The following is a 57671-nucleotide window of genomic DNA, read 5'->3' as shown; positions in this document are numbered from 1 at the left end:
TATTATTCGCCCGAACAGCGGAACCGCCTGCTCAGCGTTCAAAAAGAATACCTGAAAAGAATGGAACAACTGGAATTTGATGCTTTCAGTGTCTATGGAAAGGTAGATTACCTCTTGCTGAAAAAAGAAATCAGGAGCGAAATCTCGGAGTTGGAAAAAGCAGAGGTCAATGAAAAGACGATCCTTCAATATATCCCTTTTGCATCTGGAATTTATGCGGTTGAAAAGGAAAGGCGGAGAGGTAAAGCAATGGATTGGCCCGCTGTAGCCGCAAAGTTAAATGCGATTGCAAAAGAGGTAGGGGCTTTGAATGCCATATCGATCAACAAAACAACGCTGAACAAAGCGCAATTAAAAAACATCAAAGATGCGATATACGGGCTGAAGACGAGATTAAGAGGGGTTTATGAATTTTACAAAGGCTATGATCCTTTGTTCGATTGGTGGCTGCCTAAGCCCTATGAAACATTGACCCAGGCTTTAAACAATTACGCTTCCCTATTTTCCGAAAAACAGAGCGAAGCACCTGCTCAAAAAGATAGCAATTACGGAATAAAAGGAAATCCGATCGGGCAGGCAGACCTGACCGCACAATTAAAAGCGGAAATGATTCCCTATAGTCCGGAAGAACTCCTGAAAATCGCGGAGAAGGAATTTGCATTTTGTGATCAGGAGTTGTTAAAGGCGGCTGCAGAAATGGGTTTTGGGAAAGATTGGAAAAAAGCCCAGGAGAAAGTTAAACAAAGTTTTGTCGCACCGGGTAAACAGCCTGAACTGATTGTACAATTGCAGGATGATGCCCTGGATTTTATCAAAAAACAGAACTTAATGAACATTCCTGAGCTGGCAAAAGAAACCTGGGGAATGGTCATGATGTCTGCAGAAAGGCAACTGGTTAATCCATTTTTTACAGGAGGCCGGGAAATTAGTATTTCCTATCCAACTGCGGGCATGACCGACGGAGATAAACTGATGAGCATGCGGGGCAACAATCCTTACTTTTCAAGAGGAACGGTACAGCATGAGTTATTGCCGGGTCATCACCTGCAATATTATATGAATAGCAGGTACAAAAATTACCGGGAGCTGTTTACCACGCCCTTTGGAATTGAAGGATGGACCCTGTACTGGGAACTGCTTTTGTACGATAAAGGTTTTGCCAAAAGTCCCGAAGAGCGGATTGGAATGTTATTCTGGAGAATGCACCGCTGTGCAAGAATCATTTTCTCCCTCAATTATCATTTGGGTAAATGGACGCCTGGACAGTGTGTGGACTTCCTCGTAGACCGTGTAGGACATGAGCCGGCGAATGCAGAAGGGGAAGTGCGCAGGTCCTTTGAAGGTGGCTATAGTCCATTATATCAGGTGGCCTATATGATTGGAGGATTGCAATTGATGGCGCTAAAACACGAGCTGGTAGACAGCGGAAAAATGACCTATACCGACTTTCATGAGCGGGTCATGAAGGAGAACCTGATTCCTATAGAAATGGTCAGGGCAACCTTAACGGGACAGTCCTTAAAAAGAGATTTTACCACTCAATGGAAATTTTACGATTTCAACAAGTAACCCCATAACCTTAAACTAAACCAACCAAACTACATTTCATGAAACCACAACCTACAGAATTTAAGTCTTCACTCCGGCTAATTGATGCAACCATGCTCGTTGCGGGTAGCATGATCGGATCCGGGATATTTATTGTCAGTGCAGACATTACCAGAAATGTGGGAAGTTCGGGCTGGTTGCTGGTGGTCTGGCTGATCACCGGATTTATGACCTTAACTGCAGCCTTAAGTTATGGCGAATTAAGTTCCATGTTTCCGAAAGCAGGAGGGCAGTATGTGTATTTAAAAGAGGCTTACAATCCACTGGTCAGTTTCCTCTATGGCTGGAGTTTTTTTACAGTCATTCAAACGGCAACGATTGCTGCAGTGGGGGTCGCTTTTGCCAAATTTACGGCCTACCTGCTGCCTCAGTTTAGCGAAGACCGGGTGATTGCTGATCTTGGCTTTCTGCAGATTTCGCCCGCGCAGCTGCTGGCGATTGTCATCATTGTTGTTTTAACTTATGTGAACAGCAGGGGGGTAAATGCAGGGAAATCGATCCAGACTTTCTTTACCATGGCGAAGTTGCTCAGCCTCTTCGGCCTGATTGTATTTGGTTTGTTCTTCATGAAAAAAGAGGTTTGGGAGCTCAACTGGAAAGATGCCTGGGAACTGAAACCGCTGGCAGGATCAACGGGGATAGGTACTTATACGACATTGGCGGCTTTTGGTGCCATCGCGGCAGCGATGGTAGGTTCCATTTTCAGCAGCGACTCCTGGCACAATGTGACCTTCGTAGCGGGTGAGATTAAAAATCCGAAGAGAAACATCGGACTGAGTTTAGCATTGGGTACGATCATGGTGACCGTCTTATATATTTTAACCAATATCATGTACACCGGTGTCCTCTCCCTTCATGACATCGGACATGCCGATAAGGATAGGGTAGCGGTTTCCGCTGCTCAGGTGATCTTCGGCTCATCGGGAACGGTGATCATCGCACTGATGATCATGGTCTCCACCTTTGGATGTAATAACGGATTGATCATGGCAGGGGCAAGGGTCTACTACTCTATGGCGAAAGATGGCCTTTTCTTTAAAAAAGTCGGTACGCTGAACAAGAATTCGGTACCTGCTTTTGGCCTTTGGATCCAGTGTTTTGTGGCTTGCCTTTGGTGCCTTAGTGGTAAATATGGAGACCTGCTGGATATGATCTCCTTCGTGGTCGTGATGTTTTACATGCTGACCATAGGAGGGATTTTTATCCTCAGAAAAAAGCGCCCGGATATAGAACGTCCCTATAAGGCTTTTGGATATCCGGTTTTACCACTGATCTACATCGTAATGGGGCTGGCATTCTGTGTGTTATTGATCATCTACAAACCTCGTTTTACCTGGCCGGGCCTGATCATCACATTGATCGGTATTCCTGTTTATTTTATCATTGCTAAACTTAAAAATAACAAAAGCGCTTAGGTTACAGTTGCTCCTTCCATAATAAATTCCTGAGCAGTGGCAAAACCCATTCCGTTTGTTCCACCTGTAATTAAGGTTCATACAGTTGACTGGCAATAAAATCCGAAACTTGCTGAACAAATTCTGATGGCGCAGATCGAATACTAATTAAGGTGAAATGGAAATCATTAATAAACGTCTTTTTGACAATTAATACTAATTGTATATATTCGATACACAATTAACCAAATAAACCGAAGTCATCCATGATGTTCAAAAAAAAACTATTTCATAAGCTAGGCCTTTCCCTGCTCATTCTGGGCAGTAGCCAGTCGCTCATGGCGCAACAAACAACGGTCACCTTAAAGGCAGATCAAGCCGCCGGACAAATCAGCAAACATATTTACGGGCACTTTGCCGAACACCTCGGTCGTTGCATCTATGATGGCTTTTACGTAGGGGAGAACTCCAAAATCCCAAATACCGCAGGGGTAAGAAATGACATCGTTGCTGCTTTAAAGAATCTCAACATTCCAAACCTAAGATGGCCGGGCGGCTGTTTTGCTGACCGCTACCATTGGAAAGATGGAATAGGACCTAAAGATCAGCGCCCTTCAATTGTAAATACCATGTGGGGAGGGGTAACGGAAGACAATAGTTTTGGAACCCACGACTTTCTGAATATGTGTAAACTTCTGGGTACAGAACCTTACCTGGCTGGGAATACAGGAAGTGGAACGGTGCAGGAACTGGCAGATTGGGTGCAATATGTGAATTTTGAAGGACGGAGCCCGATGTCTGATCTGCGGGTTAAAAACGGACAGGAAAAACCATGGGAAGTAAAGTTCTGGGGAGTAGGAAATGAAGCCTGGGGTTGCGGAGGAAGCATGACGCCGGAATATTATGTGGGCGAATACCGCAAGTATGCCACCTTTATGGAAGGAAAAAATTTATATAAAATAGCTTCAGGTGCGAACGGGGATGATTACCATTGGACGGAGACGTTAATGAAAGGAATTCCGCTGAACCTGATGGATGGTATCGCCTTACACCATTATTCAGTTCCAAACTGGGATAAAAAGGGCCCCTCAACGGGCTTTAGTGAACAGCAGTATTTCGAGACCATGAAAAGCGCTTTACGCATGGAGGAACTGATTACCAAACATACCGCAATTATGGACAAATATGATCCAAAGAAGAAAATCAGCCTGGTGGTGGATGAATGGGGCGGATGGTATGACGTGGAAAAAGGAACAAACCCGGGGTTTTTATACCAGCAGAGCACGATGCGTGATGCCATGATCGCAGGGGCTACGTTAAATATTTTCAATAACCACAGTGACCGTGTTAAAATAGCCAATCTTGCACAATGTGTCAATGTTTTACAGGCGGTCATTCTGACCAGCGGAGAAAAAATGCTGCTTTCTCCAACCTACCACGTAATGGAAATGTATAAAGTACATCAGGATGCTACTTTGATCCCGGTAGAAGTTAAAACAGAGGACTATGTTTTTGGCAATGAAAAACTGCCCTCAGTTTCTGTGTCGGCATCAAAGGATGCAACAGGACTTACCCATATTTCTGCAGTCAACGTCAATAGAAATAAGGAAGAAGAAGTACAGATCGACGTTACCGGAAAAACTTATAAATCTGTTTCCGGACGTATCCTGACGGCTGCGAAAGTCGATGATCACAATACGTTCGAAAATCCGGAGGCTGTTAAGCCGGCGGTTTTTAAAGCTGCAATTTTAAGAGATGGGAAACTGAAGATTAAACTTCCGCCATTTTCGGTGGTCGTGCTGGAATTGAAGTAAATCCGTCAAATAGCCCTATCCTTTCCTTACCTGAGCCCCGGTTATTTGCTTTTTTGTCCGTTAACTTTTATCTTGTTAAACATTGTGTATGAGGGACGAAGACCAAATCTTATTAGATCGGCTCAGGACGGGAGATCAGTCTGCCTATGAAGCCATATTTAAGAAGTATTATAAAATGCTCTCTGCAAAAGCTTATTTTATGCTCGATGACGAGATGGAGGCGGAAGATCTGGTTCAGACCTTGTTTGTCTCCATTTGGCAAAAAGCCAGGTTTCATAGCATTAATACTTCTTTAAATGCTTATTTACTCCGGGCAGTACACAATCAGTGTATCATGTGCCTTAGAAAAAGAAAGGTTTCGGAACGCAGACTCAATGAATATAGCCTTAGCCTTGATGAGCCGATACATGAAGAGGCAATAGAATCGGACAGAAACGAGGATACCCTTAACCTGGCTTTTAATGAACTGCCCAGTCAACGGCAGAAAGCATTTAAGCTGGTTTACATGGAAGATAAAAAATATAAGGAGGCAGCACACGAGATGGGGCTTTCGGTGAATTCAATAAAAACACATTTAAAGCTTGCAGTAAAGGCTTTACAAAAAAAACTGATCAATTTTAAATGAACATTCACCTAAACTGAGAATAAATGCGTCTAATAGTTAGTAATGGAATATAACAAGGAATACATACAGGGACTTCTATTTGAAAAGATCACCGGGACAATTAGTGAGGAGGATAACTTCATTGCTGAACAAGCCATTGAGCAGGATGCCGGGCTGAGGGAATTCTGGGAAACATTACTTGTGAAAATGAAAAGTGCCAAAGGAAGTTCATTTTTATCGGGATTAGATGCGGATGCCGCATGGAGTAAAACCGGGCCTCGTTTTAATGAAATGTCAGATTCGTTTTTTTACCGGAACCGGCGGATGCTTTATGGCGCAGCTGCAGTATTGATACTTGCGCTTCCTTTTGTATGGTATTTTAGTTCTACAACAGATACCACATTCGTGGTTCCCGAACAAATCTCTAAACAGGTACACCTTAAAATCGAAAATGGTACTGCTGTTGACCTTTCCTCTGATCGCATTGTTACAGTAGGGCAGACCCATTTTAATGCCAATCAAAAGGAATTAAGCTATACCTCCGGTGATGCCGGGCCTAAGGAATGGGCAACACTTGTTGTGCCCGCTGCAAAAGACTATAGGATTAGTTTATCAGATGGCACACAGGTTTGGCTAAATGCAGCTTCCAGTTTGCGTTTTCCTGTTCAGTTTGGACCTCAGCAGGCAAGGGAGGTTTATTTGTCAGGGGAAGCTTACTTCGAAGTTGCGAAAAACCCGGAACAGGAATTTATAGTGCATACCAACGGCCCGGACATCCATGTTCACGGAACTTCTTTTAATGTTAATGCATACGAACAGGGCCGTTTTGCAGCTGCTCTGGTAGCCGGTTCTGTGTCGGCCACGACTAAACATCAAAGCATTAAATTAAAGCCGGGGCAGGAAGCCATACTTGAGCGGGGCAATTTGCAGACCAGACCATTTGATGTACAGAATGTACTTTCCTGGAGAAACGGAACTTATTTTTTTCATAAACAACCTTTGTCGGAAATTGCAACCGTGCTTAGCCGTTGGTTTGACGTAAAGATCGCCTGGAAAACACCTGAAGTTGCGGAACAGACTTTTACCGGAGAGATCGATAAAAAGCTGCCAATAGAGGTCGTCATTGCTAATTTACAACTATCTTCAGGTATTAAAGCAGAGCTTAAAAATGGTACGCTGACCTTCCAGTAATTTTTTTTAAAATTCCATTCACCCATTTGGGCAAGTGCAGCGTCATTAGGCAAACCTTTTATAAACCTAAATGTATGCTTAAACAACTTACCCGATCGGGCCGGCTTGTATTGCCGGTTGTTTTCTTGCTGCTGCTGGCCTTAGCGGGCCAAAGCCAGACCGGCACCAGCAAGATCAATCTTAAAGGCAGGAACATCAGCCTGGCCGAAGTATTCAAATCTATAAAAAAGCAAACGGGATTCACCGTATTTTACAGCAATAAGCTGTTGGACGATTCAGAGCTCATCTCTGTGGATTTTGCCGGAGAAGCGCTGAACACTGTAATGAATAGTATTTTGAAGGGCAGGCAGCTGGACTGGCTGATTAAAGAAAAGTACATTGTATTGCAAAGAGCCACACCACCGACTCCACCTCAACCGCGTAAAACGGACCCCGCCAATGTGGACAAGGTGCAGCAGCTCAGGGGGACGGTAACTGATGGAAGCGGAAGTCCTTTACCGGGCGTCAGCATCAGGCGGAAAGATGTCAACTTAGGAACAGTGACAGATACGCAGGGCCGTTATCTAATTGAAGCTCCGGCCGGTACTGCTCTGGTGTTTTCCTATGTAGGCTATGGTAGCCAGGAAATAACGGTCGGCAGTCAGGTTACACTTCATGTAAAACTGTTGGAAGACGATGCCGACCTGGCTGAGGTGGTGGTGGTGGGCTATGGAACTCAGAAAAAAGTAAACCTTACCGGAGCGGTTTCCATGGTTTCCGGAAAGGAGCTGGCTGCACGGCCAATGGGGCAGACGTCTGCTGCCTTGCAGGGGATGGCACCCGGTGTTACGGTGAAACAGAGCTCCGGGAGGCCCGGCGCTGATGGAGGAAATATCCGCATTCGGGGTGTAGGTACCATAAGTGCTTCGGCAAATGATCCTACTGCATTTAATGGCGCCAATCCCCTGGTGATGATCGATGGGATCGAAGGCTCCATGAATAACATAGACCCCAACCTGATTGAATCGATCTCCGTTCTTAAAGATGCAGCTTCTTCTTCCATTTACGGTTCCAGAGCTGCGAATGGTGTGATCCTGATCACCACCAGGAGAGCGACTGCAGATCAGGTTAGCATTTCTTATCACAATTATATCGGATGGCAGGATCCAACCAATATGCCAAAATTGGTGAATGCGCTTGATTATATGCTGCTGATCAATGAAGCCTATGTAAATACTGGCCGTACGCCTCTTTACGCAGATGCATTGGTTCAGAAATACCGTGAACAGAATGGCGTTAATTCGGATCTGTACCCGAATACAGATTGGCAAAAGGAAACCTTAACTGGGTCGGGTTTGCAGCAAAGCCATTTTATTACTATTCAGGGAGGTACACAAAAAGTGAAAATGCTGGGCTCCTTTGGGCTTTTTGACCAGAAAGGGATCATTGAAAACTCAAGCTTCAAACGGTATACGATACGCAATAATGCCGACATTACTTTTTCGGACAAGCTGAAAGCGAAGATCGATCTGCAATATGTAAATGCCATCACGACCGATCCCGCTGTCGGTTCCGGTGAAATCTTCCAATGGATGAATGGCCTTCCTGCAAACCTGATTGGTGTTAATGAAAGTGGCCAATGGGGAGTGGGCTGGAATGGTAACAATCCGATGTCGGCCAGTAAAGACGGAGGTACGAACAGGACAAGAGCGCCATTTGGAAGTATCAATGCCATTGTCAATTATAAACCACTGGAATGGCTGGAGGCTGAGGCCGCTTATTCTCCAAAATATGCACTTACATCTGGCAAGAACTTTAGAAAAGCCATTCAGTCTTACCTGCCCAACGGCAGTCTCAGTTTCCGTACTCCGGCGCTGACTTCCCTGAATCAGTCGCAGACACAGTCTTTCTTTAACAACCTCCGGGCTACGCTCACAGCAAGTAAAAACTTAAAGGATCATACCTTTAAATTGCTGATTGGTGGATCCAGAGAGGATTATTATGCAGAATGGATTTCTGCCTATCGGGATACGTATGTTCTTCCGGAATATCCTGTTCTGGATGGGGGTTCCGCTTCGAACCAACAGGCTAAAGGCAGCGCGGAGGAATGGGCATTACAATCACTGTTCAGTAGGTTCAATTATAGTTATAAGGGGAAATACCTGCTGGAACTGAACGCACGCTATGATGGCTCCTCCCGCTTTTCAAATGGCAATAAATACGGATTCTTTCCCTCTGCTTCAGCAGGATGGCGAATTTCCGAAGAAGGTTTTTTTAGTGGGTTGAAAAATACCATCAATGAGGCGAAACTGAGGTTTTCCTGGGGAAAACTTGGCAATCAGAACATAGGAACTTATCCTTCTACAGCTGCACTGATACTTGAATCTACGGCTATGGGTAAACAGATTGTGAACACAGTGGCATTAAATGACCTGTCTAACAAAAATATATCCTGGGAGACTACTGAAGAGAAAAATATTGGTATTGACCTGACGCTTTTTAATAACCTGAGCATAACGGCCGACTATTACCGCAGGCGCACCCGGGATATTCTGTTGTTACTGGATATCCCGTTGATCATCGGTTTGAACAGGCCCAATCAAAATGCAGGTACGGTAGATAATAAAGGCTGGGAGTTAGGCATAGCCTATAAAGGAAGCCTGAAGGATTTTAATTACAATGTGAGCTTCAATTTGTCGGACGTAAAAAATACGGTGGCTGACATGAAGGGAATTAATCAGACCGGACTTACCGTAAACCGTGAGGGACATTCCAGTTTATCTCTTTTTGGATATGAGGCACAAGGTCTGTTCTCTTCCGATGAGGAAGTGGCTGCGCATGCAAAACAATTCGGTATGGTGAAGGCGGGCGATATTAAATACAAAGATCAGAATGGCGATGGTTTGATCAATGAGAGCGATAAAGTGATCATTGGTGGAACCATTCCAAGGCTTACCTATGCGGCCAGCCTTGGGGCTGCCTATAAAGGCTTTGATTTATCAGTACTGCTGCAGGGGGTGGGTAAGGCCAATGGTTACCTGAATGGGCCGGGTGTTCAGCCCTTCAGCGTTGGAGGTGCACTGGGAGGGACGATTCGTGAAGAAAACAAGGACCGCTGGTCAGTGGAGAATCCCAATGCAAAATATCCAAGGTTAGCTTTTGGAGAATCGAATAATGAGCAGGCTTCCAGTTTCTGGGTTAGAGATGCCTCGTATTTGCGCATCAAAAATATCCAATTGGGATATACCTTATCTGCCGGCCTCGCAAAAAAGCTGAGTATCAAACGCCTCAGGCTTTTTGCCAATGGTTCAAATCTGGCTTCATTTGACCGCTTTCTTAGCGGATACGATGTGGAAGCACCAGTGGGCTCAGGAAGTATTTATCCCCAGGTTAAGTTATACAGTCTTGGTCTGGAAGCAACATTTTAAAGATAAAACAGATGAAAACAAACTTATACCTCATTATACTGGCGACTGTTTTAATAACAGTGAGTCCATCCTGCAAAAAAGGATACCTGGATAAAAACCCTTTGTCGGGCCCTTCAGATGAAACATTTTTCGTGAACCAGGAAGAACTCCTATTGGCCGTTAATGGCCTGTACAGGTATGCCGCCTATTCGCCGCTCGATGCAATGCCGCTGAACCTTACAATAGATGATGGCACTGATATAGGATGGGACCGTAACAACAGCGCCCTGCAAAGTCTGGGCAAGGGTAATCACGACAGTAATAACCTCTATGCAAGAGAGGTCTGGACTCAGGCTTACATCGTAATTGCCAAATGTAATTTTGTGCTTGACAATATTGAAAAAGTAAGAGATAAAACTACCCCGGCAATATTTAACCGGTCGAAAGCCGAAGCCCGGTTTTTACGTGCCTATACTTACCAGTACCTGTCGGACCATTTCGGAGGTGTACCACTGGTGACCCATATGTTAAAACTGGAAGATGCACAGATTGCCAAAACTCCGAAAGCAGCGATAGTAGATTATGTCATGCAGGAATTAACTGAATGTGCTCCAGATCTTCCGGTAATTTATACAGGAACTGATGTTGGAAGAGCGAGCAGGGCTGCCGCACTGGCAATAAAAGCACGCACCGCATTGAACAATGACAGGTGGGCCGAAGCTGCGGATGCTGCGAAGGCGGTGATGGACCTGAATGTTTACAGCCTGCACAATAACTTTTGCGCTTTGTTTAGTTATGCAGGGCAGAATTCCAAAGAGATCATCTGGGCCTTTCAATACCTCCGTGCTTCAAAAACTAAAACCCACTCTACACCCAATAACCTCCTTTCCAGGAACGGACAGGGATTCTCAAACAAGGTGCCTTCACAGTCTCTGGTCGATGTATACCCGTGTACTGATGGCTTAAACATTGATGAATCTCCGCTTTTTAACCCTGCTGACCCTTATAAAAACAGGGATCCCAGACTTGGATTTACCATTGCATTGCCGGGATCAGTATTTTACAATTATCAGTTTGAAACCCATAGGGACAGTTTGAAATGCTGGAATTATAATACCACACCGGCTACGCGGGTAGACAATCAGGAGGCAATTAATGCTTTTGCAACCTTTACCGGCTATTGCTGGAGGAAATACGTTGACCTTGAAGATAAACCCGACCGGACCAATTCTGAGCTGAACGTGATTCAGATCAGGTATGCTGAAATCCTGCTGATCTATGCGGAGGCAAAAAATGAACTCAACCAGCTGGATCAGTCGGCTTACGATGCCATCAACCTGATAAGAACCCGGCCAGGTGTAAATATGCCTGTGATCGTTGCAGGAAAAACACAAGCCGGCTTTAGGAGCCTGGTACGTAAAGAACGTATTTATGAACTCGCTATGGAAGGCTTCAGGATGTCTGACCTGCGCAGGTGGAAGATTGCCGAAAAGGCCATGAACGGAAATTTTTATGGCAGGGTACAAAGGGGATTACTTGCTGCTGCACCTCATATTGATGAAAATGGTTTAGCAGATTATTCTGGCCTGCCAAACCGTGCAGATCTGAGGGTGATAGAACAGCGCAGCTTTAATAAGGAGCGGGATTATCTCTGGCCGATTCCGAATATCGAGACGGTTACCAATACGAAACTAATTCAAAACCCCAACTATTAATTCATCGGTTTTATTTGACCATATACTTATCAATTATGAAACGTTTTCTTTTAAATATGCTGCTGCTTTTAATCGCTATGCTCTGGTTAACACCTTTAAATGCCCGTCAACCCCGACGTCAGAACTACGATATTTGCATTTACGGAGGCACCTCATCGGGAGTAATTGCTGCGTATACCGCTGCACGACTGGGCAAGTCTGTCCTGCTGATTGAACCCGGAAAGAATCTGGGAGGGATGAGCTCTGGTGGCTTAGGGCTCACTGATATCGGGAACAAGTACGCAATCAGTGGTTTGGCGCTCGATTTTTACAGGAGAATTGGCCTGCACTATGGCAAATTTGAGCAGTGGATCTTTGAACCTCATGTTGCCGAAAACCTGTTTCTTGATTATATTAAAAGGGCCAAAGTTGAGGTTCTGTATGAAAACCGTTTAACTGCGGTAAGCAGGGAGGGAAAGCTGATCACCGGAATAACGCTGGAGGGCTCAACCAAAACAGGGCCAGGAAATCAGGTTAAAGCGAAAATGTTTATTGACTGTTCTTATGAAGGAGACCTGATGGCAAAGGCTGGCGTATCTTACACGGTAGGCAGGGAGGCAAATGATGTATATCAGGAAACGTTCAATGGCGTGCAGCTGATGAAAGGCCATCAGTTTCCAGATGGAATAGACCCTTACAAAACTCCCGGTGACCCTTCAAGCGGACTGGTATGGGGGATTCAGCCAGGTGTATTGGAGAAAGACGGTACTGGTGATAAAAAGGTCCAGGCTTACAACTTTCGCATATGTTTAACCAATAACAAACAGAACCTGGTACCGATCACAAAGCCGGAAAACTATCAGCCTGAAAAATATGAACTGCTGCTCAGGCAAATGGAAAAAAGACCATGGAAGTCCTTACAGGATGGTTTTATATGGAGTGGGATGCCCAATGGAAAAACAGACATCAACAACAGAAATGGTTTTTCAACAGATATGATTGGAATGAACTGGGCGTATCCGGATGCAGACTATCACAAAAGAGCAGAGATCTGGAAAGCCCATGTCGATTATACAAAAGGCCTGCTCTATTTTGTTGGAAACGATCCGCGTGTTGCGGAGCATATCAGGCTTGAAATTGGCCAATGGGGATACCCTAAAGACGAATACACGGACAACGGGAACTGGTCTCATCAGCTCTATATAAGGGAGGCCCGTAGGATGGTTGGTAGCCTGGTGATGACCCAGGATCATTGTCAGGGGAGGGCGAGGGTTACGGATGGGGTTGGCATGGCGGCCTATACCATGGATTCGCATAACTGCGACAGGCTGGTCATCAATGGAATGGTGAAAAATGAAGGAAATGTCGAGGAGGGGGGCTTTGGGCCTTACCCTATTTCTTACCGGGCAATTGTTCCGAAAGCAAATGAACTGAGCAATCTTTTGGTGCCGGTCTGTCTTTCTGCGAGTCACATCGCTTATGGCTCTATTCGTATGGAGCCTGTTTTTATGGTACTTGGACAATCTGCTGCGGTTGCCGCTGTACAAGCCATAGACGGTAAAAAAACCGTACAGGAGGTAGATGTTGCAGCAGTACAAGCCCGGCTTAAAAACGATCCTTTGATGGATGGAAGTACTCCGGAAATTCTGGTGGATAATAATGATACTTTAACAGTGGAAAAGAAAGGCGACTGGACCCTTCAGCACCAGGGTGGTTATGGACCTGATTATTATCTTAGCGAAACCGGAGGACAGGAAAATAGCATAAGCTACCGGCCGGAGGTTATTAAAGGCGGGAAGTATGAGATTTACACCTATTACCCCAAGCAAAAGAATGCCGGAGCGTCGACGAATGTAACCGTCTATGATGGCAAAAGAACGAAAGAGATTTTCATTGCTGATGAAGAGGTTAAAGTGTTGGGACAAACCTCAGGCGAGTGGATCAGTTTAGGCCAATATACGTTGGCGGCAGGAAAAGGGGCGTATGTTCAGCTATCAGGAAAAGACAAAACCGGGCGTGTTGTTGCGGATGCCGTACTATTTGTGCCCCTGGATAAGCGGTAAAGCTGTTGAAAGAGAGAATTTCATTTTGGAAATTCTCTCTTTCTCCTATAGCACTTAGATCGCTGCTTTAACAATCTTACCCAGGCGTTTAAGGTCATTTTCCAGTTTCGTGTTCCATCCCAGGGCGAAATTCAGTCGCATACAATTGTTGTATTGGTTGTATTGACTGAACACCCTGCCAGGTGCGTAACTTATATTTTGCTGTAATGCCCGATCATACAATTCGGCAGTATCAATTTTCTGATCCAGTTCCAGCCATAACATAAAACCACCCTGAGGCTGAGAGATTTTGGTGTTATGAGGGAAATACGCTTCTATTGCCCCCTGGTATTTCAGACAATTGGTATAGAGCTTACTTCTGATGGTCCGCAAATGGTGGTCATACCTGCCGTGTTCCAGAAAATCTGCAATCACTTCCTGATATAAAGTAGGGGTTGAAATCGTTTGTAATAACTTTTGCCTGATGATTTTCTCTTTATATTTTCCAGGAGCAACCCAGCCAACCCGATACCCTGGTGCCAGTGTTTTGGACACTGATCCGCACCACATCACGATTCCGGCTTCATCAAAAGCTTTACATGGTTTGGGCCTTGTCGCCCCAAAGAAAAGGTTGCCATACAAATCGTCTTCAATCAAAGGGATATCGTATTCAGTCAACATTCTTACGAGTTCTTTTTTGTGTTCCTCGGGCATCATACAACCTAATGGGTTGCTGAAATTGCTGATAAAGCAACAGGCATTTAATCGGGGCAGTACTTTTTTTATGGCCTCTAAATCCACACCTGTGATGGGATGTGTAGGGATTTCGATCGCTTTTAATCCCAATGATTTTATGATTTGCAGGATCCCAAAATAAACCGGGCTTTCTATAGCCACCGTATCACCAGGCTTCGTCACGGCCATCAGGCAGTTAAAAATAGCATTCATTGCACCGGAGGTCGTGACGATGTCGTCTTCAGTAAGCGTACCTTCCAATACATAAGACCATTTGGCGATCGACCTTCTGAGGTTCAGGTTACCCTGTACAGGTTCGTAACTGGTCCCACCATCAGCCAACCGCTGTACGACACTAATCACGCCCTTGTTCAGTTTTGCGATGGGTAATAAACTTTTGTCCGGGACACCCAGCGAAAATTGGGTAATCTGATCATTGGTCAGGGTATTGAAAACCTTGCTGATTAAGTCTTCGGGATCCTTTGTCTGCGCGGAGGTTTTTAGTGCTGTAACGGAGGGAAGCGGGAATTTTCTCATCGAGGCCTTGCTCACAAAATATCCCGATTTGGCCCTGGGTTCAATAAGCGATTTACTTTCCAGTTCCAGATAGGCCTGCTTAACGGTAGTCAGGCTTACATTGTACAGCTTTTGTACCGTTCGGATGGATGGAAGCTTATCCCCGAGCTTTAACGTTTTGCTGGCAATCTGCTCCTCCATTACTTTCGCAATTTTAAGGTATAAGGATTCCTTTTTCATATCAATTTTATTGACAGGTATTCAGCCAGTCAACTAATTTATGTATAGATTTCTTTAATTTGGTATTGTCGTCCTGTAAGTCGCCAAATGTAGCATAAAGTGTTCTTTTTGCCTCTGCTATCAGCTCATCCCCAATATTTGAGGGGTCAGGTTGTTGTACCCCGCGGGAATTTAAGACCACCTCATCCAGTTCATTGATGCTGGCAAAGGCGAAACCGATTACTTTATGGTCTTCGCTGACGATACTTAAAGGAAGACCAAAATCTGCTGTTAGTTTTATGGCTTTACCCTGAGGTGATTGATATAGATTGATGACCGATCTCATGTCGGATAGGTACACTTTTCGAAATTCTAAATTTGTACTTCTATGATTTTGCGCTTTCATAACCTGGTATTTGATTACAAAATTAGGCAGGAATAACATTTAGATACAGATACAGAAACCAGTTTATTTTAGGATACAGATGTGTTTACCTTTTCTGTCTTAAATTATTAACGTCCAGAAATGGATTGCTTGCATATCTAATTAATACACAAGGAACAAATCGGTGTCATTAATATTTTATTTGTTTATGCTTTTGTTATTTATTTTAAACAAAAATCATTGCCAGATGTTATTAGGCGTAACCTCTAAACTATGGAAATTCCTGTTCTCAGCACGCTTAACCTTTTCAGGGTATGGAAAGGAAAACAATCCCTGGAAGTATTTACCCTACAGCAGCACGACTATGGTTTTATTGGGGGCGGACTCATTCACGGAAGTGATTTTAATATCCGTTACAAGGTACACACGGATCTTAACTGGCGGATACTGCAGGTGACTATTGAAGAGGTAGACCGACCCTGGTTAAGTCTGAAAATCAACCGAGGTGCGGATGATCTATGGTACAACAGGTTTGGCATGGAGTTAACCGCGCTCGCCGGATGTCAGGAACTGGATATTTCTGTTACTCCTTTTACCAATTCCATAGCGATTCAGAAGATCAGCAATGGGATGCAAAGGAGATTTAAAGTAATTTATATCCGTATTCCTGAATTTGATTTTGAGGTCGTGGAGCAAGTGTATACCCCGCTTGGTTTGGGAAGGTTTAAGTATGAAAACCTGACCAGCAAGTTTTCTGCTGAACTGTTGGTGGATGAATTTGGGTTAATCGCAGACTATCCGGGGCAATTTGGAACGCTGACGATAAAAAAATAAAATTGTCTATCCGTGTGCTGTCGCAAATGACCTCTAAATTGTCGCATTAGCCCCCTTTTAATTTCTATTTTAACCAGGATCTTTATTAAAGCAAAGGTAGCGTAGCTACCACAATCAAAAACTAAAAAAACAAGCTTATGTCAGACAATAAAGTTTCATTGCACAGAATTATCAAGGCCAGTCCGGAAAAGGTGTACCGGGCCTTCACCGAAAGTACAGCGATCGCTTCGTGGTTACCACCTTACGGCTATCTTTGTACCGTACAGGAAATGAACGTTAAAGTAGGAGGTACTTTTAAAATGACTTTTCAGAATTTTACAACCGGCAATGGCCATTCATTTGGCGGGGAATATTTAGAAATCAAAGCCAATGAGTTTCTTAAATACACAGACGTCTTTGATGACCCAAATTTGCCAGGTGTAATGACGACTACCATTTCGCTTCAAAAGACATTGGTAGGTACGGAATTAAAAGTACTGCAGGAAGGAATACCAGCTATGATACCAGCTGAAATGTGTTACCTGGGCTGGCAGGAATCTCTGGAAAAACTGATTAAACTGGTAGAACCTGAAATACCAGATGCCGGATAAACTCCTTGTTAAAGCTCCCTGAAAATGAAATTCAGGGAGTTTTTGTTTAAGCCGCTTTTCGATTGATTTCATCTATGCTCCATTTGTATTTAGGAACATAAGAAAGCAACAGACTCGCTGCAGAAGCAGTAAACACGCCGAAATTTATGGGCTTTTGTATGCCGACAGATGTTGCCATAAACAGAATAAAAGTGAAGGTAAGCAGGCAGCTTCCTATCGCGACATATTTCGTTTTAAAACCAATGATCAGACCTACAGCGATGATGAGTTCTGAAGCGGTAGCGATCCCACCCATTACATTGGTTACAGACCTGTCTAGATAAGGCATCAACGTAGCCGTATAGTTGATAAAGTTTTCCCAGTTGCCCCATTCGATGTTTCCGGTGCCGGCAGGGCCGAGGATACCTAATCTGTCTAAAACAGGGGTTAGAAATGTGATCCCCAATGCGCATCTTAAAAGTAGCTGCGGGATTTTAAATGAGTCTTCCATAATTTAAATATTTAAGACAAAGCTATCTCCAATAGACAGGGCTTTACTATACCAGATTTATCAAATCCTATAGCCCAGTAATTGATGAATAGATCAGAACTTACCAATAGTCGGATTTGTATACAAAAGAGTCAATTTTATACAAAGGATAACCTCTGCCTTATGATAAATTTGTAGCTACGCTAACGCGATAAGCTAACCAAATGATTTAAAAGATGAACAGAAGAAAACTGCTTCAAAGCATTGCTATTGGTATACCTGGTCTGTTGATGTCTAAAAATTTTGCAGCACTGGCTCATGAATTTCCTGAAATTTCAGAAAAAGTCTTATCAGGTCCCTTTAGCCCTACCTGGGAGTCACTCCAGTCTTACCAGACACCAGATTGGTTTAGGGATGCTAAATTTGGTATGTGGGCACACTGGGGGCCTCAGTGCCAACCTGAAGCAGGCGACTGGTATGCGAGGGAAATGTACATTGAGGGCAGTCATAAATACAAATTCCATCTTGAAAAATACGGACATCCATCCGACTTCGGATTTAAAGATGTAATTCACAGCTGGAAAGCCGAAAACTGGGATCCGGAAGAATTGGTTTCTTTATATAAAAACGCTGGTGCCCGGTATTTTATGGCGCTGGCGAACCATCATGACAATCTCGATCTTTATGATAGTAAATATCAAAAAAATTGGAATTCTTTAAAAATGGGGCCTAAAAAAGACCTTATAGCTGGTTGGGCAGCAGCTGCAAAAAAGAACGATCTCTTCTTTGGGGTTAGCGTACATGCTGCCCATGCCTGGAGCTGGTATGAAACAGCCCAACGTTCCGACCTAAGCGGAAAATATGCAGGAGTAAGTTATGATGGCAAATTGACGAAGGCCGAGGGAAGGGGTAAATGGTGGTCGGGTTTAGACCCGCAGGAACTTTATGCTCAAAACCATCCGCTAAGCGAAAACAGCCTGGACAATGGAGCAATCCACAAGCAATGGCATTGGGGAAATGGTGTTAACCCGCCAACCAAAGCTTATATCGAAAAATTCTACAACAGGACAATCGACCTGATCAACAGCTACAATCCGGATATGGTGTATTTTGATGACTCCCAGTTTCCGATGTGGCCGGTTAGCGATGCCGGGCTTCGCATCGCCGCACACCTTTACAACAAAAGCATAAAAGAAACAGGTAAGCTAAATGCAGTCATCACCGGAAAAATCTTAGATGAAAACCAACGTAAAGCAATGATTTGGGACATTGAACGGGGCCAGAGCAACGCTATTGAACCACTTCCCTGGCAAACAGATACCTGCATAGGAGATTGGCATTATGACCGAAGCATTTATACCAGAAAAGGGTATAAAACAGCCAAAACCGTGATTCATACTTTAGTCGATGTGGTGAGCAAAAATGGCAATCTGATGCTGAATATTCCAGTGAGAGGAGATGGAACAATTGACGAACTTGAACGTAAAGTTGTAGAAGATATTGGGGTATGGATGAAGGCAAACGGTGACAGCATTTATGGTACCCGTCCCTGGAAAATATTTGGGGAAGGACCAGCTCAGGAGGGGGCTGCGAAGTTAAGCGCACAGGGTTTTAATGAAGGAAAAGGAAAACCTTTCACGGAAGCGGATATTCGCTTTGCGGTTAAGGCTGAGCAGCTTTTTGCTACCGTAATGGGCTGGCCTGCTTCTGGTCAGGTGTTGATTACCAGCCTCAAAGAAGGCAGCATTTACTATCCGGAACAAATCAACAAGGTGGAATTTGTCGCAACCGGACAAAAGTTAAAGTTTGAACGAAATACTGCCGGGTTAAAGGTTTATTTTCCTGAATCGGCTCCTGCAGCTGCTTATGCTAATGCTTTAAGGGTAACCTAGAAACAGAAAATAATTGTGTTATTTTACAATTCCAATAATCCACCATGACCAGAAAACTTATCAAAAATTATTTTCACCTGTTAAACACAGATTATGTCAAACTGGGGGTCAAATGGAACTTTAACAATGTGATTAGCCCGTACTACAGAATTTATTACATTGATGAGGGAGAAGGGGTGATTTCCAGCTTAGCAGGAAATTTAGTTTTGAAACCCGGATACTTATACCTTATTCCGAGCTTCACTCTTTGTGACCTTTCCTGCAGCCATTTTTTAAGTCAGTATTTTGTGCAGTTTTTCGAGGAATCCCCTGACGGATTATCGCTGTTCGCACATTGCAGAAAAATCATGCATTTAGCCGCAACATCAGTTGATATTGCAAATGTCAGGAGACTACTGGCCATAAATCCCGGAAGAGGCATCAACCGGTCTGACGATCCCAAAGTTTATGAAAAAGACATTTACTACAAAGAATATACGGAGCTCAATAACTTACAAAGTATATCCGCTCAATATGAAACACAGGGGATTATCTTACAACTAATTTCAAGATTTCTAAAACCCGAGATATGCAGACCTGATAAGCTCGCCGTAATTCCTTCCGTAATTCTTGAAACCATAAGTTACATACAGCTCAATATCAGTTCGGTATTAAAAGTGAGCCATCTGGCAGCCCGTGCACATCTGAATACAGATTATTTTTCCCGGATATTCCATCGGTATACCGGAAAAAGCCCGGTTACCTATATCCTTGAAAAAAGAATAGAACGAGCACAATACCTGATCATCACAACAACTCATCAGTATGGCGACATTGCTCAGCTAACGGGCTTTGAAAACTCCCAGTATTTTTCCAGAATTTTCAAACGCTTAACCGGTCTTACACCGGGAGCATATAGAACACAGAATAAAACCATGAACCTGATCGATTAACGGCCTTCCCATCTCGCTAAGATTGTTAATTCAAGCATTTTTTAATAATATTGTGTAAAGTTGGGGGACATGATAGATTATACCGTAATAACTGACCAGGAGCTGGCCAAAATGCTTGCATTAGGGGATCAGACTGCCTTTGCGGAGATCTATAGTCGCTACAAATTTATCCTTTACAACCATGCCTGGAACAAAACCCGGGATAAACAGGAGGCACAGGATACTTTACAGGAGGTTTTTGCGATGATCTGGTCTAAAAGAGCGACGATTACTATTGGCAATAATCTTTCTGGTTACCTTTACACCTGTGTTCGAAATCACATCCTTAACGTAATTGTCCGCAGGAACACCCACAATAAATACACTTCCTCGATATTGAATTTTGCGCAAACAGGCCCGGTGCTTACCGATCATCTGGTAAGGGAAAATCAATTGAAGGCTTTGATCGACAGAGAAATTGCTGCGCTTCCCCCACGAATGCGTCAGGTATTTGAACTGAGCAGGAAACAACACCTGAGCCATAAGCAGATCGCTGAAATTATGGGCACGAGTGAAGAAACTGTCAAAAAGCAAATGTCAAGAGCTTTAAAATCACTACGCCTAAAGTTAGGACTTCCCGTTTTCCTCCTCATGCTGTTGTTTTACCGGTAACACATTTATTTTTTTTCCTTGTACCACCTTGGCCATCCTTAGTTTGTCTAACTGCCAGACTAAACTAAATGATGACAACCAGTATTGTAAAAATCGAAAACCTTTCCCACCGCTACAGTCTTGACTGGGCCATACGGGATATTAACTTTGAAATCAGCCCTAGAGGAGTTCTCGGACTGCTGGGTTCTAACGGAGCAGGAAAATCGACTACGATGAACATTCTTTGCGGCGTACTCAACCAAACTGAAGGAAATGTGTTCATAGACGGAATCGATACCAGACTCCATCCCGAACAGGCGAAACGGAAACTTGGATTTTTGCCTCAACACGCCCCTTTACATCTCGACCTGAATGTCGACGAATACCTGACCTATTGTGCCCATATCCGGGACGTTCCGGCAAAAAAGGTGCGAATGGCTGTGGCGGAAGTAAAAAACAAATGCGGCATCAGCCATTTCAGCAAACGACTGCTCAGTAACCTTTCCGGAGGCTACAAACAACGCGTTGGTATCGCGCAGGCGATCATTCATCACCCGCTCCTGGTGGTACTGGATGAACCTACCAATGGGCTCGACCCCAACCAGATTCTGGAAGTGAGGAAACTGATCAAAGAAATCTCTGAAGAGCGATCCGTGCTCTTTTCCACGCATATTCTCTCTGAAGTACAGGCCACCTGTAAGGAAATCAGAATGATAGAAGGGGGACGGATGGTCTTTGCGGATACCATGGAAGCCTTTAACAACTACATCATGCCAAATTCTGTGCTGATCTACCTGGACAATCCTCCATCTATGGAGACCCTTAGTCGCCTTCCGGACATTACGAGTGCAGAGCCCTTGAGCGACGGTGGTTTCAGACTCCATTTTAAGGGCTCCCAAAAGAACATTTCGGGAAAGATCATTGAAGCCAGTATCAGCAACGGCTGGCAACTCAGCGAGATTATGCTCGAGAAAAGCTCCCTTGATGAAATATTCGCCCAACTTTCCAACCATACAAAGCCAGCATAAGCGCATGAAGAAAATACTAAAAATCGCAAAACTAGAACTCAGCATCTTATTCTTTGCACCTGTAGCCTGGTTGGTACTGATCATCTTTTTCCTGCAGAGCGGCAACCGTTTTCTTGGCCTGTTTGGCAGTTACCAGGAAGCCATAGCCATGGGCAATCAGGTCAGCGACCTGAGTTTTGCCATGTTCCCCGGTACAGGTGGCCTTTTCGAACAAACCTTGCAGAACATCTACTTTTACATCCCCTTACTCAGCATGGGGCTAATGAGCCGGGAAATCAGCAGTGGCTCTATCAAATTATTGCTTTCCTCACCTGTTACCGTTAAAGAAATCATTTTCGGGAAATACCTGGCCATCACCCTCTATGGTTTCTTATTGGTCGTGATATTGGTGGTGTATGCGGTTACAGGTGCGGTGTTGATCAGAAATGCAGATTACGGATTGATCGGATCGGGCCTTCTGGCATTGTTCCTCCTCATCTGTACCTATGCGGCAATCGGACTTTTTATGTCCAGTCTTACCGGTTACCAGGTGGTTGCAGCAATCAGTACACTGGCTGTATTCGCAGCCCTGCAATATGTAGGCAGTGTTGGTCAGGGGATTGATTTCTTAAGGGATTTCACTTATTTCCTTTCCATATCGGGCAGAACCGATGACCTGTTGAAAGGACTTATCAGTAGCAGAGATGTCATCTATTTTCTCCTCATTATTGGTTTATTCCTTTCACTTTCCATCCTGCGGCTCAAGGCAGCCAGATCTCCTCAGTCTGCCGGTAGGCTGTTGATGAAATACACGGGTATTATCACCACGGTACTTTTGATGATTTACATCAGCTCCAGGCCACAGTTCATTTGGTACAAAGACCTGACCGCAAATAAAGTCCGTACACTGACGCCCAATAGTCAGGAGGTTGCAAAGCAGATCAAGGGCGACTTGGTCATCACCACTTATGTGAATCTGCTGGATCAAAACGTTTATGCCGGTCTGCCGGTCTCCAGGAATATGGACATGTCCAGGTTCGATGCTTTCCGCAGGTATATTCCCGGCCTGAAAGTGAAGTACGTGTATTATTACGACATCACCGATCTTAAAAACAATAGAAATATGGTTTATCAGGGGGATATGACGGGTTTGACCGTAAAAGAAGTGGCAGAAAAGGTGGCCGATAACATGGGACTGGATGTCCATGATTTCATGCCTCCCGCCGACATCCGTAAGCGCATTAACCTGAGCACTGAGGACAATAGTTTTATTCGAATCCTGGAATATCAGGGCAGGACGAGCAAGTTGAGGCTGTACGACGAAATGGATGCATTTCCTTCGGAAACAGAGATCACTGCAGCAATTAAGCGCCTGATTGTCCCGGTACCGCGAATTGGAGTCATTACAGGCCACAACGAACGCAGTATTTTGAAAACAGGAGAACGCAATTACGAATCCTTCCTCAATGCAAAGAAAGTAAGGCGCTCGCTGATCAATCAGGGCTTTGACGTTTCTACGATAACGCTTGATTCAAACCGGATACCAGATCGCCTGAACTTGCTGGTCCTGGCAGACCCCGCTACGGCACTAAAACCTGCGGAACTCACCGGATTAAAATCGTATATTGACAATGGGGGCAACCTGATGATTACTACGGAACCCGGACAGCAACAACTGATCAACCCGATATTAAAATGGGTTGGCATTCAGTTAAAGGAAGGGGCACTGGTGATGCCGAGTAACGACAATCTGCCGGATCAGGTAATCGCAACAACCTTTAAGGAAGGAATGCCGGTGGCGATGCCAGGTGTATCCGCGTTGCAATATGACAACAGTGGAGCTTTCATTGCCGACACCTTACTGATGAGTGCTGCCAATGGCTGGAACAAACAAGGGGAACTGGCCAAAGGGTCGACGGAGATTTCCTACCATCCGGATCAGGGAGATGTCAAAGGAAGTTATCCAACAGCTATAGCGCTCCACCGGAGGGTCAAAGGGAAACTACAAAGGATCTTTGTATCCGGAGATGCCGATTTTATGTCTAATAAAGAGCTGAGTCAGCCAAAAGGAATGAATCAAAGGTTTAGCACTAAGTTGTTCAAATGGTTTGCCAATGGGGAGTTTCCGGTAGATACCCGGCGGCCCGAACCTAAAGACAATGAGATTCTGCTTAAAAAGCGACAGATTTCAACGCTCAAATTGGTGTTTACGGGATTAATTCCTTTATTAATCGGGCTTCTTGGGGCCTACATCATCATCAGCAGGAAAAGAAAATAAATTTTATTCCCATGTACCACTTTGATAGCCACTATATTGTCTAACTATTTAATCCGCTTTTCCAACCAGCAACATGACAGAGGAAGAATTACAGCAAATACTAAAAAGGTACAGTGAGGGCAAGGCAACCGAACAGGAAAAAGCATTGCTCGAAAGCTGGTACCTGAATTACAATAGCGACCATTCGGAACAGGCTCAAATGCCAGAGGTGCTGGAAGCAGTGGATAGGGTATGGGCAAGCGTAAATCCGGTGCCGGTAGTGGCGAAGCAACTCTCGCTGTTTGCAAAACTGAGCATCGCTGCTGCGGTTCTTTTAACTTTGTCTTTTGGTACCTGGTTTATCATGCAGAACCAGAAACCGGCAGCATTTGAGCTGAGTGCGGCTAATGACATCGAACCGGGACAGAACAGGGCGACACTTACGCTCGCTTCCGGCAGGAAAATCATTTTGGCGGAGACTGCAGCTGGTGAGATTCTCAGGGAACCGGGGCTCAGCATCAGCCATACCAAATCGGGAGAACTGATCTATACTGCAAAGCCAACAGGGGAAAAGCTGACCAATACAGTATGGAATACACTGGAAACCTTTAAAGGAGAACAACATCAGCTGATTCTTCCGGATGGTTCCCATGTATGGCTGAATGCAGCTTCCTCGATTACCTTTCCTGATGCATTTTCAGCTACCCGCGAAGTATCGGTTAGCGGTGAGGTGTATTTTGAAGTTGTTCACGATCGAACCAGGCCATTTATCGTAAAAAGTAAGGGGCAGCGGGTCGAGGTATTGGGGACACATTTTAACATCAACGTTTATCCGGATGAACCTTCCGGTAAAACAACCTTACTGGAAGGTGCGGTCAGGATTAGTGCGGAAGCCAGCGGTTCCAGTATGCTGAAACCAGGAGAACAGGCCAGTCTGACTGCCGGAAAGATCGCGGTTGCGAAAGTTTCCACGGATGAAGTTATCGCCTGGAAAAATGGTTATTTCATGTTTGAAAGCGAAGACATTCATGCGGTCATGAGAAAAATAGCCAGATGGTATAATGTCGAGGTCGTGTATGAAGGGGAAGTTCCTCAGGATACCTTCGGCGGTACCATTGACCGCTTTGCCAAAGTATCTCAGGTCCTTAAAAAATTGCAACTGACCGATAAAGTACATTTTAAAATAGAAGGAAGGAGGATTATCGTTACGAAATAACAATCCAGCGATGATCCATAAAAAAGGCCAGAAGTGCTTGTAACACAACTGGCCGGATGACTGGATCATTTACATACAATTTGCGATTCTATTCCATAAACCAGACAAACAAACTTAGCCATTATTGCCCGATAAAGCAATATGGATGGCCCTTCATCGGCTACTAAGTTTTTGTCACAAACCAGATGAAATGTATAAAACCTATACTTATAAACTATTGTTCATGATGCGACTCACCACCGTCATTTTAATAGCCACCATAATGCAGGTCAGTGCTTCGGGCTTTGCCCAGAAGATCACGCTGTCTGAAAAGAAGGCCAATCTGAAATCTCTTTTTAAAGAGATTCGCAGGCAAAGTCAGTATAATTTCCTGTATACCGATGCACAGCTGGCCAGTACAAAGCCAATAGACATTAAGGTCAGTAAGATGGAACTTAAAGAGGTTCTGGACCTGATCTTTCGCGATCAGCCACTTACCTATACGGTGGATGAAAAAACCGTGGTGGTCAGTGAAAAGAAGCAATCCTTAATGGACAAAATCACTGAATACCTGCGGGCCATCGACCTGAGCGGGCAGGTGCTCAACGAAGCGGGATATCCCATGCTTGGGGCCATCGTGCGGGTGGGGGGGACTAAAAAAGTAACAAGTACCGATGTGGAAGGCAGGTTCTTTCTGAAAGATGTCGATCCTCAGGGAAAGCTGATTATATCCTATGTAGGTTATCGGACAGATACCATTACCATTGCCGGAAAAACGAGGTTCAATGTGAAAATGGATCCTCAGCTCAACCAGATCCAGGAAGTTAGTATCGTGTCTACAGGTTACCAGGATTTACCCAGGGAACGTGCAACGGGCTCATTTGAGTCGATCAGTAAAGTTCAGCTACAGCACAGTACCGATCCAAATCTGATCCGCCGACTGGAAGGAATCACGACATCTATGGATTTCAGAAATGACCTGAGACCAATAAATTCGAGTAACCCGAACGCACAACGTTCACCTTTGGTAAACCTCACCATCAGGGGAAAGAATACCCTCAACGAAAATGAAAACGCAGACCTCAACGGGAACTTCAGCGGCCAGGTATTGGTAGTGATCGATGGGATTGCAAGCCCATATTCTATCGACAAGGTAAACCCCAATGATGTGGAAAGTGTTACGATCCTTAAAGATGCCGCTGCTGCTTCGATCTGGGGATCCCGTGCCGCCAATGGGGTGATTGTGATCAAGACAAAAAAAGGAGGATACAACAGCAAATTGAGAGTGTCGCTGAGCAGTAACCTGAACGTCACGGAAAAGATCGACCTGTTTTACAATAAAACCATGCGGATCGGGGATTTTGTGGAAGCGCAGAAATTACAGTTCCTCAATGCCAATAAAGCACTTCCGGCGGTCAGCATCAGCAGTCTGTACGGACAGGAGACGATTTCGCCGGTGGCGGAAATCCTGGATGCCTGGAAGTTTAAAGGCCTGACTACCGAACAGGAAGCAATGACGCAGCTGGAAGCACTTAAAAATAACGACATCAGACGTGATTACACCAAATACTTTTTGCGCAATTCGCTGACACAGAGTCATGCACTTTCCATCGATGCAGGTTCGGAAAAATTCAATTACCGCATATCGGGTGGCTATGACAAATCCATCAACAATACCCGGAATTCCGGCCTGGACCGGATCGTGCTGACTTACAGTGCCTCAGCCCGGCCGGTCAAAAACCTGGAATTTCAGGGCAACATCAGCTACAATGTACAGAACAACGAAGAACAGGCAGAGGAAAACCGGATCAATGGTGTGGCGAACAGCACCTTTTTCCCTTATTCCAAACTGGCGGATGAACAGGGCAATCCAATGGAGCTGACCAAGACTTACCGGCCTGGTTTCATCGACCTTTTCGAAAGTACTTACACCGGAGGTCAGTTTTTAAGCTGGAGGTATAAACCCCTGGAAGACATCAACGAAGGTTACAATAAACTCAAATCACAGAACCTGAACCTGAATTTCAGCAGTACCTATCAGCTGTTGCAGGGACTGTCTCTGCAGGCCACGTATAACTACAATACCGGTAGAAATGAGGACAATTCCCTGTACCGGCAGAATTCGTTTTACATGCGGAACCTGATCAATTATTTTACCACTTCACTGGCTTCCACAGATCCTAAAACGGGCAACCCGGTAACGCCGTATGTGCGTCAGATCCCTCTGGGTGGACAATACACCACCGGCCTCACCAAATCGAACAATCACACGCTAAGGGGACAACTGAACCTGAACAAAAGCTGGAACGAAAAACATGAGATCTCGGCCATTGCCGGTATAGATCTGGCGCAAAACTACAGCATCCTCAAAACCGATGGCTACTATGGCTACAATGAAAGTTCGCGGAGAAGCGATAACAAACTGGATTATAAAACAATGATCCCTATTATTTTTGCGGAAGATTTTAGCGGGTATAACGGAGAGTATATTGATAACCTGTCCAGGGGCTTTCTGGATAACAAAATCCGGACCTTCAGCTGGTACGCCAATGCAGCTTACACGTTCAATAGAAAATATACTTTTTCAGCGAGTGTCAGAAAAGACCTTTCCAGCGAATTTGGAAGGGGGACCAACCAAAAGGGAACACCTTACTATTCCGTTGGTGGAAGCTGGAACATTGCTGCCGAACCTTTTTACCATTCAGCGCTTTTTCCGGTGTTGACTTTCCGCTCTACATTTGGCTATAATGGAAACGTTAACCCATCTATACTGGCCCGCCCACTGATCACTTATTCTGATGTGAATGGCGACAATGACCTGCCTTATGCCTATACCAGTTTTGGAACAGGAATCTCCAATAGTAAACTGAGACCGGAGAAAACAGGAATCTGGAACATCGGTTTGGATTTTGGACTGAAAGGAAACAGGCTGTCGGGAAGTTTGCAATACTATAACAAAAAAACAACAGACCTGCTGGCCAATGGTGAACTGGATCCGAGTACCGGCTATACCAACATTACCTATAACACCGGGAATCTGAGGGGGTACGGAATAGACCTGAGCCTGAATTCTCTGAATGTGCAAAGCGGACTTTTCAAATGGAACAGCAATGTGTTATTCAGCTACAATAAAGTGAAGGTAACCAAACTTTATGCGGCTACGGCAAGTCTTGCAGGAAGCGTGGTTTCTAACAGCAGTGGATCGTATAATGAAGGCTATGATTTGTCGCGCATGTTTGGCTACAAATGGGCGGGATTAGACCCTAAAACCGGCGACCCGAGAGGTTATCTTGACGGTGCAATAGTGACCATCGCAGACAATGCGGAAGGAAATGCAGCTTATCAGGGCATTCAAAACGGACCACTTACTTCGGTGAAGTACTTCGGTTCGGCAGTACCGGTATACTATGGTGCCATTCGCAATACCTTCAGTTATGGGAACTTTTCGTTCTCTGCAAACCTGATGTACAAATTGGGCTATTACTTCCGCAGACCTGCTTCGCAAATGGTAAACTATAGCCAGCTGAACAGCAATATTCCACAGATTCAGGGTATCGAGTATCAGAACAGGTGGCAAAAATCCGGTGATGAACTGCATACCAATGTGCCTTCCGCCATTTTTACTTCCAGCAACCAGAACCGCGACAATTTCTACAAGTATGCGGAGATTAATGTGCTTAAAGGAGACCATATCCGCTTGCAGGAACTTAACTTTTCTTACACCATTACGCCGGGGAAAAGCTGGTTTATTAAAAATCCCAGGATTTCTGCCAACGTAAACAACCTGGGAATCATTTGGAAAGCAAACGATCAGGGCGTAGATCCGGAAGTATTCGATTATCCAAACCCAAGATCTTACAGCTTTGGTTTTTCTGCTAACTTTTAACTGTTGACTATCATGAAAATAAACAGACTTATATTTTTGCTCTCTGCGCTTGGTATCCTGCTCTCTTCTTGTCAAAAATATGTAGACATTAAGAAAAGTGGGGCACAATCTTTTATAGAGTCCGCGAACGATTGCCAGTTGCTGATGGACAATTATGAATTGTTCAATACCGGATATCCGATAGATGGAGAAGTTTCTGCTGATGATTACTATATGAACGATGCCAGATTTGGTTCGGACCAGATCAGTATTGAGGACCGGACAATTTATACCTGGCAATCCGGAGCCATCAGAACTGCCGCACAGCAATGGGTAGACATTTACAATAAGGTCTATCATGCGAACCTGGTGCTCGAAGCGGTGCAGGAACTAAATGGCAAAGAACAACCTGCCGTACTGAACAATTTAAAAGGTAGCGCCTTGTTTCTAAGGGCCTATGCATTTTGGAACCTCGCGCAGTTGTATGCAAAAACCTATGATGCGGCTACTGCTCAGAGCGATCCCGGAATCCCTATCGACCTTAATTCAGACATCAATGAGGTCCCTGGCAGAGGCACAGTTCAGGAAACTTATAACCGCATTGTTCAGGACCTGAATGAGGCTGCAGGTTTGATGAACCCGGTTTCTTCTGTCGCCTCACGCCCCAACAAAGCGGCGGCACAGGCCATGCTGGCGAGGGTTTATCTCTCGATGAGGGATTACCCGAACGCTTTAAGCAGCGCAAATGCCGCATTGGCTTTGCGGAACACGCTGATCAATTTCAACACGCTGGACAAGGGATCATTTGCACCTTTCAGGAGGTTCAATGAAGAGGTTATTTTTCACACGACTTTGGATGCAAAAAACGGCTCATTAGAGCCGGGGTATGGCTATGAAGACCTGGCCCTCATTAATCCGGAGCTGGTCTCTTCCTATGCTGCTGACGACCTCAGGAAGACCATCCTGCTGAAGGAAAATACGGATGTTCCCGTACCTGCAGGAACCTATAGGTTTACCGGGAATTATGAGGGGGCAGTTGCTTCAGCAAAGCTTTTTAACGGGCTTGCTGTAGATGAACTGTACCTCATCAGAGCAGAATGTTATGCAAGGGCAGGCAACACAGGCTTAGCGATGGGCGACCTGAATACTTTGCTTCGCAGCAGATGGCTGGAAGGTAGTTTTACGGCCCTGGAAGCAACGAATCCAGACAATGCCCTGTCCATCATTCTGGCTGAACGACGCAAAGAATTGCTGATGCGTGGACAGCGCTGGACGGATTTGCGCAGGTTAAACAAGGAGCCCCGTTTTGCCAAAACCCTAAGCAGGACGGTTCAGGGAATCACGCATACACTGCCTGCAAATGACCTGAGGTATACCTTACTGATCCCACAGGAAGTGGTGATGAAATCAAAGATACAGCAGAATCAACGATAATTTAAAAGATGTTTACACCCTTTTAGGCGTACAAAAGCCCTCTGAATCATTACATTTAGAGGGCTTTGCTTTAATCAGATAATGTGGGTTACCTTATCTATAATTTAACAAAGCCTTTTCTGATCGCTTCTAATGCCATTCCTACACGACTTTGTACATTTAGTTTTTGAAATAAGCTTTCTCTGTAACCATCAATTGTCCTTTCACTAAGAAACATTAACGCAGCAATTTGCTTATAGGTGAGGTCGCTACAGGCAAGTTGTAAAAATGTCTTTTCCTTTTCATTTAGTTTAACCAGATCCTGTTCATAGTTCAGCAACCGTCTAAAATTAATATTACTGACATCAGCATTGTAATATCCCTTTAGCTGGATTTCATTAAGGGCTTTTTCTAAGTCATTGGGATGGGTATCCTTTAAGAGATAAGCACAACACCCGGCTTTAATCATTTCTATAATGGTCTTATCCGTATCATTCATCGAAAGGGCAACCAGCTTCATTGCCGGATAGTTCTGATTAAGCCACGAAGCCGTAGCTATCCCATCCATTACCGGCATGTTTACGTCAATTAGCATAATCTCCGGAATGCTGTCGTGTAGTTTTATTTTTTCTTGCAGATCCAGGCCATTTATAGCCTGTACCACAACCTCATACTTCTTAAAAGTGTGCAGCATCAATACCAATGATTTTAAAAACAACTGGTGATCATCTACAATTCCTATGCTAATTTTCATGGTCATTATCTTTAATTGGTAATTGTATATTCACCCTGGAGCCAGTTGCAGATACATTCCAGCTGATGGTTCCTCCCAACAAAGCAGTACGGTGTTTCATGTTGCTTATACCGAGGCCGGTATTGGCCGATTGCATTTCAAAACCTATTCCATCATCGTAAATTTTTAAGCTGATGGTGTTTGATGTCATGGTAATATTTATGCTGATGCTTGCTGCATCAGCATGTTTTATTGCGTTCTGCAGCGCCTCCTGCATGATGCGGAAAAGAATAATTTGTTTCTGTGTATCTATGGGTAGTTTGCCGCAATGGGTAAAATTTATGTGGGTGGTCTTTGCAACATTTATCCGGTTTATTTCGGCCTCAAGATTGGTGATGAGGTCAAATCGTTCCAGCCATTCTTTGTCCAGCGATTTGGTCAGGGCACGGAGTTCATTAATGGCTTTACCAAGCGTTTCTTCCGCCAGGTTTAAAGTCTCCGGTATTTCAGCGAGACTTCTCTGAGTTACGCCCAGCAGCATCTTTGTGCTGCTCAATAATTGTCCTACATTGTCATGAAGTTCCTTACCCAATTCCTCAAATGTGATTTCCTGAACTTCGATCTGGGACTTCATCAATTGGTTTTCAAAATCTTCCTGCATGGTTTTTTTTTCTTCCAGGTATACCCGTTGCTTCACTTTGTAGTTTACAATAGCAAATACAATCCCTATACACAGAATGAGAAGGATGATGGAAATGATGATTATTGTGGCGTAGATTTCTTCCATCTGTAAAGTGAAAAACCAATTAAAAGAAATATATATAATAAATAATTACTCACCGAATTGATGAGTGAAAAAAGAGCCTTTGTTTTATTATAGTGGGCTTTAACGGTAATTAGGTAATTAAATATACCATTAAAAGGTAATGTGCAGATGAAATAGATAAAAAAGGCCATGATAAACCAGAAGCTGGGTTGCCGGAAAATTGACCTGTCATCATTAGGCTCAATACACCACAATGCAATGATGCACCAGGTGATGATCAGTAATCCTTCAATGCTATTGCTCATGCTAGGCATCTGTTCCCATCCTTGTACGGTTAAACTGATGAGCAATGCACCGTTAATAAACACGGGAATAGAGTATAACATTAACTTTTTAACTGGCTTTAGATTGATGCCTTCGATAAGTGATAAGGTAATCAGGCTGTATTCCAGAATATTAAAGATGTGGTAAAATTTGTAATAATTTAATCCTTTACTCATGTATACCTCAACGATAGTTTCGGTAATGATGGATATCAATAATAGTAAAGCCAGTATTTTTATTCTTTTAATGTTCAAATAGAATAAGCTGTTTACAAAACAGGCGAACATTAAGAGGTAATAAAAATACTGGAGCTTAATCATGGTTAAAATTTGTCTTCAATGTACTTATAAAAAGTTTTTAAAAACCCAGGGAAATCTGTCTGGGTTAGTTCCTGGCTTTTTTCTTCAATAAAACCCCTCATCGATTTCACGTTGGTGGTGTCTAAAAAACCTTTGCCGCCATTTCCCTTTTCTTCTGAGGGCGGAAGTTCGTGCTTGAACTCACTATATATACTGTCTTCGTCCAGTTCGACGTTAGGACTTAATTCTCTTTGCGCCTTCATTCTGGCAGCAATTTGAAGCATGATTTCTTTTCCGATCACTTCTCCTGAAGCGTTGGCACCTTCAAGTGTTAGACTTGCTTCTTTGCCATCTATTTCAGGTATGGCCAGGTAGAATCTTACATATTCACAGGTTTCTTGTGATAAAATTCTGAAAATAGAGGCTTTACTGAATTCTACCCAGTAAACATTACTAAAAGCATCATTGTTGCTGATTTGATCCTGAAATCTCTTAATCATATCTAAGGCAGCGCATGGTGTAATTGGCATTCCATAGTGCTTATCGTCTGTGTTGGAAAATGGTTGTTCCAGGATAAGATCACGTTTAGTACCCTTAAGGTCAAAGCCTTTCAGGGTCATGAGTTCGTTTGGTCTTTTCATTTTTTTTTGATTTACGTTAACGGATAGTCCAAGTTGGCAATATTAATTTATATCTGCAATGGAGAGAAAAGCCCCTTTTTATACGGGGAATTTCCCGTGTCTGTTTAGGGGAAAGAGCGATTAAAAAATGGAGATAATCCACATGGTTCCCAAACCTTGGTTTGTAGAAATTTGGGTAGTTCTAATCAATTAACTAAAATCTCAAAATCATGAAAAAAATGATGTGTTTTCTCGCGATACTTATAGGTATCAGCCAGTTTTCTTATTCCCAGGTTTCCGGGGCATTTGCCTTGATGGCATTAGATGAAATCGATAGCAAGGTTTCTGTTCAAATGCAGTCTATCGATAACCTGGTCACCAACGGAATTGGTAATGGCGGCAACATGCTGCTGTCTATAACAAATAAGTTAAGAAAAGATATTAATGAAACCATTGGCAATACAGATAAGATGCTGAGGGAAAATCAATTGCTTGTTTTCAATCAGGTAACCAATCTGGCGAATGAATTTAATACTGCAATAAGTGAACATATAGAAGGGTTAGATCTGATCTCCGTGAGGATTTCTCAAACTGCCCAAGACTTGATATTCAGAAGGACTGAACCAAATATTTTTCAGTTTAATACGGGGAAGTTTATAAAGGATTATTCAAAAGATTATACCATAAAAATAACAGGCAACAATTTTAGCAGGTCAGATAAAGTCTATATCTCCATAAATAACAAAAAAATTGAACCAGTTGAACGGAATTTTCAGGAGATGATCTTTAAAATCGATTCTGCTGATATCAAGGATTCCGGTGAAAATAACTTCTATACCCGTGCCAGTATTATTTTTGAATGGAGAAAGGGGCTTTTTAATAAGAAGATGATTACGAATGAACCCTTTATTATTCCCATCATCCCTTTAAATATTGGGGTCGCTACCTTCTTTTATGAACAGGAATTCCCGGAAAGACAATATCAGGCTCCAATCGAGTATACTTGTGAGTCACATGTTGGCGGAAGTGGACTGGGAGGAGGAGTGAGAAGAAATAGCACGGCATTTAACCTTTTGCCGACTAACGGCAGATTTATAGATCCTACTAGTATAAGTGGTATTAGGCTTCACAGAAGATATGGAGGAGGCTACGTTTTTAATATAATTACCGAACAACAGATCGCGGGACGTCTTACCTCGGAATCGCAAGATAGGAGATTTGGCGGTGGTGGATCAGCTACGCTGAAGTTTTCCTATAAAGAGTTTGAAATCGTATATAAAGCTAAAAAGTCTGTTTCTGAAAACAATCTGGTTACATCCGTCAATCCTTTTGTGTTGGTAATGCCCGATCCTGTAGATAACAAGAGACCAAATTTAAACTACGTCTCCATATTGACTTTTGATAACCGGGAATTAAAGGTAGTTCCAAATCAAAGCAATAAATACTTCTCGCTGAGTATAAATCCAAGTACCGATGATGTGGTCTTAAGCTGGAAAAAAGGAAGTTAATCTAAACAGAAGGGTTTGTTATGACATTAAGAGAACAACAAAGGCTCTATAAGCGGGCGCAGAAGCTCGCGATGCCTTTCCGGGAACAACCCGGCGTAATTGACATCGATTTTGGAATGAAAAGGGTAGCTGATCGATCCACCAATGAACTTTCCATCCGCTTTAAACTAAAAGAGAAAATTCAAATGAATTTTTTGAAATCCCATCAGGTGTTTCCAGAAAAGATCGGGGAATTTAGTACTGATGTGATACAGATCGATCCGCAACCTCAAAGTCCCTTTGTTGATCCAACCGAAGCCGTAAGGCCATTGAGAGGCGGCCTGCAGATTTTTGCCGAAAGATATCTGGGAACCGACCACTATGGCACCCTTGGGTGTGTTTTCAAAGTGAATGGCCATTTTCTTGCAGTTACCAATTATCATGTGCTTTATGGAAGCTTAAGTGAGCAGACGGTGATGGAAGATCTGGTGGGGAACGAGCGTGTGTTCCAAAACAATGGCAATCCGGCGAACAAATCCATTGGTTTCTGTTTTCGGGCCTTCGACATGTTGACCGATTATGCAACTATTGAGATTGACCCTCGTGTAGCCAGAATCCCAGAGATCAATGGATTTAAAGGACATACCGATCCAATACTGATCGCTCCGGTCTCCAACCTGAAAATAGGTTTTACCAAGGTGAAAAAGAGTGGTGTGACGACGGGAATAACCTTTGGCCTCGTTGATGGCCGGTCGCTCATTTATCCTGGTAAATTCACCATTATTCCCGATCCTAAAGCACCTGAAGGGCCAATATCAGATCCGGGAGATTCAGGCTCGGCCTGGATTATAAACGAGACAACTGAGCAGGCGCGTCTGGCCGTTCTTCACTCGGGGAGAGAATCTCCAGGCACTGCATATGGGCATGCATTTCAAGTTATTCTAAATCACATAAACTCACGTTCATCATGAAAACAATTTACATTATAGCACTCGCAACAATCTTTTGTTTAGAGAGTAGTGCACAGATTAAAAATTATGACAACTCAGGATCCATAAAGATTATCGGGGAAAAAACAATCCTTCGATTGACAAAAAAGGAGATTTACCTGAAAAAAGGGCAGCAGTCGCCAGGACTTCTGGCTGCAGTAGGTACAATTGCTCCGGCCCTGATTGGTCTTGGGGTTAAGACGGTACAGGAGAAGATTAAAAATGAAGCACTCAAATATACCGGAACCTATAAAGCATCTAATTCTGCAGAAGGATTCTATTCCAACCCAGGATATGTTGCGCCTCCAATCGTTCAGATTGAAAGAATGGTGTTGACCTCTGGTAATAAACAGGACATTGCAGCGAAGATTACCTTAATTCCCGAGCTATCGGAAGACAAAACTGCCTTTAGGTATAAGTTAGATACCGGATCTTTCCTATGCCGTTATTCTATTGCGAAAATCAAGCCTGGGTACAATTTTTTAGACCTCACTGTGGAAATCAAGGTAAAGAGCCTGAGCATTGCAGCTAGTGAATATAAGTTAAGCGAACTGAGATCGGTTTTGGTGACAATTCCTATGGTGCAGGTTAATGGTGCGACTAAGTTTGAACAGGACATCTTCTCTGGCTGGATTCCTTTCCCGCCAAAGTCCATTTTTGAAACGATTGGGGCCAAGAGTGACACGGTATCTAAAGTGACCCAATCAGATAACCTCTTAACAAAGAAGACTTCTGCTCATTCCGCTGAAAGTAGCATTACCTCATCTTACGGAGTTAAGGTTCCGCTTGCCAATGTGAAAAGCTTCGGACTATATGAGGTTGATGTTGTGGTAACTGAAACCAATCCCTTTAAGATCAAAGCGGAACAGCGCACGGCTTTTGTTGATTCAACTGCTGAGTCTGCAACTGCATTGCTAAAGGCTATAGTCGAGGCGTTAGTGCCAAAGCCAAAAGAATAAATCACCTTTAATTAAATTCATTTATTCAGGGCCTGTCTTATGCATTATAGCCAGGCCCTTTTTGTGTGTAACGAAAAAGTTAATATTCTGGGAATATCGGACAATATGCTAATCCTATATCTGCGTTTTTGCCTCTAGTTTTGGTTTAGTACTAAACCAAAAACTAACAGGGATGAAAATTAAATTAATTATGTTACTTATTTGCGCCTTCGCAATCAACCTCGCAAAGGCACAAACCAACGTGATCAGGGGGAAAGTATCTGCTGATACCGGGGAAGGGATACCAGGTATCTCGATAAAAGTAAAAGGCACTTCCATTGGAACAGCAACAGATGCAACCGGTAATTTCAGTCTTCAACATGCCGTTCCGGCCACGCTTGTGGTATCCGGTATCGGCTATCTGACCAAAGAAGTGGTATTTAACAATCAGCCAAATTTCACTGTGGTGCTTAAAAACGACATGCAGGATTTGAATGAGGTGGTAGTCACGGCACTGGGGATCAAAAGGGAAAAGAGAATCCTGACGTACAGCTCGCAGGAAGTGAAAGGCGATCAGCTGACACAGGCTAAAGAACCCAACCTGGTGAATGCAATCGCGGGAAAGGTTTCCGGTGTGCAGATCACAAGTTCTTCCGGTACCCCGGGAAGTTCATCACGAATTGTGGTGAGGGGTGCAAACTCATTTTATGGGAACAACGAAGCTTTAATGATCATTGACGGGATTCCGGTAGACAATAGCGAAAGAGGAAACCTAAATTCAGGGCCGGGAACAAACAGGATCGCAGATCTTGATCCTAATATCATTGACAACATTAACGTGCTGAAAGGTGGCGCAGCCACAGCTTTATATGGGTCGGATGGTGCAAAAGGAGTGATCATTATCACCACCAAAGCCGGACAGAAAAACAAAAAGCCAACGCTGAACATCAGCTCTGGTTTTTCATTTGAGAACCCCTTGCTTCCCGAACTGCAGAACAAATACTCTTTGGGAACAAACGGGAAATATTTTGATGGGGTAACACAAAAAACGAGTACCTCCTGGGGAGCCTTGATGGATACCTTAAAGATTAACGGACAGGCAGCAAAGGTCTATAATCAATCGGACCTGTTCTTTAAAACAGGAAAAACCTATAGCAATACCATGAGTGTGGATGGAGGGAGCAACATTGCTTCCTACTTCGTTTCTTACTCCAACCTGAAACAGGAAGGAACGGTCCGGTCAACCTCATTCAACAGGAATACACTCTTTGCAAAGTACAACATGCAGGTGATCAAGGACCTGAATATGACTTTTTCATTGAACTATGCCAATACTAAAAACGACCGCCTGCCGGAAGGTTATGCTTTGGAAAGTCCCGTTTGGACGATATTTTCTGCACCGGTATCTTATGATTTACAGCCTTCACTAAATGAAGACGGGACCCCGCGCCTGTTTCGTTTTTCCCGTAACAACCCGTATTGGGTCACGGACAACATCAAGAACAAATCGGTGGTGAACAGATTTATTCCAACTTTTACGGCTGATTACAAACCATTAGAGTGGTTAACGATCACGGAGCGCTTTGGCGCAGATGTCTATGTGGAACAGGATAAATACAAGGAATCGAGGCTGTCGGTTTCAAACCCTAACGGTCGCCTGGTAGACAATAATGTTAACTTCAGACAGTACAATAACGACCTGATGGTTAATGCCAATAAAACGTTCGGAGACTTTACCATGGACGTCCTGCTTGGAAATAACATCATCTCTACCTATACACAAAATATCTATGCGAATGGTTTAGGAATTACGGTTCCAGGCCTTGACAACATGAGTGCAGCCTCTAACGTCACTTATAAAGAGGACAATTATACCAGCAGAAAGATTGGTTTTTATGCCCAGGCCAATGTAGATTATAAAAAGTTTTTAGTGTTGTCCCTAACAGGAAGATATGATGGGAATTCCGTGCTGGCCAAACAGAGTAATTTCTATCCTTATGGCTCTGCCGCAACGAGCTTCATCTTCTCGAATTTCTTCTCTCAGGGATTGTCGGAGGTGATGAACTTCGGTAAGCTGAGACTTTCTTACAGTACGGTTGGAAATGCGAGTATAGGCGCCTACAGTTTACTGACTCCTTATGAGAGCCAGACGGTCAGGAACATCGCTTTTCCTTATAACGGACAGTCCGGGTTTTTAATCGGTGGGGTATTAAATGACCCTAATTTAAAGAATGAGCGGATCAACGAAATTGAATTGGGTTTAGAAACTGGTTTTTTCCGGAACAGGATCAGCCTGGAAGTCACTTATTTTAATAAGAAAACAGTGGATGGCATCATTCCAAATGTAGCGATTGCCCCTTCAACAGGCTATAATTCCACCAGTGTCAACTCTGCTGAAATGCGCAACCGCGGCATAGAAGTCTTGTTAAATGTCAGACCGGTAAAAACAGAAGACTTTAGCTGGGACTTTACCCTGAACTATAGCCGGATTCGCAACAAAGTGCTGGCCATCTATGGAGATGTAAAGCAAATCGGGAATGGCTTTACCAATATTATATTAAACCAGCCATACGGGGTAATTTATGGAACGAGGTATGACCGGAATGCAGAAGGAAAACTGCTTATCGACGATAGCGGATTACCAGTAGTAGCAGAGCGACAAGGAATTATAGGCGACATCAATCCCGATTGGATGGGAGGGATCGTGAACAATTTCCGCTATAAACAATTTGGCCTCAGCTTCTCTTTTGACATGAAAAAGGGTGGAGACATCCAGAATAATGTGGATGGTTACGGTTACTTCTATGGTACACCTAAGGTGACCGAAAACCGTGGTCCAAGGGTAGTCGATGGTATCAATATCAATACCGGAAATCCGAATCAGGTGGAAGTAAACGGACAGAGCTATTACCAGCGCATTAACGGCATTCTGGAGTCTGTAATTCAGGATGGTACTTACGTCAAATTAAGAAATGTAAGTCTCGGTTATACGGTTAAACCTTCATGGATTGCCAAAAGTCCGTTCAAGGCCATGTCTTTTAACATTACCGGCCGCAACCTATGGATCTATGCACCACATTTTACCGGTGGTGATCCTGAAGTAAGTTCATTTGGTTCCTCCAACGGATCGCAGGGGATATACTCTTTCTCTACGCCAACTTCGCGGTCCTTTGATTTCAGTTTAAAGTTAACCTTGTAAATTATAATACGATGAAGATGAAAAAGATATACCTGGTTTTAACGGTCATCAGTCTGATGATGAGTTCAGGATGTAAAAAATATATTGATGTAAATAATGATCCCAACAGGCCGATCAATGTGAGTGAACCGTTGATGCTGGCACCGATTGAAATGCTGATCTCCCAAAATATAAATGCTGCCGGTGATGGAAATTTAAGCATCGTTTTGCAGCAATACCTACAGGTGATTGCCTTGAATCAGGTGGCCCCAAATTTCGGCACTTATTTAATGTACAACCAGGATATGGATGGCGATTGGAACAACATGTATGTAAGAACGCTGAATAACCTTTCCATACTCAAGGGTAAAGCTGCTGAAAATGGCAACGCTAATTATTCAGGGATTGCCAAAATTTTAACGGCTTATTGTTTAGGAACAGCGACTGATGCATGGGGAGATATCCCTTACTCAGCAGCTTTTGGCGGTAAAGGAAATCTGACACCGGTATATGATAGTCAGGAATCTGTGTACAAACAAATCGACGCCTTGTTAGCCGATGGAATCGCAGACATCGCAAAGAAGGCCGGCCTGAAACCAGCGAGCGACGACTATTTTTACAATGGTGATATGGACAAATGGACAAAGCTGGCTTATACTTTAAAGGCCCGTTACCTGATGCACCTGACGAAAGCTCCGGGTTATAACGCCACAACACAGGCTCAGCTGGCAATCACTGCATTAAACAACGGGATGACGGGAAATGATGATGATCTGAAAATGGTTTTTGTGGGTACGCCGGGCACAGAAAATCCATGGCAGCAAAACTTTCTCCCTGCAAGTACTTTAGTGCTTGCCAACACCTTCGTAGATGGGTTTAAAACAAGAAACGATCCGAGGTTAGCTAAAATGGTGGCACCGGCAAAGGAAACCGGGCTTTACACCGGGAGGGAAGCTGGTTTGGATGAAATTGGAAGTCTGGAATCCTATTCGATTCCCGCAGCTTTCTATGCTGCTCCAAGTGCATTTAATTACCTGCTAAACTATACGGAAGCACTGTTTTTAAAAGCAGAGGCCACATTCCTCATATCCGGTGCAGCAGCGGCACAACCGATATATACGGAGGCTGTAAACGCCCATATGGTAAAAGTAGGTGTAAGTACTACTGATGCCAATGCTTATTTGAGCAGCCGTGGAAGCTTAACCTCAGCAAATGCATTAAAGCTGATTATAGAGGAAAAATCAATCGCTAACTTCCTGAATGCAGAGAATTACACGGACTGGCGCCGGACCGGATTTCCGGCATTAACAAAAGTTAAAAATGCCCTCTCTGAAATTCCCCGAAGGGTATTGTATCCAAACACAGAAATCATTTCTAATCCACAGCCTCAACAGAACGCAAAATTAATGGATAGGGTATGGTGGGATAAAAATTAGTACTTTTTCTTCAAATAAAAATTATATCACAAATATGTGGTATAATTTTTATTCTGATTTACAAATGAAACTAAACTTATCAAACCCGGATTTCTGTATATACCTGCTCAGTCAGTTTCCCTTCGCTGCAGATGATGAAAAGGAAATGATGCTTTCTGATTATATGATGGAGCAATTTGAAATGCCTGCAAAGGGCTGGCTTGAAGAACTATCAGGTCAAACAGATGAAAATGAAAGAGAGCTGGATCCATGGAACGGGTATACCTATGTTCATGAAGTAAATGATAAGGTGACTCTTTTTGCAGAATTTCATTCCTATAATACGGTCTATTTTTTTAATGACATCTATTTAGGGAATACCGGAGGACATTTTCATCTGTCTTTATTGAGCTGGACGGAGCTAAAAGAAATCATCTCAAATGACAAAGCCGAGCTGTCTCCGCTGTTTTTATTGTTGCTTCCCCTGGTAATTGGCAATGAATCTGAAAGAGCGGAAATTGAAAGTAAGATTTCGGAGGCACTGCAGCAAACAGCGCTGGACTTAAATGATCCCCATCTGGGGCAAATCACCAAATTTCTGACCAGGCATTTGATTTTCGGGGAGAGCCACAAAAATAGATTAATGCATAAGGAACACATTGGTCTGACCACCAGTCGCAATCATTCAGAAAGGAATCAGGAACATAGTGAGGAAGAGTTGAAACAAATCAACGAAATTATCAGTCTGGCCAGCGGAGCTTAATGGTTTGCTTTGCTGGATTTTACCCATACCAGTTTGTTTGGGCTGCTAAAGCGATAGACATCCTGCCACCAGCTCGCTCCTCCGCGACAAGACGTAAAAAGCAGCTTCTTTTTGCTGTCGATCCTGACATCACAAAGCTCGGAACAATTAGACCTGGAGTAATCCGGATCGGGTAATTTTTCAAATCGCCCCGATTTTGGCTGGTAGAGCCAGATGCTGAATATCCGGTATACGCCCATCCCGGCATCGGGTATGGAAAAGGCAACGTCATCATAGCCGTCAAAATTGTAATCAGCAATGATGCTCTGCCTGGCATGATTCGGCTGATCAAAGTCAGGCAATTGCATTGCTTTTTTCGTCCCATCTGGATATTCAATGTGGAACCGGTCATGTTTGGTATGATTGAAGGCCAGTAATGCGCCATGCAAAAGATACTGATCCTCACCATCATAACTGTCTGACTTTTGATCTGTAGATTCCAATGAAAAGCGCTTGCCATCTTTTTTTCTCAAATACCAGATGTCCAGGATTTCTCTTAAGCCCAGCGTCAGTCCATAGCTCCCTGTTACCTTTCCATTGATCACTTCATTCCACACGTAGGTCGTAAAATCAGGCTGACCACTTTTCCGTTCTGTACTGTCCACAGTCCGGCTTTTTACCTGTAAAGGAATGATCCCTTTCTGACCCTGGTATTGTACAAAAGCACCTTTGCCTTGTGTTCCGAAATAAACCCGGAGCCGGAATGTTTTGGCTTCGCCTACCGATTTTAGGTCGAAAGGCTGCGCATGGGCACTGGAAATCATCAAAAATAGAAATATAGTAGTCAGCATTCTTTTCATCGGTTAAATATAAAAAGATCAATTTTATATTTTAGGTACTTTTATTGCGCTTCTGATAATTGATGAAAAAAAATATTACTGTCAGAACGTGTGGAACGAAGAGATTTCGATTTGATTAAAAGACATCGATAAAAAGCTACTTTAAAAAGGTAAAAACTATCTTTCCGTGGCGGTCAGCTCAAACTCGATGCGGATCAATAGTCCATTATCCGACACGATCTCTGCCGTTCCGCCAAGTTGCGCTGCAAGTCCCCTGATCAGTGTCATTCCCATCGTCTTGCCTTGATCGAGGTCCTTCGGAAGACCTGTTCCGTTGTCTTTGATGCGAAAAACGTATTTTTCATTTTGGCCTTTAATCAGACTGATACTGGTTTCTCCGGGACCGTTATCTGGAAATGCATATTTAATGATATTGGTAATGGCCTCATTAATGATCAGTCCGAGAGGGATAGCCTGCGCAATGTCAAAAGATATTTTTGGAATGTCAATGATAAAATTGATCCTTTGACCAACATGAAAAGTATCGCAGAGAAACTTCATCAGGTCGTGTATATAGGCCTGGATATCCACGATATTCAGGTCTTCAGACTGAAAAAGCTTCTGATGGATCAGGGAAATAGACTGAATCCGATTCTGACTGTCCTTAATGGCAAGCCTGGCTTCTTCATTGTCCAGGTAATTCAGCTGCGAATTTAATAAACTGGCAACCACCTGGAGGTTGTTCTTGATCCGGTGATGAATTTCCTTAATGAGCCATTCCTTTTCGTTCAGGAGTTTTTCCTGGCTCGCGAGCAGCAGCTCGAGTGAATGGTTCTTATTGGTGATGATCTGCTGTTGTGCGATAAGTTGCTGGTTGGCTTTTTTACGGTGGTAGTAGTTGCGATAGATCAGGCCCATAATAAGCAATAGCGCAACAACGCCGGCTAAAATGATCCTGTTCGTCAGATCTGCTTTTTGCAGTTTACCCAATTGAAGTACGCTTTCCTTGCGCAGCAACTGATTGTCCTTCTCCTGTTGTTTAGACTGGTAACGAAGGGCAATTTCGGAAATGGTCTTGTTTGCCGAGGCATGTAACAGGGAGTCCGAAATTAGCTTGTAAAGTTTGTAATGTACAATTGCGGAGTCAGGTCTGTTTGTGGCAGAATCCAGCTGGTACAGGAAAAAGTATACATTTTTGATTTTAGAAAGCGGGTAGGTCCCTGCAGGCAGCAAGGCAATTTTGTTAAAATAGGTTCTGGCTTTGGCGAAGGATTTAGTGTGCATGTAAAACGAACCGATCATATAAAAGCTTTCCGCACTGTGATAAGGACGACCGGTGATTTTCTTTTCCCAACGGATCATGTCGAGGAAATGCGCTTCTGCAACCGCGTTTTTTTTCAAGGCCTCATAACATTTTCCTTTGATACCGGCAATGATCGTCCTCCCCAGCTCAGTGACTTCGACCTGTCGGATATTGGAATCGAGTACCTGGAATACTTCGGATATTTTCCCCTGGATAATCAGCTGATCGGTCAGGTTTTTAACGGCGGTTATTTTTGCATCACTTGCCCTGGGATCTGTCCGGTTCACCGCTTTACGGAAATAGTTGATGCTTTGCTGTGTATCTCCCAAATCTCCATATATCCGGGCTAAATTGTTGTAAAAATAACCTGCAGCGGCATCGCTTTCTGTAAGTTCCATGTATTCTATCGCAGAAATGGCGTACGACAAGGCGGCATTCTGACTTCCGCTCAATTGATTAATCGCCGATAGCAGGTCGTAAGTGAACTGCAGGTTTTTATAGCCCAGCTTTTGATACCTTTTTAACACAACCAGGAGCTGCTGCTCTGCCAGTTTCAGCTTTCCCAGGTTTAGGTTTACATCCGCAATTCCTTTGGCCATCCCGATTTCCTGCTCCGTCTGACCAATCTTTTTATAATACCGCAACGCAAGTTCGTAAAACCTGATTTTCTCGCTGCCGGGAGGGAGGTGATCTCCGATTCTGGAAGCAGTAGCTGCAGCAGACTCCAGATCTCCACTGGATTCACAGTCTTTTAGCAGCTGGGTAAAATGCTGATTTGATTTCTGATGCTGACCGTCTTCCGCATAGAGATCACAGAGGTAAAGCTCGGCCTCATGCATCAGCGGAAGCACATGCTTTGATCTGGCTATATTTTTTGCCTGCAGGAGAAAATTAAACGCCGTGTCGAGATCGCGCTTATATTCTGCCATTTTATACAAAAAATAGCTGCCAGCATTGATGAGCATTCTGGATTTTGTCAACTCGTCCATGCCTGAGCTAAGGGCTATAGCGGATTTAGTGAGACCTTTTCTGACTAATACATCTGCTAGTGTAATTCTGCTGTCCTTATTGACCGCAGGAGCAGATTTACCCGCCTCTGTTGCAGCGATTGCAAAAAAATAGGCGCTGTCCAGGTTTTGTTTGGTGTCCTGCTTATTGTAAAGGTAAAATCTGCTCAGTTTGATCTGGTAGCGGGCTATATTTTCTGCATCCTTTTGTTTGGCCAACAAAGTCCTGAGCTCAGAGAGACTATTTCGCAGGTTGGTTTGGGCAGTCCCCGGCAGAGGCAGCAAACATAGAATAACGTAGAAATAGCAACATCTAATCAGTAAATTCATACGAAATTCCCAGTTTTTTAATTTTAGAATTTAGCGTCGTTGAAGGAATATTCAGCAATTCGGCTGCTCCGCCGGGACCTGAAATTTTGCCTTTACATAAATGCAGGATTTCCAGTATATATCCTTTTTCTACTTCTTCAAGAGTTTTCGTTTTTCCGGCCGGATGTTGATTCCCGATAGCATCCGGGTTTCCAGTACGATGTGGCTTTCCGCCAACCGGATTTTCAGTCTGCTTTTCCGAAGCCAGTCCGGTATCGGTAATTTCCGTTCCGGAACTCAGCAGCACTGCCCGTTCTATCAGATGTTCCAGTTCACGGATATTGCCGGGCCAGTCGTAGCTGGTTAACTGCTGAAGCGCAATTGCCGAGATAGATTTGACAGGCCTTTCAGATTTGCTACTGTATTTTTTGACGAAATGACAGGCAAGGGCTTCGATGTCTTCTTTACGCTGACGTAGCGGGGGCAGTTCAATCGGGAATACATTGAGCCGGTAATAGAGATCAAGCCGGAATCTTCCTTCCGCCACTTCTTTTTCCAGATTGCGGTTGGTCGCGGTAATGATCCGTACGTTTATTTTTCTGGTTTGGTTCCCACCAAGCCGTTCGATCTCTTTTTCCTGAAGGACCCGAAGGAGTTTAACCTGGGCTTCTAAGGGCAGTTCACCGATCTCGTCCAGGAAGATGGTCCCACCATCCGCCTGTTCGAATTTTCCAATCCTTCTGTCGCCGGCACCGGTAAAAGCACCTTTTTCATGACCAAAAAGTGTGGATTCGATTAAGGTGAGTGGCAATGCTGCGCAATTCACCGTCACCATCTTCTTCGACTTTCTGGAGGAGAGTTCATGCAGGATCTGGGCGATGCGCTCTTTACCCGTTCCACTTTCCCCAAGGATGAGTACCGAGGTGTCATCGGCAGCAACGATCTTCACTTTGTCAAACACGGAATTTAACAGCGGGCTACTGCCAATAATCCCATGGAAATGGGAGGGAGGAGATGGATCTGTTTTGGTCTCTTTAATTTCGGCGACTGGCTTGCTGAAGAATACTTCATCGATCATCGGGCCAAAAGAAGTCATGATCTGATTGGCCAGGTCCACGTGAATGCTGTTATAAAGCTCTCCTTCGGTACTAAAGAATACGGCTCTGTAAATGTCGCCGTTAGGAGTGGTAATGGTGCTGACAATAGCAGATTCCAGTCCGAATTTATCAGATACGACCTGTGTCCACCGGTCTTCCATGCGCAGTTTTCTGAATTCGTAAGCGCAGTACAATTGCTTATCGAGCTTTAGGCCCAATGGATTCCAAAGTTTGTAGTCCCGGTTGGATACAGAAAGCAATATGAGCATGGATTCTGTAGATTCCAGTTGATAATTTCCGGAGGTCGATTTGATGACACTACAGTCGCGCGAAGGGCTCCGGGGATTCATCCTGGTCAGAAACAGCTGGTCAAAAGGTAAAACGGGCTGTAACAATTGTGCAATTTGCTTCACCTTTTCCGCACTGGCTTCGTTTTTTGTGCTGATGGTTGCTAATTGCTGCAAAAGCCCCGTCTGGTGCCGTAGGTTATATTTGATGTTCTGCCCATGCCGGTATTGCGCGATATCCAGCATAACCAACAGGTCTTTCTCCCGGAATGGTTTGACAAGAAATCCATAAGGTAAGGTGGCTTTAGCGGCCTGAAGGATGGTCTGGTTGGTATTTGCGGAAATATAAATAAAAGGAATGTTCCTATCGGAGAGCTGAATCCCTAAGTCTATTCCGGTACGTTCTCCCTGCAGTAAAATATCAATAAGGACCCAGTCGGGCCGCTGTTCAGCAATGAGTTCCAACGCCCTTGCTACCGAAGGTGCAATGCCACAGCTGTCGTACCCTGCTTTTTTTAGCATCAGGCTGAGGTCATTGGCGACGATAAATTCGTCCTCTACGATCAAAATCTTCTCTTTCATTCCTGCTCTTTGATGTTTATCATTTACCAAATAAAATGCCAGGCCTTAAGGCTTTGATTTGCTTTGTTTTAGGTGTTTCCTGCAAAGCGCAATTGATGATATATCGTGAATTTACGATTCCATTCTGCTAACGCAGTATGTGTTTTCTTGATATGTTCAGTTTCTTAAGTTTTGAGTTTAAGGTCGTTGCCGGGACACCCAGTATTTTTGCTGCTCCTGCCGGACCGGATATTTTCCCGCCACAGCACTTTAATACAGTCAGGATGTGGCAGCGTTCATTTTCAGCAATGGTTTTAATGTTCGAACCCTGATCTGCGGCAGGCATGCTTCCCCTTGCATCCGGAAGGGCTATCTCTTTGATGACTGCCGTTTTTGTAAGGAGCACACTTCGTTCTATGACATGTTCCAGTTCTCTGATATTTCCCGGCCAATCGTGGGCCATGAGCATCTTCAATGCAGTTTTAGAGAGCTGTTTAGGTTTAGTTGCGCTTTTCATCGCCAGCTTGCGGAGAAAATGACAAGATAGCTGCTCAATGTCCTCTTTTCTTGCGCTTAGCGGAGGCAACTGGATGGGAAACACGTTCAGCCGGTAAAAAAGGTCACTTCTGAACCTTCCTTCCTGCACCGCTTTCAGCAGGTCAAAATTGGTTGCGGCGATGATCCTTGCATCGGTAGGAATCACTTGTTGTCCTCCCAGGCGCTCGATTTCTTTTTCCTGTAAGGCGCGTAACAATTTTCCCTGAAGCTCCAGCGGAAGTTCGGCAATCTCGTCCAGGAATAAGGTACCGTTATCGGCGAGTTCGAATTTACCTATCCTGCGGTCTAAGGCGCCGGTAAAACTTCCTTTTTCGTGTCCGAAGAGCTCACTCTCTGCCAGATTGGATGGAATGGAGGCACAATTGAGCTTGACCATCGCTTTATGCTTTCTGGAAGAGGCATGATGAATTGCGCTTGCAATCAGCTCTTTCCCGGTGCCTGTTTCGCCGAGGATCAATACAGTACTGTTAGAAGCCGCAACGAGTGCTACTGATCTCATGACCTCCAGAATCAATGGACTGCTGCCCACAATATCATCATCATCGTTTACGGACAACTCCTCAGCAGGTAGCAATTCTTCCTGTTCCAGTCGTTGTTGGTACCCAATGATTTCCTGCTGCTGCTTTGCGATAATTTCTTTTGCCGCTTTAAGCGCCTGGGAAAGCTGGATGATCCTATCTGGTTCCGCGTGTTTCATTTCCCGAAGATACTAAAGCTTCAAATTAAAATAAGAACCCGGTTTCATTTTACGAATATACGTAAATCTGCTTTCGTAAAATGACGAAATAAAGTGAGTTTTAATTAGTGATAGATGGATTAAGCTTTTGCATATCAGTTAATTATGTCATTGGTATGTTTGTTGGTTAGTTCTGGTCAAAAATTTAAAATTATGAAACCATCACCAGATCTTTTATCACCGGAAAATCACGCTTTAGTATTAATCGACTTTGAAGGCCAGATGGCTTTTGCTACAAAAAGCATTTCAATTACGGAGTTGAGAACCAATGCAGCTATTATTGCCGGTGCTTCGCAGATTTTCAAGGTACCTACCATTGTAACCACAGTTGCAGAAGATGTTTTTTCCGGACCGGTATTTCCGGAAATTGAAGCATTCTATCCACAGGCAACTTCAGGTTATATCGACCGGACTTCTATGAATACCTGGGAAGATGAACCGGCTTACAAAGCCATTACCGCTACGGGAAAACAAAAGCTGGTGCTTGCCGGTTTATGGACCGGAGTATGCATTGTCGGACCTGCATTGTCGGCATTGGCTGAAGGATTTGATGTTTTTGTCGTGACTGATGCCTGTGGAGATGTCAGCGTAGAAGCGCATGAAAGAGCGGTTCAGCGAATGGTACATGCAGGAGTGAAGCCCATTACGGCTGTTCAGTACATCCTGGAACTGCAAAGAGACTGGGCAAGAACGGAGACTTATGTTGCCGTAACTGACCTGATGAAAAAGTATGGCGCCGGATACGGATTGGGAATTCAGTATGCGCATAAAATGATCAAACACTAATTTTCATTACCCCCGAAAATGAACATTTATTATCCCCATCTGGCGATTGTGTTGGCCGTTTGTACTTGCTTTTCAATAGCAACTGCATATGGCCAAAGCGTGAAACTGATGCGCTACGATGAGGATTATAGTCATCTGAAAGATTCGGCCAGGAACTGTTACAACCGTTTAAAGTTCCTGCCGCTTTCGGCTGATAAAAAAGTATACCTCAGTTTTGGCGGAGAGGTCAGGGAAGAATTTGGGGGAAAATTTAATGAGGACTGGATCAGAAATCAAGGTTTCAACTCCTCTTTTTTACAACGTTATTCGCTGTATGCTGATTTGAATATTGGCGCAGGACTGCGTTTTTTTACCCAGCTAAACAGCGCCCTGGAAAACGGCAGTAAATATGGCCCATCTCCGGTGGATGAAGATCAGCTTGCCGTCCAAAACCTGTTTGCGGAATACCGGATACTTAAAGATTCGTCAAACAGGTTAGCCATTCGTGTTGGTAGGCAGGAAATTAACTATGGTTCAGGGAGGTTAATTTCTGTCAGAGAGGGAACAACAGTCAGGCAATATTTTACAGGAGCTAAAGTTACCTATGCGACACCCCGGTTTTCAGTCGATGCTTTCATTTTAGAAGCTGATGAAGTTAATTTTGGGGTGTTTGACAATCGTCCGAGCCATCAGGCCAACTTGTGGGGTGCGTATTCAAATTTCTATATCCGGAAAGCCGGAAACTTCGATTTTTACTACTTGGGCGTCAGGCGCGATCATGCGGAATTTGAAGAGGGCATCGCAAAGGAACTCCGGCATACTTTAGCTGCCCGGTATTGGAAAGGCGGGGGCGGTTTTATCTATAATTTAGAGGCGGCTTATCAGTTCGGGAAATTTGGAAAGGGCAATATTGACGCCTGGACCATGGCCATTGAGCTGGGCTATACTTTCGGGAATAGCAAATTTAAGCCCTCCGTTAACCTGCGAAATGACTACATCTCGGGTGATAAAAAAGCAGGAGACGGGAAGCTGCAAACTTTTAATCCTTTATTTCCGAAAGGAGGTTATTTTGGCTTTAATCCGCTAGTCGGCCCCTCCAATTTAATGGATTTACATCCCTACTTAACACTTACCATTACGGATAAATTAACGGTTCAGGGGGATGTTGTTTTCAACTGGAGATATTCATTAAAGGATGGAATTTATCGCCCGGGTGGCAATTTTAACACCGCAGGTTCCATTTCTGACCATCGTTTTATCGGCACTACTTATTTGCTGAGTGCAGATTATAAATGCAATAACCACCTTTCATTCAGTGCCGGCGGACAATATTTCCGGGTTGGCGATTTCATCAAAGATATCGTTCCGCTTTGGGACAATTCAAAGTTTTTTAATGCTCAGGCATCCTATAAATTTTAAACCATAAGAAAATGAAAAACAACTTCAGAGTAGCCATGATGATATTTTCTGTATTCATTACAGGAACAGCTTTTGCACAAAGCAGCACCGCAATCGGGACGGCCAAAGTTTGGGGTTCGATTGATGGAATTGCCATCGAAGGTATTGTTCAGGGCCCATCGGCGCAGGTTAGCGATTTGCAGATTGCCTGTGTTTTCGAATATACGGAAGGCGATATTTTTAACACGCCACCGGCACTTCCGGCTGCTTTAAATGGCCTGGTACACTTAGATCAGGACATGAAAGGCCTGCTGACCGAAATCCGCAAAAGCGGGAAATTTCATGGTCAGGCCAATGAAACCATTTTAATCTCTCCACCAAAAGGTACCATAGGGGGTAAAAACCTGCTTTTAATCGGCCTTGGCGACAGGAATAAATTTACACCCGATATCATGACCGGAATAGGCAGCATTGCGATGAGAGAAGCGCTTAGGCTGGGCGTCAACAATTTTTCTTTTGCAAGTGATTTAAAAGATGCAGGGATTGACTCGCCAACCGCATTGGTCGCCGCCAACGTAGTGAAGGGCATTTTTGAAGCTTACAGAACGCAAACCTGGTTAAAGGAAAAGAAGATGTCCACATTTAAACCGGTATCGAAAGTGATCCTTCTCGCCGGTCCTGCATTTTTTACCACGGCGGGAGAAGGAATTCAGGAAGCAATCGCTGCCCTGAAAAATTAATATGTTTTCCATAGCTAAATAAAGAAAATATGACGACTGCAGATTTAATTTTATTCAATGGTAAGATACATATCATTGCAAAATACAAAGAAGAAATAACCGCTGTTGCGATTAAAGATGGGAAGTTTATCGCCCTTGGTAAAGACAGTGATATCATGAACTTTTCCGGTGCTGCAACAAAATTGGTTGATCTTCACAAAAGACGGGTTGTTCCGGGAATTAACGATTCCCACATCCACTTGATCCGTGGCGGACTAAATTTCAACCTGGAGTTGCGTTGGGATGGCGTTCCATCACTTGCGGATGCATTACGAATGCTTAAAGAGCAAGTCGATATTACTCCATCGCCGCAATGGGTACGTGTAGTTGGAGGCTGGTCTGAATTTCAGTTTGCGGAAAGAAGAATGCCGACGCTGGAGGAAATAAATGCCATCGCACCTGAAACACCTGTTTTTATTCTTCATTTATACGACCGTGCTTTTATGAACCGCGCAGCGCTTAAAGCGGTTGGCTATACAAAGGATACACCGGCTCCTCCGGGTGGGGAAATCCAGAGAGATGCAAGGGGAGAACCTACCGGACTGATTATCGCAAGTCCGAATGCGATGATTTTATATTCCACGCTGGCAAAAGGTCCGAAACTTTCTTACGAACATCAGGTCAATTCTACCCGTCATTTTATGACAGAACTGAACCGTTTCGGGATTACCAGTGTGATTGATGCCGGTGGAGGTTTTCAAAACTTTCCTGACGATTATAAAGTGGTAAATGAATTGAATGAGCAAAAACAATTGACCGTTCGGATTGCCTACAACTTATTTACGCAACGTCCGAAACAGGAATTTGAGGATTTTGACAACTGGACAAATACGGTAGAACTTTATCAGGGTGATGACATGTACCGCCACAACGGGGCAGGGGAAATGCTGGTTTTCTCGGCAGCAGATTTCGAGGATTTTCTTCAGCCAAGACCAGACCTTTCGGACAATATGGAGCCTGAACTGGAACGTGTGGTTCGTTTGCTGGTGGAAAAAAGATGGCCATTCAGACTTCATGCCACTTATAATGAGAGCATCAGCCGGTTTTTAAATGTTTTTGAAAAGGTAAATAAAGACATTCCTTTTGCTGGCTTGCCCTGGATTTTCGACCATGCGGAAACCATTGATGAAAGAAATATCGAACGTGTAAAAGCACTGGGTGGCGGTATAGCAATTCAAAGCAGAATGGCCTACCAGGGCGAATATTTTACAGAACGGTACGGTGAAAAAGCGGCGCTGCAAACGCCACCGGTTAAAAAGATGCTTGAGATGGAAGTTCCTGTTGGCGGTGGTTCTGATGCCACACGGGTAAGCAGTTACAATCCATGGGTTTCGATGTTTTGGTTAACAGCCGGAAAAACCGTTGGCGGCTTAAAAATCTATAATGAAGAGACCGTCCTGAGCAGAGAAACCGCCCTGGAACTCTATACCAGAGGCAGCGCCTGGTTTTCTAACGAACAGCAAAAGAAAGGCGATATCGAAGTGGGCATGCTTGCCGATTTAGCGGTGCTGAATCAGGATTATTTTGAAGTATCTGATGAGGAGATCAAAAGTATCGAATCAGATTTAACCGTTGTTGATGGAAAGATTGTCTATGCAAAAGGTGATTTCTCTTCCTTCTCCCCACCAAAAATCCCGATTCTGCCAGACTGGTCGCCAACAAATAGCTATAACGGATACTATTCTCCAATAACTCATCAGGCAAATCAACATGGAAAAACAAAGGGGAGTGATGCTGTTTTAGGGATGGTACATGCTTGCGCCGGCAGTTGCGATGTGCACCATCACAATCACGATGCCGTCAGAACAAGTAACCTGCCTGTAAACAATTATACGGCATTCTGGGGTGCATTGGGCTGCTCGTGCTTTGCTTTTTAAACTATGGAAAATATCATCAAATACCTGCTTTATTCTGATTTAGGATCGGAAATCAACAACTGGGCCGTACTCTTCTTCAGGGTACTGCTCATGCTCGAACTCTTCAGGGTGCATGGAATGAAAAAGTTTCGTATTCAAAATGGAGAAAAGGAGCATGTACCCAATCCCCTGGGTTTACCCGATAAACTGAATGGATTGGTGGCTACATTTTCTGATACCGTTGTCCCAATTCTGGTGGCCTTAGGTTGCGGAACGAGAATTTTCCTTTTGCCATCCATCGGCGTAACGGCAATCGGTTACTTCGTTGTACATAGAAAAGATTCGGTTGAGGTTCGCGATGTGCCGTACATGTATACACTGGCGATGCTCTTTTTATGGGTAATTGGTGCCGGAACTTATTCAATAGATCACTATTTAATCAATACATTTTTTTAAGACATAAATATCAAAATCATGGAAGCTAAAATTGGCATCAGCGCGGAAAACCTTGCAGAGGTTGCACATTCATTAAGCAAAATTCTTGCAGATGAATACGTCTTATATACAAAAACAAGAAAGGCACACTGGAACGTAGAAGGACCGGACTTTTACAATAAACACAAATTTTTCGAAGAACAATACACGCAATTGGAAGATATCGTGGATGAAGTAGCAGAACGCATCCGCAAACTTGGTCATTACGCACCGGCATCACTTAAACAATTCTTAGAATTAACACACCTGACTGAAGACGATCGCGGCAAAAATGACGCGACTACCTATATCAAAATGCTGCTTGCTGACCATGAAAGCATTTTAATTCATTTAAGGGGAAACATCGATAACTACGCCACTGCATTAAAGGATGCTGGCACAAGTGATTACATCACGGGATTAATGGAAACGCATGAGTCCATGGCCTGGATGTTGAGGGCTCATTTATCTTAATCAGAACGATATGGAAACCGGTAAAAACATCAATTTCGTCACCCTGCTACTGACCGCAATTGCAGGCTTTTGTGATACGATTACTTTCGTGGCGGCAGACCGGATTTTTTCGGCTCATGTCACCGGAAACTTTATCGTATTTGCCTACCAGATGATCAAAGGCGCAGGACCGGAAGACTGGATCAAATTAATCACTTTTCCGGTGTTTGTGCTCGCTGTAATTGTGGGCGGATGGATTTCATCGAGGTTCAAAAATAACCATTTTCTGCTTTGTTGTGAAGGGATCATCCTGATTCTTGCGGGTATACTGGCCTATAGTTCAGCAGAGGCAGGAGCACAACTGCTGACCGTTCAAATGTATGTGGTGACGATGATGATTGTTTTTGCGATGGGATTCCAGAATGCATTCGGAAAACTCTATGTAAAGGAAACCCATGGACCTACTACGATGATGACGGGCAATGTGACCCAGTTTTCACTCGACCTGGGCGCTTTGCTGGGCAGCGGCTTTGCAGACCTCAGCTACCTGACAGGTTTGAAAAAAGGCCTGGTTACCCTGGGTGGGTTTTTATTGGGCTGTGTTTTGGGCGCCTATGTGGGCAAGGTTTTTGGACTGGCAGGCGTTGTCTTGCCTGGCATTGCCATGGTGATCTGTTATTTTACCACCAAACCAGATCAGGATATAAAGTAGAATGAAGGATAAAGAAGAGCTGATGGTGGAAAAAGAAACGGCAAGAATAGAGGCATTCAGTGACGGGGTATTTGCAATTGCCATGACTTTGCTGGTGCTGGAACTGCGTGTTCCGGAGCTTGGGGAAGCTGTAGTTCCCTCGGTTTTAGCCGCTAAATTGATGGCACAATGGCCGGTATACATTGCATTTGTCATTTCCTTTTTCAGTATCTTCATCATGTGGGTGAACCACCATAAACTGTTCAAACAGATTTACCGGAGAAATACAGGAATCATGTTTGCCAACGGGCTGATTCTTTTCCTGGTCTGCTGTGTTTCCTATCCCAGTTCCTTGCTGGCAGGGTTTTACGATACGGATTCGCAACAACTTGTGATTAGTATTTATACCGGAATGTTTGTGCTGGTGAACCTTTCTTATAACCTGTTGTGGTTTTTAGCTTGCCGGGACAGAAAGCTGTTAAGACCGGGACTTACAGAAGCCGCAATTCTGGGAATCAGAAACAATTACCTGTACGGTTTGCCGACTTATATTGCTGCTTTTATCCTGTCCTTCTACTTTCCGGTGTCGGCACTGCTGATCTGCGTTTTGCTATGGATCTACTGGGCCATCTCCTCAAAAAAAGTGCTGATCAATCGCTAATTCGTCAGTAAATCAACAAATCATATTATTAATTACCTAAAATTAAATCAAAGAACATGAACAAAATCACAGTTAAAGACGGTACAGAAATTTATTACAAAGATTGGGGTACAGGACAACCGATCGTTTTTCATCACGGCTGGCCTTTGTCAAGCGACGACTGGGACGCACAGATGATGTTTTTCCTGGATAAAGGGTTCAGGGTGATCGCACATGACCGCAGGGGACATGGAAGGTCTTCCCAAACGGCAATTGGTCACGACATGGATACTTATGCAGCAGATGTTGCGGAATTAACAGCAGCACTTGACTTGAAAGATGCCATCCATGTTGGACATTCTACCGGTGGTGGTGAAGTGATCCGTTATGTCGCTAAATATGGCAAAGGCCGTGTGGCCAAAGCGGTACTGGTGAGTGCCGTTACCCCAATTATGGCGCAAACGGAAAGCAATCCTGAAGGTATTCCAATGACTGTATTCGACGAAATCCGTCAGGGAACAGCAACGCAAAGACCTCAATACTTCAAGGATTTTACCACTGCATTTTATGGCTATAACCGTGAAGGAGCAAAGGTCTCTGAAGGCATCAAAGAAAACTGGTGGCGTCAGGGCATGATGGGCGGAATAAAAGCGCATTATGATTGCATCAAAGCTTTCTCTGAAACAGATTTTACAGAAGACCTGAAAAGTGTAGCTATTCCGGTATTGGTGATGCATGGGGAAGACGATCAGATCGTTCCAATCGCATTGACCGGAGCAAAAGCGGTGAAGCTGGTAAAAGATGGAAAACTGATTTCTTATCCTGGCTTTCCTCATGGAATGCCAACTACAGAAGCGGCAACGATCAACGCCGACCTTTTGGCTTTTATTCAGGCTTAAAGAACGTTATTCATGATAACGGCCCTGCAATGCCATTGCAGGGCCGTTTTTTTATGTGCAGCTAATTTTTATCATTTAATGAATGTCCAGGCTGATAAATTGAATTTATCATTGACCTCAAAACTTAGTGTGCAAAAGAGAACCTTCTGGAAATACTGAATCCCCAGCGGTACTGTCCTTTGAGCCATGAACTGGTCGTTTGCGGAATAAACTGCATCTCCTGAATACCGGTTGCATTTGTGAAGTTCAGGTGGAATACGTGTCCGCCGGTCTCCATTTCCAGTCCTACACCTAAGGGGTTATAAAATTTGGTAGCCGTAACCTGCTCCAGATAAGCTTTGTCCGACTTATCCCTGAACGGCAAAAAGTAATCTACTACCAGTGCCATCCGGCGGGTAAATTTAAATCTTCCACCTACACCAATGGCAAACATGTCGTTCTGATCACGGAAGGCTGTGAAATTCCGGTGTACATAACTAGGTGTAAGCGTAAAGGAGAGGTTGGAGCTGAATTTCCTGGCCAGGATAATTTGCGCCACCCAGTTCTGGCGGTCTTTGAAGCCATTGTAAGCGATAGGCGAGGAGGCATCATCCTTGTTCGCCGTTACCGCGGCAATGGTATTGCTGCCGAACAGCGTCACTGCAAATGGAATGTGGTTGTCTGTAGTTTGCTGAAGTAAGCGATATTTAATGCTTCCTTCATACAGCTGTTGTACCGCAGTTGCGCCCTTTGCTCTGGCCAGGCCTATGGTCAGGTTATCGGTTAGCCCATATTCAAATCCAATCCGGACATCCGTTGAATTGTCCAGGCCGAAAAACTTCCTGATTCCGCCGTTACTGCCGGCAATATCGCCAAA

At 44.0% G+C, this 57671-nt stretch carries 45 protein-coding genes (2 of these 45 only partly in view); 33 read left to right on the top strand and 12 right to left on the bottom strand.

Going from position 1 to position 57671, the window contains the following annotated elements; translation table 11 throughout:
* The 8 genes from BLQ87_RS14040 to BLQ87_RS14005 form a co-directional block, all read left to right on the top strand.
* A protein-coding gene (locus tag BLQ87_RS14040) for a DUF885 family protein (protein WP_074607696.1) crosses the window boundary here: on the top strand, window positions 1-1569 show its 3' portion. It extends 204 nt beyond the left edge of the window; the window shows 1569 of its 1773 coding nt (coding positions 205-1773); its start codon lies off the left edge, out of view; its stop codon occupies window positions 1567-1569.
* Window positions 1570-1607: 38 nt separating this feature from the next.
* Window positions 1608-3023 (top strand): APC family permease, encoded by a 1416-nt coding sequence (locus tag BLQ87_RS14035; RefSeq protein WP_074607693.1) that lies wholly within the window; start codon window positions 1608-1610, stop codon window positions 3021-3023.
* A gap of 245 nt (window positions 3024-3268) precedes the next feature.
* The gene (locus BLQ87_RS14030) at window positions 3269-4816 is read left to right on the top strand and encodes an alpha-N-arabinofuranosidase (protein ID WP_143010445.1); all 1548 of its coding nucleotides are present in this window, start codon (window positions 3269-3271) and stop codon (window positions 4814-4816) included.
* Between the two features lie 88 nt (window positions 4817-4904).
* Entirely contained in the window at window positions 4905-5441 is a 537-nt protein-coding gene (locus tag BLQ87_RS14025; protein WP_074607691.1) for an RNA polymerase sigma factor, read from the top strand.
* A 42-nt stretch (window positions 5442-5483) separates the two neighbouring features.
* Window positions 5484-6611 carry a FecR family protein gene (locus BLQ87_RS14020; RefSeq protein ID WP_074607688.1) on the top strand — a complete coding sequence of 376 codons (1128 nt, stop codon included), beginning with the start codon at window positions 5484-5486 and terminating at the stop codon, window positions 6609-6611.
* A 74-nt stretch (window positions 6612-6685) separates the two neighbouring features.
* A complete protein-coding gene (locus BLQ87_RS14015; protein ID WP_083361862.1) occupies window positions 6686-10018 on the top strand; it encodes a TonB-dependent receptor in 3333 nt (1110 codons plus the stop codon).
* An 11-nt stretch (window positions 10019-10029) separates the two neighbouring features.
* Window positions 10030-11712, top strand: coding sequence for a RagB/SusD family nutrient uptake outer membrane protein (locus BLQ87_RS14010; protein WP_074607686.1), 1683 nt, complete (start codon window positions 10030-10032; stop codon window positions 11710-11712).
* 35 nt (window positions 11713-11747) lie between these two features.
* The gene (locus tag BLQ87_RS14005) at window positions 11748-13754 is read left to right on the top strand and encodes an FAD-dependent oxidoreductase (protein WP_074607684.1); all 2007 of its coding nucleotides are present in this window, start codon (window positions 11748-11750) and stop codon (window positions 13752-13754) included.
* 54 nt (window positions 13755-13808) lie between these two features.
* On the opposite strand, the gene BLQ87_RS14000 is transcribed toward BLQ87_RS14005, so the two are convergent.
* Window positions 13809-15224 carry an aminotransferase-like domain-containing protein gene (locus tag BLQ87_RS14000; RefSeq protein WP_074607681.1) on the bottom strand — a complete coding sequence of 472 codons (1416 nt, stop codon included), beginning with the start codon at window positions 15222-15224 and terminating at the stop codon, window positions 13809-13811.
* Between the two features lie 7 nt (window positions 15225-15231).
* On the bottom strand, window positions 15232-15609 hold the full coding sequence (locus tag BLQ87_RS13995; protein ID WP_143010444.1) for a hypothetical protein: 378 nt from the start codon (window positions 15607-15609) through the stop codon (window positions 15232-15234).
* Between the two features lie 252 nt (window positions 15610-15861).
* On the opposite strand from BLQ87_RS13995, the gene BLQ87_RS13990 reads away from it, so the two are divergent.
* Both BLQ87_RS13990 and BLQ87_RS13985 read left to right on the top strand, forming a co-directional pair.
* Window positions 15862-16422, top strand: a complete 561-nt coding sequence (locus tag BLQ87_RS13990; RefSeq protein ID WP_074607676.1) for a putative glycolipid-binding domain-containing protein — start codon at window positions 15862-15864, stop codon at window positions 16420-16422.
* Window positions 16423-16559: 137 nt separating this feature from the next.
* On the top strand, window positions 16560-17012 hold the full coding sequence (locus tag BLQ87_RS13985) for an SRPBCC family protein (protein ID WP_074607674.1): 453 nt from the start codon (window positions 16560-16562) through the stop codon (window positions 17010-17012).
* Between the two features lie 46 nt (window positions 17013-17058).
* Here the strand turns inward: BLQ87_RS13985 and BLQ87_RS13980 are convergent, their stop codons facing one another.
* Entirely contained in the window at window positions 17059-17502 is a 444-nt protein-coding gene (locus tag BLQ87_RS13980) for a DoxX family membrane protein (protein WP_074607672.1), read from the bottom strand.
* A 215-nt stretch (window positions 17503-17717) separates the two neighbouring features.
* On the opposite strand from BLQ87_RS13980, the gene BLQ87_RS13975 reads away from it, so the two are divergent.
* The 8 genes from BLQ87_RS13975 to BLQ87_RS13940 all read left to right on the top strand — a co-directional run bounded on the left by BLQ87_RS13975 (window position 17718) and on the right by BLQ87_RS13940 (window position 30693).
* Window positions 17718-19373 carry an alpha-L-fucosidase gene (locus BLQ87_RS13975; RefSeq protein ID WP_074607670.1) on the top strand — a complete coding sequence of 552 codons (1656 nt, stop codon included), beginning with the start codon at window positions 17718-17720 and terminating at the stop codon, window positions 19371-19373.
* Window positions 19374-19417: 44 nt separating this feature from the next.
* The gene (locus BLQ87_RS13970) at window positions 19418-20305 is read left to right on the top strand and encodes a helix-turn-helix domain-containing protein (RefSeq protein ID WP_074607667.1); all 888 of its coding nucleotides are present in this window, start codon (window positions 19418-19420) and stop codon (window positions 20303-20305) included.
* A gap of 69 nt (window positions 20306-20374) precedes the next feature.
* Window positions 20375-20956, top strand: a complete 582-nt coding sequence (locus BLQ87_RS13965) for an RNA polymerase sigma factor (RefSeq protein ID WP_074607664.1) — start codon at window positions 20375-20377, stop codon at window positions 20954-20956.
* Window positions 20957-21027: 71 nt separating this feature from the next.
* On the top strand, window positions 21028-21963 hold the full coding sequence (locus BLQ87_RS13960) for an ABC transporter ATP-binding protein (protein WP_074607941.1): 936 nt from the start codon (window positions 21028-21030) through the stop codon (window positions 21961-21963).
* Window positions 21964-21967: 4 nt separating this feature from the next.
* Window positions 21968-24220 (top strand): Gldg family protein, encoded by a 2253-nt coding sequence (locus tag BLQ87_RS13955; RefSeq protein WP_074607939.1) that lies wholly within the window; start codon window positions 21968-21970, stop codon window positions 24218-24220.
* 73 nt (window positions 24221-24293) lie between these two features.
* Window positions 24294-25415 carry a FecR family protein gene (locus tag BLQ87_RS13950; RefSeq protein WP_074607661.1) on the top strand — a complete coding sequence of 374 codons (1122 nt, stop codon included), beginning with the start codon at window positions 24294-24296 and terminating at the stop codon, window positions 25413-25415.
* A 190-nt stretch (window positions 25416-25605) separates the two neighbouring features.
* On the top strand, window positions 25606-29280 hold the full coding sequence (locus BLQ87_RS13945) for a SusC/RagA family TonB-linked outer membrane protein (RefSeq protein ID WP_074607659.1): 3675 nt from the start codon (window positions 25606-25608) through the stop codon (window positions 29278-29280).
* A 12-nt stretch (window positions 29281-29292) separates the two neighbouring features.
* A complete protein-coding gene (locus tag BLQ87_RS13940; RefSeq protein WP_074607657.1) occupies window positions 29293-30693 on the top strand; it encodes a RagB/SusD family nutrient uptake outer membrane protein in 1401 nt (466 codons plus the stop codon).
* Window positions 30694-30790: 97 nt separating this feature from the next.
* Here the strand turns inward: BLQ87_RS13940 and BLQ87_RS13935 are convergent, their stop codons facing one another.
* The 4 genes from BLQ87_RS13935 to BLQ87_RS13920 are packed head-to-tail and all read right to left on the bottom strand — an operon-like array spanning window position 30791 to window position 33435.
* On the bottom strand, window positions 30791-31426 hold the full coding sequence (locus BLQ87_RS13935; protein ID WP_074607655.1) for a response regulator transcription factor: 636 nt from the start codon (window positions 31424-31426) through the stop codon (window positions 30791-30793).
* Window positions 31416-32192 (bottom strand): sensor histidine kinase, encoded by a 777-nt coding sequence (locus tag BLQ87_RS13930; RefSeq protein WP_074607652.1) that lies wholly within the window; start codon window positions 32190-32192, stop codon window positions 31416-31418. The genes BLQ87_RS13935 and BLQ87_RS13930 overlap by 11 nt, the downstream gene beginning before the upstream one ends.
* Window positions 32168-32815, bottom strand: a complete 648-nt coding sequence (locus BLQ87_RS13925) for a hypothetical protein (RefSeq protein ID WP_074607649.1) — start codon at window positions 32813-32815, stop codon at window positions 32168-32170. Before BLQ87_RS13925 ends, BLQ87_RS13930 begins: the two co-directional genes overlap by 25 nt.
* A 2-nt stretch (window positions 32816-32817) precedes the next feature.
* Window positions 32818-33435 (bottom strand): hypothetical protein, encoded by a 618-nt coding sequence (locus BLQ87_RS13920; RefSeq protein WP_074607647.1) that lies wholly within the window; start codon window positions 33433-33435, stop codon window positions 32818-32820.
* A 209-nt stretch (window positions 33436-33644) separates the two neighbouring features.
* Here BLQ87_RS13920 and BLQ87_RS13915 point away from each other — a divergent pair, with 209 nt between their 5' ends.
* The 6 genes from BLQ87_RS13915 to BLQ87_RS13890 all read left to right on the top strand — a co-directional run bounded on the left by BLQ87_RS13915 (window position 33645) and on the right by BLQ87_RS13890 (window position 42184).
* The gene (locus tag BLQ87_RS13915; protein ID WP_074607645.1) at window positions 33645-34922 is read left to right on the top strand and encodes a hypothetical protein; all 1278 of its coding nucleotides are present in this window, start codon (window positions 33645-33647) and stop codon (window positions 34920-34922) included.
* Window positions 34923-34942: 20 nt separating this feature from the next.
* A complete protein-coding gene (locus BLQ87_RS13910) occupies window positions 34943-35872 on the top strand; it encodes a chymotrypsin family serine protease (RefSeq protein WP_074607643.1) in 930 nt (309 codons plus the stop codon).
* A complete protein-coding gene (locus tag BLQ87_RS13905; protein WP_074607641.1) occupies window positions 35869-36849 on the top strand; it encodes a hypothetical protein in 981 nt (326 codons plus the stop codon). Before BLQ87_RS13910 ends, BLQ87_RS13905 begins: the two co-directional genes overlap by 4 nt.
* 172 nt (window positions 36850-37021) lie before the next feature.
* Entirely contained in the window at window positions 37022-40027 is a 3006-nt protein-coding gene (locus tag BLQ87_RS13900; RefSeq protein WP_074607638.1) for a SusC/RagA family TonB-linked outer membrane protein, read from the top strand.
* 17 nt (window positions 40028-40044) lie between these two features.
* Complete coding sequence (locus BLQ87_RS13895) at window positions 40045-41442, top strand: SusD/RagB family nutrient-binding outer membrane lipoprotein (protein WP_074607937.1); 1398 nt, start codon at window positions 40045-40047, stop codon at window positions 41440-41442.
* A gap of 64 nt (window positions 41443-41506) precedes the next feature.
* A complete protein-coding gene (locus BLQ87_RS13890) occupies window positions 41507-42184 on the top strand; it encodes an Imm19 family immunity protein (protein ID WP_172664912.1) in 678 nt (225 codons plus the stop codon).
* Here BLQ87_RS13890 and BLQ87_RS13885 read toward each other — a convergent pair.
* The 4 genes from BLQ87_RS13885 to BLQ87_RS13870 all read right to left on the bottom strand — a co-directional run bounded on the left by BLQ87_RS13885 (window position 42181) and on the right by BLQ87_RS13870 (window position 48821).
* Window positions 42181-43023 carry an XAC2610-related protein gene (locus BLQ87_RS13885; protein ID WP_074607633.1) on the bottom strand — a complete coding sequence of 281 codons (843 nt, stop codon included), beginning with the start codon at window positions 43021-43023 and terminating at the stop codon, window positions 42181-42183. The two genes, BLQ87_RS13890 and BLQ87_RS13885, sit on opposite strands and share 4 nt — an antisense overlap.
* A gap of 156 nt (window positions 43024-43179) precedes the next feature.
* Window positions 43180-45642, bottom strand: a complete 2463-nt coding sequence (locus BLQ87_RS13880; RefSeq protein ID WP_083361861.1) for a histidine kinase dimerization/phosphoacceptor domain -containing protein — start codon at window positions 45640-45642, stop codon at window positions 43180-43182.
* Entirely contained in the window at window positions 45626-47587 is a 1962-nt protein-coding gene (locus BLQ87_RS13875) for a sigma 54-interacting response regulator (RefSeq protein ID WP_074607629.1), read from the bottom strand. Before BLQ87_RS13875 ends, BLQ87_RS13880 begins: the two co-directional genes overlap by 17 nt.
* Window positions 47588-47714: 127 nt before the next feature.
* Window positions 47715-48821 carry a sigma-54 interaction domain-containing protein gene (locus BLQ87_RS13870; protein WP_074607627.1) on the bottom strand — a complete coding sequence of 369 codons (1107 nt, stop codon included), beginning with the start codon at window positions 48819-48821 and terminating at the stop codon, window positions 47715-47717.
* 192 nt (window positions 48822-49013) lie between these two features.
* Here BLQ87_RS13870 and BLQ87_RS13865 point away from each other — a divergent pair, with 192 nt between their 5' ends.
* From BLQ87_RS13865 to BLQ87_RS13825, 9 genes are read left to right on the top strand one after another with little or no spacing between them, the layout of a single operon-like run.
* Window positions 49014-49646: a hydrolase gene (locus tag BLQ87_RS13865; protein WP_083361878.1), complete on the top strand. Its 633-nt coding sequence runs from the start codon at window positions 49014-49016 to the stop codon at window positions 49644-49646.
* Between the two features lie 18 nt (window positions 49647-49664).
* Entirely contained in the window at window positions 49665-51044 is a 1380-nt protein-coding gene (locus BLQ87_RS13860; protein ID WP_074607623.1) for an alginate export family protein, read from the top strand.
* 11 nt (window positions 51045-51055) lie between these two features.
* Complete coding sequence (locus tag BLQ87_RS13855; protein ID WP_074607621.1) at window positions 51056-51763, top strand: M17 family peptidase N-terminal domain-containing protein; 708 nt, start codon at window positions 51056-51058, stop codon at window positions 51761-51763.
* Between the two features lie 29 nt (window positions 51764-51792).
* Window positions 51793-53679: an amidohydrolase gene (locus tag BLQ87_RS13850; protein WP_074607619.1), complete on the top strand. Its 1887-nt coding sequence runs from the start codon at window positions 51793-51795 to the stop codon at window positions 53677-53679.
* A 3-nt stretch (window positions 53680-53682) separates the two neighbouring features.
* A complete protein-coding gene (locus BLQ87_RS13845) occupies window positions 53683-54114 on the top strand; it encodes a DoxX family protein (protein ID WP_074607616.1) in 432 nt (143 codons plus the stop codon).
* A gap of 18 nt (window positions 54115-54132) precedes the next feature.
* Complete coding sequence (locus BLQ87_RS13840) at window positions 54133-54606, top strand: Dps family protein (protein ID WP_074607614.1); 474 nt, start codon at window positions 54133-54135, stop codon at window positions 54604-54606.
* Between the two features lie 10 nt (window positions 54607-54616).
* Window positions 54617-55297 (top strand): YoaK family protein, encoded by a 681-nt coding sequence (locus tag BLQ87_RS13835; protein WP_074607612.1) that lies wholly within the window; start codon window positions 54617-54619, stop codon window positions 55295-55297.
* 1 nt (window position 55298) lies between these two features.
* Window positions 55299-55937, top strand: a complete 639-nt coding sequence (locus tag BLQ87_RS13830) for a TMEM175 family protein (protein ID WP_245723853.1) — start codon at window positions 55299-55301, stop codon at window positions 55935-55937.
* Window positions 55938-55993: 56 nt separating this feature from the next.
* The gene (locus BLQ87_RS13825; RefSeq protein WP_074607610.1) at window positions 55994-56815 is read left to right on the top strand and encodes an alpha/beta fold hydrolase; all 822 of its coding nucleotides are present in this window, start codon (window positions 55994-55996) and stop codon (window positions 56813-56815) included.
* 124 nt (window positions 56816-56939) lie between these two features.
* Here the strand turns inward: BLQ87_RS13825 and BLQ87_RS13820 are convergent, their stop codons facing one another.
* Window positions 56940-57671: the 3' portion of a DUF5777 family beta-barrel protein gene (locus BLQ87_RS13820; RefSeq protein ID WP_074607608.1), read on the bottom strand. 222 nt of this gene lie beyond the right edge of the window; only the last 732 of its 954 coding nucleotides appear in the window; the start codon falls outside the window, past its right edge — the gene reads right to left on this strand; its stop codon occupies window positions 56940-56942.

The organism is Pedobacter steynii (assembly GCF_900103665.1).
Lineage (GTDB): Bacteria > Bacteroidota > Bacteroidia > Sphingobacteriales > Sphingobacteriaceae > Pedobacter > Pedobacter steynii.
This window is presented reverse-complemented; position numbering and strand designations above follow the sequence as displayed.

Bases quoted from the DNA above. Each gene is read 5' to 3' on its own strand.
- BLQ87_RS14035 (WP_074607693.1), top strand. From the start codon at position 1,608: ATGAAACCACAACCTACAGAATTTAAGTCTTCACTCCGGCTAATTGAT.
- BLQ87_RS14030 (WP_143010445.1), top strand. From the start codon at position 3,269: ATGATGTTCAAAAAAAAACTATTTCATAAGCTAGGCCTTTCCCTGCTC.
- BLQ87_RS14025 (WP_074607691.1), top strand. From the start codon at position 4,905: ATGAGGGACGAAGACCAAATCTTATTAGATCGGCTCAGGACGGGAGAT.
- BLQ87_RS14020 (WP_074607688.1), top strand. From the start codon at position 5,484: ATGGAATATAACAAGGAATACATACAGGGACTTCTATTTGAAAAGATC.
- BLQ87_RS14015 (WP_083361862.1), top strand. From the start codon at position 6,686: ATGCTTAAACAACTTACCCGATCGGGCCGGCTTGTATTGCCGGTTGTT.
- BLQ87_RS14010 (WP_074607686.1), top strand. From the start codon at position 10,030: ATGAAAACAAACTTATACCTCATTATACTGGCGACTGTTTTAATAACA.
- BLQ87_RS14005 (WP_074607684.1), top strand. From the start codon at position 11,748: ATGAAACGTTTTCTTTTAAATATGCTGCTGCTTTTAATCGCTATGCTC.
- BLQ87_RS14000 (WP_074607681.1), bottom strand. From the start codon at position 15,224: ATGAAAAAGGAATCCTTATACCTTAAAATTGCGAAAGTAATGGAGGAG.
- BLQ87_RS13995 (WP_143010444.1), bottom strand. From the start codon at position 15,609: ATGAAAGCGCAAAATCATAGAAGTACAAATTTAGAATTTCGAAAAGTG.
- BLQ87_RS13990 (WP_074607676.1), top strand. From the start codon at position 15,862: ATGGAAATTCCTGTTCTCAGCACGCTTAACCTTTTCAGGGTATGGAAA.
- BLQ87_RS13985 (WP_074607674.1), top strand. From the start codon at position 16,560: ATGTCAGACAATAAAGTTTCATTGCACAGAATTATCAAGGCCAGTCCG.
- BLQ87_RS13980 (WP_074607672.1), bottom strand. From the start codon at position 17,502: ATGGAAGACTCATTTAAAATCCCGCAGCTACTTTTAAGATGCGCATTG.
- BLQ87_RS13975 (WP_074607670.1), top strand. From the start codon at position 17,718: ATGAACAGAAGAAAACTGCTTCAAAGCATTGCTATTGGTATACCTGGT.
- BLQ87_RS13970 (WP_074607667.1), top strand. From the start codon at position 19,418: ATGACCAGAAAACTTATCAAAAATTATTTTCACCTGTTAAACACAGAT.
- BLQ87_RS13965 (WP_074607664.1), top strand. From the start codon at position 20,375: ATGATAGATTATACCGTAATAACTGACCAGGAGCTGGCCAAAATGCTT.
- BLQ87_RS13960 (WP_074607941.1), top strand. From the start codon at position 21,028: ATGACAACCAGTATTGTAAAAATCGAAAACCTTTCCCACCGCTACAGT.
- BLQ87_RS13955 (WP_074607939.1), top strand. From the start codon at position 21,968: ATGAAGAAAATACTAAAAATCGCAAAACTAGAACTCAGCATCTTATTC.
- BLQ87_RS13950 (WP_074607661.1), top strand. From the start codon at position 24,294: ATGACAGAGGAAGAATTACAGCAAATACTAAAAAGGTACAGTGAGGGC.
- BLQ87_RS13945 (WP_074607659.1), top strand. From the start codon at position 25,606: ATGTATAAAACCTATACTTATAAACTATTGTTCATGATGCGACTCACC.
- BLQ87_RS13940 (WP_074607657.1), top strand. From the start codon at position 29,293: ATGAAAATAAACAGACTTATATTTTTGCTCTCTGCGCTTGGTATCCTG.
- BLQ87_RS13935 (WP_074607655.1), bottom strand. From the start codon at position 31,426: ATGAAAATTAGCATAGGAATTGTAGATGATCACCAGTTGTTTTTAAAA.
- BLQ87_RS13930 (WP_074607652.1), bottom strand. From the start codon at position 32,192: ATGGAAGAAATCTACGCCACAATAATCATCATTTCCATCATCCTTCTC.
- BLQ87_RS13925 (WP_074607649.1), bottom strand. From the start codon at position 32,815: ATGATTAAGCTCCAGTATTTTTATTACCTCTTAATGTTCGCCTGTTTT.
- BLQ87_RS13920 (WP_074607647.1), bottom strand. From the start codon at position 33,435: ATGAAAAGACCAAACGAACTCATGACCCTGAAAGGCTTTGACCTTAAG.
- BLQ87_RS13915 (WP_074607645.1), top strand. From the start codon at position 33,645: ATGAAAAAAATGATGTGTTTTCTCGCGATACTTATAGGTATCAGCCAG.
- BLQ87_RS13910 (WP_074607643.1), top strand. From the start codon at position 34,943: ATGACATTAAGAGAACAACAAAGGCTCTATAAGCGGGCGCAGAAGCTC.
- BLQ87_RS13905 (WP_074607641.1), top strand. From the start codon at position 35,869: ATGAAAACAATTTACATTATAGCACTCGCAACAATCTTTTGTTTAGAG.
- BLQ87_RS13900 (WP_074607638.1), top strand. From the start codon at position 37,022: ATGAAAATTAAATTAATTATGTTACTTATTTGCGCCTTCGCAATCAAC.
- BLQ87_RS13895 (WP_074607937.1), top strand. From the start codon at position 40,045: ATGAAAAAGATATACCTGGTTTTAACGGTCATCAGTCTGATGATGAGT.
- BLQ87_RS13890 (WP_172664912.1), top strand. From the start codon at position 41,507: ATGAAACTAAACTTATCAAACCCGGATTTCTGTATATACCTGCTCAGT.
- BLQ87_RS13885 (WP_074607633.1), bottom strand. From the start codon at position 43,023: ATGAAAAGAATGCTGACTACTATATTTCTATTTTTGATGATTTCCAGT.
- BLQ87_RS13880 (WP_083361861.1), bottom strand. From the start codon at position 45,642: ATGAATTTACTGATTAGATGTTGCTATTTCTACGTTATTCTATGTTTG.
- BLQ87_RS13875 (WP_074607629.1), bottom strand. From the start codon at position 47,587: ATGAAAGAGAAGATTTTGATCGTAGAGGACGAATTTATCGTCGCCAAT.
- BLQ87_RS13870 (WP_074607627.1), bottom strand. From the start codon at position 48,821: ATGAAACACGCGGAACCAGATAGGATCATCCAGCTTTCCCAGGCGCTT.
- BLQ87_RS13865 (WP_083361878.1), top strand. From the start codon at position 49,014: ATGAAACCATCACCAGATCTTTTATCACCGGAAAATCACGCTTTAGTA.
- BLQ87_RS13860 (WP_074607623.1), top strand. From the start codon at position 49,665: ATGAACATTTATTATCCCCATCTGGCGATTGTGTTGGCCGTTTGTACT.
- BLQ87_RS13855 (WP_074607621.1), top strand. From the start codon at position 51,056: ATGAAAAACAACTTCAGAGTAGCCATGATGATATTTTCTGTATTCATT.
- BLQ87_RS13850 (WP_074607619.1), top strand. From the start codon at position 51,793: ATGACGACTGCAGATTTAATTTTATTCAATGGTAAGATACATATCATT.
- BLQ87_RS13845 (WP_074607616.1), top strand. From the start codon at position 53,683: ATGGAAAATATCATCAAATACCTGCTTTATTCTGATTTAGGATCGGAA.
- BLQ87_RS13840 (WP_074607614.1), top strand. From the start codon at position 54,133: ATGGAAGCTAAAATTGGCATCAGCGCGGAAAACCTTGCAGAGGTTGCA.
- BLQ87_RS13835 (WP_074607612.1), top strand. From the start codon at position 54,617: ATGGAAACCGGTAAAAACATCAATTTCGTCACCCTGCTACTGACCGCA.
- BLQ87_RS13830 (WP_245723853.1), top strand. From the start codon at position 55,299: ATGAAGGATAAAGAAGAGCTGATGGTGGAAAAAGAAACGGCAAGAATA.
- BLQ87_RS13825 (WP_074607610.1), top strand. From the start codon at position 55,994: ATGAACAAAATCACAGTTAAAGACGGTACAGAAATTTATTACAAAGAT.